Origin of the sequence: Mesorhizobium sp. B2-4-12 (genome assembly GCF_006441575.1) — a bacterium.
Classification (GTDB): domain Bacteria; phylum Pseudomonadota; class Alphaproteobacteria; order Rhizobiales; family Rhizobiaceae; genus Mesorhizobium.
In genome coordinates, this window is sequence record NZ_VFVC01000042.1 from 1 (window position 1) to 55,077 (window position 55,077).

Consider the following 55,077-nt stretch of genomic DNA (forward strand, 5'->3'; position numbering starts at 1 on the left):
GAATCCATCGGATTCGACGTCGGGAAATGCCTCCGATACGCCGGAGGCCGCGCCATGAGCCATTTCCTGCGCCGTCATGGCCGGCTTCAGCCAGGGCGGCGGCGTCGGCCTCGCTTTGTCGAACTGGATGGTCCATGGCGACCCCGGCTTCGACGTCTGGGGCATGGATGTCGCCCGTTTCGGCGAATGGGCCGGCCTGCGCTACACCAACGCCAAGGTGCGCGAAAACTATTCGCGCCGCTTCTCCATCCGCTTCCCCAATGAGGAACTGCCGGCGGCGCGCCCAGCGCAGACAACGCCGCTCTACGACACGATGCTCGCCAACAACGCGGTCATGGGCGACTCCTGGGGTCTGGAAACCCCGCTCTGGTTCGCACCCAAGGGCAAGGAACCCAAGGACATCGTCTCCTTCCATCGCTCGAACGATTTTGGCCCGATCGGCGAGGAAGTGCGGGCCACGCGTGAGCGCGTCGGCGTCACCGAAATCGCCAACTTCGCCAAATACGAAGTGTCGGGACCGGGCGCGGAAGAGTTCCTCAACCGGCTGATGACCAACCGCATGCCGAAGACCGGCCGCATCGTGCTGACGCCGATGATCAATGAGTTCGGCAAGCTGATCGGCGATTTCACCATCGCCAAGTCAGCCGAGGACCGCTTCATGATCTGGGGCTCGTCGGCGGCGCAGAAATACCACATGCGCTGGTTCGAGAAGCACCTGCCCAAGGATGGCTCTGTCCGTATTCACCGCTTCGACCAGACGCTCGTCGGCCTTTCGATCGCCGGACCGAAATCGCGTGACCTGCTGCAGAAGCTGGTCGATGTCGACATCTCGACCAAGGCCTTCCGCTTCATGGACTTCCGTGAGATGGCGGTCGGCGGTGCGCCTTGCATGGTCAACCGCATCACCTACACCGGCGACCTCGGCTACGAAATCTGGATGGCGCCCGCCTACCAGCGTCTTGTCTACAAGGCGATTAAGGACGCCGGTGAAGAGTTCGGCCTGGTCGATTTCGGCATGCGCGCTTTGCTATCGATGCGCCTGGAAAAGAACTTCCCCACCTGGTTCCGCGAATTGCGCCCGATCTACGGACCGTTCGAAGGCTCGATGGACCGCTTCATCAAGCTCGAAAAGAACGACTTCATCGGCCGCGAAGCTGCTGCCAAGGAACAGGCCGAAGGGCCAAAGCTGCGCCGCGTCTCCTTCATCGTCGACGCTGCCGACGCCGACGTGATGGGCGACGAGCCGATCTGGGCAAAGGTCAGCAAGGATTATGGCACGGTGGAAAAGCCGCATGGCTATGGCGCACCGCGCTTCGACACCTCAGGCAAGGAAGTACGCGGCTCCAAGGCTGCCGAAGGCGCGTCCGCCGTGCGCGGCATCGTCGACGGCGACTGGCGCGTGGTCGGCTGGGTGACGTCGGGCGGCTACGCACATTACGTCCAGAAGTCGATGGCGCAGGGCTACGTGCCGGCGGCCTTGGCCGAGGACGAAAGCGCCGGGTTGTTCGAGATCGAGATCCTTGGACACCGGCGTCCTGCCCGCATCAATGTCGAAGCGCCTTTCGACCCGAGCGGCGAGAAGATGCGGACCTGAGGGTCGGCCATGGACGGCGCGGCGCCAAAGGGAAGCTTCGGCCGCCATCGCAAGATCATGCCTTTCGAACCGGGCTCGATCGAGGCGCTGCGCGAAGCCTCCCGTGAGAAGGCGGCTTCGCTCAACCAGCATGTGCTGGGCTATGGTGCCCAGGCTGAAGCGGAATGGGCGGCGGCAGGCATTGCCGCCCCCGATCTGCCGGCGATGCGACAATACCGGCTCGAGCGCATCCGCGCCGAGCTGAAGCGTCGCGGTTATGCCGGTGCGCTGCTCTACGACCCCGTCAACATCCGATACTCGACCGATTCGACCAACATGCAGCTGTGGGTGGCGCACAACCCGACGCGGCATTGTTTCGTCGCCACCGATGGTCCCGTGGTGCTGTTCGACTATTTTTCCTGCGAACACCTGTCCGACCATTCCGGCGTCGTCGACGAGGTACGGCCGGCGGTGTCATGGATGTATCTCTACAGCGGCGACCTGACCGAGCAGAAGGTCCGCCGCTGGGCCGCTGGCATCGCTGATCTGGTCAGGGAGCACGGCGGCGGCAACAGCCGTATCGCGGTTGATCACATCGACCCGGAAGGCGTCGAGGAACTGGCGCGCCTTGGTGTTTCCATTGGCAATGGCGAAGCGGTGATGGAGAATGCCCGGCTGATCAAATCGCCGGATGAGGTTCTTGCCATGCGCCGGGCCATCGTCGCCTGCGAGGCGGCGATGGGTGAGATGGAACAGGCGTTGAAGCCCGGCATCTCCGAAAACGAATTGTGGGCGGAACTGCATCGCGGCAACATCGCGCGCGGCGGCGAATGGATCGAGACACGGCTGCTGGCGTCGGGCCCGCGCACCAATCCATGGTTCCAGGAATGCTCGTCGCGCATTATCGAAGACGGCGACCTCGTCGCCTTCGACACCGACCTCGTTGGCCCCTACGGCTTCTGCGCCGATCTCTCCCGCACATGGCTGTGCGGCGATACGAAGCCGACCAACGAACAGCGCGACCTGTTCCGCATCGCCGCCGCCCAGATCGAGCACAACACCGAACTGATGCAGCCGGGCATCTCGTTCCGCGACCTTGTCGAACGCTCGGCGGTGCCGCCGGGCGACTGTTTCCCGACCCGCTATGGCGTGCTCTACCACGGCGTTGGCCTCGCCGACGAATACCCGACCCTGCCCCATGCCGGCGACTGGACGCCGGATACGCCGGACGGTGTGCTCGAACCCGGCATGGTTTTGTGCGTGGAAAGCTATATCGGCCGGCTCGGCGGGCGCGAGGGCGTCAAGATCGAGGAGCAGATCCTGATCACTGAAAGCGGCAACCAGCAGCTTTCAACCTACCCGTTGGATCAGAGGCTGCTCGGCTAGTTCGGCAAGAGCGTCGCGCATGGCCCGGACTGTCGTTTCCGGCGTCGTCCTGGCGGTGATGAAGGGCAAGCCTCGGCGTCGTGCCGTCCAGCCGACGGTCACGACCTTGCGCGCAGCCGGCTCGAAACGCTGCGCCAGCGCCCAGCTTTCACAATCAATCGCGGCGAGATCCGCCCTGCCCTCGGCTACAGCGACGATCGAGCCGCGATGGCCACCGCTTTCGCTGCGCGATGAAAAAATATCGAGACTTTCGCCGGCCGCCTGCAGATCGCGCGTCAGCGCGATGATGCCCGACATGGAATCCAGGCTGTTGAAGGTGAAGCGCTTGCCCCGGATGACATCGAGCGGCAGCAAGGCCATACCGCCCGCGGGTGACCGCACCTCCGGCCCCTCGCCTGCCCGCATCACCAGTGCGCTCGAATAAAGCTCGCCCTGCCCGCCCTCATAGGCGTCGTAGCTCGGCTGGCCGACCACCTGCACATGGCTCGACAGCCCAAGCTCCATTGGCCCCCAGCAGGCCTGCGCGAACAGCAGCGCCGGGTGCAGCCATATTTCGTGGAAATCGAGTTCGTCCGCCGGCAATGTCGCCGGATCCGGTGCGATCAAAGCTCCTTGGGCATCGAGTATGCCGCCCGGAGCCGGCGGCAAGTCGCCATTTCGCCGCACGATGGTTTTCGGCGCATCGATCCCTTTTTGCCGGAAGGCATCACGCAACTGAGCCCATTGGGCATCGACCTCGCCGAGTGCTTCTGGCCAGTCGTACATAGGCAAAGCAGCAACAAATTCGCTCATGCCGGCACTCAATCACCATGCCTGGAGAAAGGATCGCAGAAACACGGCGCCCAATCAGAATTGGGCGACACGGATCCCGGGCTGTCCAGGAACTATTCCTTGGGCGGCTCGGCGGGCACCGGCGCGGTGCCGAGCCCATTGATGTTGCGCGCGCGAATACGCGGCTTGAAGGCCCGGCCGTGCTCAGGCGCGCGCCGCAGAACCGGATGCACGATCGGTTCCTTGGCCTTGAAGGCATAGGATTTGATCAGCGCGAAGTAGTTCGGATAGGCATAGCCGTTGTTCATCCGCAGCCAGTCGTCGCGGCGGTCGCGAAACAGTTTCGGCAGCCGATACCAAGCAACGGTGGGGCTCTTGTGATGCACGAAGTGCAGGTTGTTGTTGAGGAACAGGAATGACAGCGGCGAGCGCTCGACGATCACGGTGCGGCCTTCCGGGTGCTCGGACCATTGATGCTCGGCAAAGGTGCGGATCGCGATCAGCGACTGGCCGAGCCAGACCGGCGCCAAAATATAAAGCCACAGCGGAATGCCGAAGCCGAACTGCACGATCGGCACCACGACGGCGAGACCGATGGCATGCAACAGCCAGGCTTTGCGGATCGCCTTGTCGCCGGCCATTGCATGCTTGGCGTCGTCGATGAAGAAGCCGATGCAGGACAGCCACGGGCCGAGGAAAAAGCGACCAGCCATCGTATTGTTAATCTTGAGCAGGAATTTCATCGTCGGCGGCAGTTCGTCATGCTGCCACAGCGCCTGATAGTAGCTTTCCGGATCGTCGAGCGGATCGGTCAGCCGCTCATCGGCATGGTGGCGCAAATGAAGCGTCTTGAAGCGGCGGAACGGCCAGACCAGACCGATCGGCAGGAAGACGAAAGCTTCATTGATCAACGCGCTGCGCGTCGGATGGCCATGCAGCACTTCGTGCATGATCGACGACTGCAACGCCAAGGTGAAACCGAGCATGACGAGCGCCAGGATGGGATAGGAGGGCCAGAGCAGGAAGCCGGTGGCAAGCCATGTTCCGTAACAGAAGAAAGCGAGGACCACCGTAGGCCATTCGATGGCCGGTGTACTGCGTCGCTTGATGCTCTTGCCTGCCATGCTATCGACCACTGTCCCTCAGTCGCCGGAACCCCAACTGGTTCCTGACAGCATTGTGTCAGGAGAGATGATTCCACTCAACGCGACAAAGTGTACAAAATGTTGCGTCTGCGCATTTTTGGCCGCATATGTTGTACATTGTAAACAGTCTTAGGGATTCGTTTACGCCTAAAGTCCCCATAGGGCTCTTTCGGCGCAAATTTTTCCTCCCGAAGCAAGGAGCGATAGGATGGACAAACGCGACTTGTCGACGATTTTTCGGGAGCGCCTGAAGCTGCTCCTGACACGCTCGGACCTGAACCAGTCGGCATTCGCGACAGCCGTCGGCATCGATCGGTCGGCTCTGTCGCAGTTGATGTCGGGCGCCTCGACACGCCTGCCGAGGGCCGAAACGCTGCTCAACATAGCCGCCGAATTCAAGGTATCGCTGGACTGGCTGCTTGGCCTCAGCCAGGACGAAGGCGTCACCGGTGAAATCCGCGAAAGCCTGGAGATCGAGGAAGCGCCGGACGGTTTCGACCGCACGCTGCTCGCCAAATGGTTCGCTGAAGCCGCGGGCACCAAGATCCGCTATGTGCCGGCCGGCATTCCCGATCTCCTGCGAACCCACGCGCTCGTCGATTACGAGGCCAACATCACCAACAGGAGCCGTCTGGCACAGGCCAGCGAGACCCGATACCGCATCGAATACAACCGGCGCCCGGAAACCGACATGGAAGTCTGCATGCCGCGTCACACGCTGGAGATCTTCGCACGCGGCCTCGGCGTGTGGGACCGTTTCCCCGCGGCCGACCGTCAGCAGCAGCTTACCCATATGGCGACACTGCTCGACGACCTCTACCCGACCTTTCGCCTGTTTCTTTATGACGGCCGCATGCGCTATTCGATCCCGCTGACCATCTTCGGCCCCTATCGCGCCGCCATCTATGTCGGCGACATGTATGTGGTGCTGAACGCCACTCAGCCGGTCCAGGCACTGACCCGGCATTTCGACAATCTGATCCGTGCCGCCGACGTCAACCCGCATGAGGCCGCTGCCTTCGCGCGCAATCTGGCCGGCATGCCGTTCGCATCAGGCTCTGTCTGAGCGGCGTGAGGAATGGCAACCGCCTGAGCGATGGTCCGGTTGCTATTTCATTGACTAGACATAAAGACTTCTTTATATCCTTATTCGAATTCAGAGCATGAAAGCCAATCCGATGACGACCACCAACCCGATCGACGCACTTCTGGCTGAAAAGGGCGTGCTCTTGGCCGATGGCGCCACGGGCACCAATTTGTTCGCCATGGGACTGGAGGCCGGCGAGGCGCCGGAACTGCTGAACGAGACGGCGCCCGACACCATTACCAGCCTGCACCAGAATTTCGTCGATGCCGGCGCCGACATCATCCTTACCAATTCCTTTGGCGGCACCCGCCACCGGCTGAAGCTGCACCACGCGCAGGACCGCGTGCATGCGCTGAACAAGCGCGCCGCCGAAATCGCCCGCGCTGTCGCCGACCAGGCCGACCGCAAGGTGATTGTTGCGGGCTCCGTCGGCCCGACGGGTGAACTGCTGGTGCCGCTTGGCGCCATGACCTATGACGAGGCGGTCGATGCCTTCGCCGAGCAGATCGAAGGTCTCAAGGAAGGTGGCGCCGAAGTCGCCTGGATCGAGACCATGTCGGCGCCCGACGAGATTCGCGCCGCGGCGCAAGCCGCCATCCGCGTCGGTCTGCCCTACACCTATACCGGCTCCTTCGACACTGCCGGGCGCACCATGATGGGCCTGCTGCCGAAAGACATACACGGCGTCGTCGATGGCCTTTCCGAGGCCCCGCTCGGCGTCGGCGCCAATTGCGGCGTCGGCGCCTCCGATATCCTAGCGTCGCTGCTTGACATGACCGATGCGAAGCCGGAGGCGACCGTCATCGTCAAGGGCAATTGCGGCATTCCCGAATTCCGCGGCACCGAAATCCACTATTCCGGCACGCCCGAACTGATGGCCGACTATGTGCGCCTCGCCGTCGACGCCGGGGCAAAGATTGTCGGTGGCTGCTGCGGCACCTCGTTCCAGCATCTTGCCGCCATGCGCAAGGCGCTCGATGCCCATACCAAGGCGGATCGCCCAACGGTTGAGAAGATCATCGAGCGTATCGGCCCGATGCGCAACAAGGTGGCGACGGAGAACACCGCCGAGACCAGCGAAGCCCGCCGCGAGCGGCGTCGCAGCCGGACCTGATATCTCTCGGTTTATTCGCTGTAGTCGGCGTAGCTTGACTGCGCCGACTTGAAGTCGACGACACTATCGCCGCGCATCGTCATCAGCGCACCCGACGTGGCGGGGTCCGTGATCTGTTCCAGCATGGCGCGAAAACGATCATTGGTCAGTGCCGACATGGCGGTGTGGCGCGCCTGCGCGACATCATCGCTGATGCGTCTGGATTCGGCCGACGGGGTTGATGAAACCGCCAAAGCGTCCCGTGCCGGTGGTATCGAACTGACGAACGTTCTGATCTGCAATTCCGGCTCCCTCAAGCCCGTGGACATGACGGGTTTAGCAAGCAGGGGGTTGCGATCCGGTACCGGAAATGCCGCGCAATTTAACGAACTGGACCATTCCGCGAAAAAAGGCCGGCAAGGGAATATCCCCTCGCCGGCCTGCCTTACCCGCTCGCGGGCCGGTTTCCGCCGTCGGAACGACCCCATCATCTGAAAACCGGCCGTATTGCCACTACCGGTTACCGCCCAGCGCCGAGGCAAGGCGCACAAGCGAGAGGAACTCGGACCTGTACCCAAACGGGTCGGGCCCCCGGGCGGCAGTGGCGATCTCCATGATCTTGTCGTAACCGAACTTCGCGGTCGCATCCTCGTCGCGCAACTTCTGGCCGAAGGCCGCGACCGCGACCGAGAAGCGCTGGTCGGTGCCCGCCTGGTCGAACGACGACACCTCGTTGGCCGAGGTCACCGGCGTGGTGATCAGCTTCGAGACGTCCTCGTTCGGCAGCTTGTAACGGATCTTGACGAAGGCATATTCGTCCGCGTTGGCGACACCGCCATTGTTGACCGTGGCCTGACCGTAACGCAGCGGATCGATCTGCTCGCCACCGCTGCCCTTGGGCGTAATCTCATAGATCGCGGTGACCGAATGGCCCGAGCCGATATCGCCGGCATCGACGTGGTCGTTATTGAAATCCTCACGGTTGAGCGCCCGGGTCTCGTAGCCGATCAGGCGGTATTCCGAGACCTTGCTCGGATTGAACTCGACCTGGATCTTCACGTCCTTGGCGATAGGGAACAGCGTCGAGGAGGCATCCTCGACCAACACTTTTTCCGCCTCGGCCAGTGTGTCGATATAGGCGGCGGTGCCGTTGCCGTTCTGCGCGATGGTCTGCATCATCCGGTCGTTCAGATTGTCGTGGCCGAAGCCGAACACCGACAGGAAGACGCCGCTCTTGCGTTCCTGTTCGATCAGGCGCTTCAGGTCGTCGTCGTCGCTCTGGCCAACATTGAAGTCGCCATCGGTGGCCAGCATCACCCGGTTGACGCCGTCCTTGACGAAGGATTTTTGCGCCAGCCTGTAGGCCTCCTTGATGCCCGCCTCGCCAGCCGTGCTACCACCGGGCGTCAGCTTGTCGATAGCATTGAGGATCTTGTCCTTTTCGGATGCCTTGGTCGGCTCGAGGACGGTGCCCGCATCACCGGCATAGGTGACGATCGATACGGTGTCGTCCGGCTTGAGCTTGTTGACCAGCAGCCGGAAGGCCGACTGCAGAAGCGGCAATTTGTCGGGTTCATCCATCGAGCCCGAGACGTCGATCAGGAACACCAGATTGGCCTTCGGTTGTTCGGTTGGCTTGATGTCGAACCCCTTGATGGCGACATGCATCAGCTTGGTGTGCGCGTTCCACGGCGTCGGCATGACGCTGACGGTCGAATTGAACGGTGTAGACGCCGAGTCAGGACCCTTCCAGTCATAGGGGAAGTAGTTGATCATCTCCTCGACACGGACCGTGTCGGCCCGCGGCAAGGCCCCTTCCTTCAGCGAACGGCGCACGAAGGAATAGGAGGCGGTGTCGACGTCGATCGAGAAGGTCGAGACCGGATCCTCCGCCGCGGCGTGAATGGGGTTGGTCTTGAAGTCCTCGATGCGATTGCGGTTTTCCCCTTGCGGCGCAATCTGATCGGCCGGCGCCATGGCCGGCTGCTGCACCATCAGTTTGGACTCGCCAGCCTGCATGCGGGCAACCCGCGAGGCGCTGGGCGCGCCAGCGGTATTGTTCAACGGAAGCGGTGCCGGCGCGGGCTCTGCCAGAACGCCACGCTCCTGAGCGCTCTGCTGTGCCGATCCGGCAGCGGTGGATTCGGGCTTCGGCGGTGGGGGCGGCGCCACAAGCGCATCGGCGGCATCGCGGCTTTCGACATCCGCGCCGGCTTTCTTGTCCGTCGTCGGCGCCGTGGCCGCGAGCGGCTCGTTGATCGGCTGATCTCTCGGCGCCTGCTTGGCCAGCGGCTTCACTGACGCCGGCTTGTCGGCAAGCGTCTCGGTGATTTTCTGGTCGCCGCCAAACGGCGACGGCTCCCTCAGCAGATGGAAGGCGGCATATCCGGCGATCGGCAGGGCGACGAGCCCGGCAAGAGCCGGCGTGGCGATGAGTTTCTTTTGCATGATTTCGCTCCAGAGCTTTTGTGCTCGCTCTGTGAGACGAAGCCCTGCAGCCGATCCTTGGGTGACGGAAATATTTTCCTGATCATAGGCGCGCATGGCGGCCTCGAAGGCGCGTGCCTTCGCGCTCTCGCCCGGCGCCGGTACTGCTGTGTCGCGCAGCTTTCTGAGTTCGTTGTCGTCGACCATGGTCACACTTCCCCGGCCGAGCGCATCAGCGTTTTCAGCCGTTTCTTCGCTTCATGGATGTGCCAGGAAACCGTCGTCTCCGAGATCGCCATCGCCTCGGCGGCGGCCGCGTGGCTCAAGCCCTCGCCATAGACAAGCAGCACGGCATCGCGCTGCTTGTCCGGAAGCCGCCGCACCGCCACCCACAGGGCCTCGGACGGGTCTTCCGGTTCGGCCGAGGCCTCGCCGGAAATCAGCGCATGAACACCGTAGGCTTCGGTCTTCACCGTTTCGCGCGCGGTCTTGCGTATCATGTCACGCGCCGCGTTCATCGTCATGGCGTAGAGCCAGGTGGTGAAGGCCCCGCCGCCGCGATAGTCGCGGATCGCCCGGCCTAGCCGGGCACAGACTTCCTGGGCGATATCCTCGGCATCGGCCTTCCTGCCGCACCAGCGGTAGGCGGCGCGATAGACGAAGTCGTAGTGACGCTCCAGCAGTTTGCCGAAGGCCCCCCGGTCTCCGCCCTTCGCCCGCTCGATCAGTTCGGCGTCGGAGGCTTCGCTCTCATCCAGCATCATCGCCATCATTTGCCTGTTGGACGAAGGCTAATGGCTAATCCTTGGGATGATGGAAAGATTTTTGTGAGGTCGTTCTTCCTTCTTCCCGTTCACGGGGAGAAGGTGCCCGAAGGCCGGATGAAGAGCGGCGCGAACTCTCGAGTGCTCTCCTCGCCAGTAGAACTCTAACTCAGCGTCTCCGCAAACAGCGCCGTCAACCGCCTCCAATGCCGCTCGGCGCCAGCTTCGTCATAAACGCTATGGTCCGGCACGCACCAGCCATGCGCCATGCCGACATAGTTCTCGATCGTGTGGTCGACTTCGGCAGTCCGCAGTGCCTCCTCCAGCCGCGTCGACTGTTCGGGCGGAAAACTCCGGTCGACACCCGCCATGCCGACATAGACACGCGCCTTGAAGGCGGCCGCCTTGCGGTGCGGGCTGTCGGCGGCATCGCTGGCCAGATTGCCGCCGTGGAAGCTGGCGGCGGCCTTGATGCGGTCCGGATAGGCCGCGGCCGCGTTAAGCGCCCGCGCACCGCCCATGCAATAGCCGACGGTGCCGAGCGGGCCGGTGGCACCTTCGGCGGCAAGAGCGTCCAGAAACGCGGCGCTGTCGCTGATGGTCATCTCCTGCGTCGTGCCGGTGACCAGCGCCATCAGCGCTGCCTTGGTCTTCTCGTCAGCGAAGGCGGTCTTGGCGTCGAACGGACCATAGGGCGCGTTGCGATAAAAAAGGTCGGGAACCAGCACCGCATAGCCCTCGTCCGCCAGCCGCTCGGCCATATCGTCGAGCGCCGGTCGCGGACCGAAAGCGTCCTGATAGAGAATGATCCCGGCCTTGGTCGGTGAAGCGGCGGACGAGCGGAACAGCCCTGCTCTTGCGACACCATCGCCGGTCTTTATCTCGATATTGCGTTTCGCCATGGCCGGGTCCCTTCTGATCGTGGCACATACATATCGGCGCCGGTTGGAAGGGCAAGGCCAGGCTGACGGGCGGCGTTCACAAAAGCGTATCGACCGGCCACGACGCATATTCCCCGCAAAGGAGCCACGGGGGTGTATGTGGCAAGTTCTTTTCGTGCATTCGCCGGCATCTTTGCCGCCGGCGGCGTGCCGCTAGCGCATGAAGCTCGCCATATGAAAGGCCTGGACCTCCGGCGGATAGCGGTAGGACGTGCCATGAGGACAGGCATTTCGGTCAAGGCAACCGCCGCTCCGGCAGGGCTCCCCATCTGCTCCCCGCACATGCGCCAGGCAGGTTTGGTAGGCGAACCCCTCGATCGAATAGGCGCCGACCGGACAGGATTTCAGGCAGGGTTTGTCGACACAGGCGTCGCAAAGATGGATCGCCGCGGCCTGCTCCGGAAGCGCGATCTCGTCCTCGAACAGCAACGCGCCGCGATAGGCATGCCAAAGCCCGTATCGTGGATGCATGAGAATACCGAGCGGCGACCGTTTTAGCCCCTCTGCCCGCATCGCCCATTGCTGGAATGGCAGATAGGGACGGTCGGAGGGCGAGACGGCGCGGGCACCAAACTTCTCCGCGACCGCGCCGATCACGTCGCGTGACCACGCATCGAGAGGATTGGCGATGACCTGCGTCTGCCTTTCCCGCCAGCGCAGGAAATGCGGCCAGGGTGCCGCGCCCGCCTGCCCTACGAGCAGGACGGACCTTGCGCCAGCGCCCGAGGCGCTAGGAGGAACATCCTCATCATCGGGAAAGACAAAGCCGCCGCGCAGGATGAGCCCGTGGGCGCCAAGCGCGGCCGCGATCTCCTCGATCATGCCGCGCACAGACTCATCCCTTCTTGTCCGGATCGGAAAAAGCGCTCCGCCAGACTTCCTTGTGGATGATGTTGGCGACTTTAGCCCCGCCTGACTCGGGCTCCTTTCAAGTGAAGGCGTCGGGCATCGACCCCTTCTTCCTGGCGATGAAGTCCTTCAGCGCTTCGTCGATGCTCGGGTCGAGATGCGGCGCTTCATAGCTTTCCAGCCAACGGCGGGCGAGATCGTTGGCACGCTGCGGTGCGGTCTTCTCACCCTCGGCCAGCCACTGCTCATAGGAATTGTTGTCGGCGATGTTGGACCGGTAGAACGCCGTCTGGAAATTGGCTTGGGTGTGGTCGCAACCGAGATAATGGCTGCCCGGGCCGACCTGGCGGATGGCGTCCATGGCCTGGCCGTTTTCGGACAGATCGACGCCTTCGCAGAATTTCTGCTGCATGCCGAGCTGGTCGATGTCCATCATGAATTTTTCGTAGCAGGAGGCCAGCCCGCCCTCGAGCCAGCCGGCCGAATGCAGGACGAAGTTGGTACCGGCAAGGATGGTCGAGTTCAGCGTGTTGGCGCTTTCATAGGCCGCCTGTGCATCCGGGACTTTCGAGGCGCACAGCGAGCCGCCGGTGCGAAACGGCAGGCCGAGCCGGCGGGCGAGTTGCGCCGCGCCGTAAGACACCAATGACGGCTCCGGCGTGCCGAAGGTCGGCGCGCCCGATTGCATCGAGATCGACGAGGCGAAGGTGCCGAACAGCACCGGCGCGCCCGGCCGGATCAGCTGCGTGAACGAGGCGCCCGCCAGCACCTCGGCCAGAACCTGCGTCAGCGTGCCGGCGACCGTCACCGGGCTCATTGCGCCGGCCAGGATGAACGGCGTGACGATGCAGGCCTGGTTGTGGCGCGAATAGACCTTCAGCGCGCCCAGCATGGTCTCGTCGAACACCATCGGCGAGTTGGCGTTGATGAGGCTGGTCAGGACCGTGTTGTTCTCGACAAAGTCGTCGCCGAAGACGAGCTTGGCCATCGCCACGGTGTCCTCGGCGCGCTCCGGCGCCGTCACCGAGCCCATGAACGGCTTGTCGGAATATTTGATATGCGCGTAGACCATGTCGAGGTGGCGCTTGTTCACCGGCACGTCGACCGGTTCGCACACCGTGCCGCCCGAATGGTGGATCGACGGCGCCATATAGGCGAGCTTCACGAAGTTCTGGAAATCCTCGATCGTCGCGTAGCGCCTGACACCATCGAGGTCGCGCACGAAGGGCGGGCCATAGACCGGCGCGAACACCGTGGCATTGCCGCCGATCTGCACCGAGCGCTCGGCATTGCGGGCATGCTGGGTATAGATGGATGGCGCGGTCTTCAGCAGCGAGCGGCAGAGACCTTTCGGGAAATGGACGCGCTCGCCCTTGACGTCGGCGCCGGCCTCTTTCCACAGCTGCAGCGCTTCGGCATCGTCGCGGAAGATGATGCCGATCTCTTCGAGCACCGTATCGGTGTTCTTCTCGATCAGGGCCAGCCCTTCCTCGTTGAGCACCTCATAGACGTTGATCTTGCGTTTGATATAGGTGAGTTGCGTGCCGGGCCCGCCGCCGGAGCGCGCCGCACGCCTGGCCGCCGCTCCACCGCTGGCACCGCGCCCACGCCGTGCGTTTGACGCTTCCTGGTCGACTGCCGCGTGTTCGCTCATGATCGTTCTTCCCTGAATATGGCCTGGCCCAATTGTGGCCTGATCCGGCTGGTCCGTAACCGTTGCGGCCGCATGACGCGGCTTTCGCCGGATCGTAGCCATGCACCCTATTCGAAACGGCCCGTCCGCGCCAACGCCTGTCGCAAAATCGACAAGAAAACCAATAGATTTTCCAGTCGCTTTCCTTTTGCGGGAAGTCGCAAATCAGCTATGGATACACACCCGTTGCGGGTTAGGTATGGACGCTAATATTTTGTGCCTTGCGACACAGTCGCGATGCCGTAGGGAGCTGGGTTAAAAATGTCCGACGACGAGATCATCCTTTCTGAACTTTCCGACGACGAGCTGGTGCAGCAGATGCACGACGACCTCTATGACGGGTTGAAGGAAGAGATCGAGGAAGGCACGCGCATCCTGCTCGAGCGCGGCTGGGCGCCTTACAAGGTGCTGACCGAAGCGCTTGTCGAAGGCATGCGCATCGTCGGCGAGGATTTTCGCGACGGCATCCTGTTCGTTCCCGAGGTGCTTTTGTCCGCCAATGCGATGAAGGCCGGCATGTTCATCCTGCGCCCGCTGCTCGCCGCCACCGGCGCGCCCAAGCAGGGCAAGATGGTGATCGGCACCGTCAAGGGCGATATCCACGATATCGGCAAGAACCTCGTCGGCATGATGATGGAAGGCGCCGGCTTCGACGTCATCGATCTCGGCATCAACAACGCGGTCGAGAAGTATCTGGATGCAATCGAGCAGCATCAGCCCGACATCATCGGCATGTCGGCGCTGCTCACCACCACCATGCCCTATATGAAGGTCGTCATCGACACCATGAAGGAAAAGGGCATCCGCGACGACTATGTCGTGCTGGTTGGCGGCGCGCCGCTCAACGAGGAGTTCGGCAAGGCTGTCGGCGCCGACGCTTATTGCCGCGATGCGGCGGTGGCGGTCGAGACCGCCAAGGACTACATGAAGCGCAAGCACAACGTACGCGCTTCGGCTTGAGCCTGACGGCTCCGCAATGACCCCTAAAAAGCCGCGCCTTGCAGCGCGGCTTTTTTGTTCCCAAATGATTGGGAAGGCCGCGCGGATCAGGGTTTGGTGACGGTGTCCTTGACCGCCCTGGCCGTCGATTTGACGTCCTTGCCGACGCCGCGGACGGTGTTCGCGCAGGCCGTAAGGGCCAGGGCACAGGCAAGAACGGCAATAGGCGCTACGCGTAGCAGTTTCATGGACGGCGTCTCCCTCGATAGATAAATTAGCCCCGTGGCAACAAAGGCCGGCTCGACTGGTTCCATCATGGCCAAGACACAGAAAACCAAACCGAATCAAGCGGACAAGGTGCTTATCATCGCCTGCGGGATGATTGCCCGCGAGGTGTTGGCCGTCAAGGAACAGCTCGGGCTGCATCATCTCGAATTGACATGTCTGCCGGCGGAATTTCATTTCTATCCCGACCGCATCGCGCCGGCCATGGATAACGCGATCGAGAAGGCCAAGGCAGAGGGTTACGAGCACATCTTTGTCGGCTATGCCGATTGCGGCACCGGCGGCCTGCTTGATCGCGTCCTGGAGAAGCACGGCGTCGAGCGCATGGCCGGACCGCATTGCTTCGCCTTCTATCAAGGCATGGAGGCCTACGCGAAGGTCGCCGACGACGACATGATGTCCTTCTACATGACGGACTTCCTGTGCCGTCAGTTCGACGCCTTCTTCATGAAGCCGCTCGGCCTCGACAGGCACCCGGAGCTGATCAAGGACTATTTCGGCAACTACGAAAAGCTGATCTATCTCGCCCAGACGAACGACCCCGAACTCGACAGGGTCGCCGAGAAGGCCGCGGCCCTGCTTGGCCTCACCTATGAGCGGCGTGCGACCGGCTTCGGGGATCTGACGGCAGGACTAGCGAGTGCCGCGGCACACCCCTGACAATCAGGCTGCCCCCTCCTCCGCCCTTAGCGCCGCCAATACGTCGGCAAAGCTCGTCCTGCAGACGAAACCCAACCTGTCTCTTGCTCGCGACGCGTCATAGACCCGGTCGATAGAGGAAAACATCGTCCAGCGTTTTCGTGCGTAGAGCTCCGGAAAGTCCGGAAAATAGCGTGCGACGACCGATGGCGCATCCCGGATAAGCGCGTCGCAGTCGTTGGGCTGGAACGGCGTCGGCGCTGAGACGATGAAAGCATCGAAGCCGAGTTGTGGCGTCTTCTCCAACGCGGCGATATGTGCCGCCGCAGCGTCCTCCACCGTCAGCCGGCGAAACAGCAGCTCGTTCGCCTTGGTGTTGGCGTCCGACTGTTCGATCGCATGCGCCATGTCATCGGCCTCGGGAAAGAAGCGGGCCGTGCGCAGCACGACCGCCGGCAGGCCGTGCTGAAGATGGTAGAGGCGGCAGAGATGCTCGGCCGAGAGCTTGGTGACGCCATAGATGTTGCGCGGCTCGGGCGACATCGCCTCCGTCAGCCAGGCGGCCTTGCGCGCGCCGCCCTTGAAGCCGTCGCGTATCGCTTGCGAAATCATCAGCGACGTCGTCGAGGTGAAGACGAAGCGCTCGACGCCCTCTGCCACCGCCGCATCCAGCAGGTTGAGCGTGCCTTGCACATTGGCGGCGACGAAATCGCTGTTGGCGCTATTCTCGATGTTGGGCTTGTGCAGCGCGCCACTGTGGATGATCGCTTCGATCCGGTTGTCGCGGACAGTGCGTATAACAAGCTCACGATCCGCGATCGAGCCGACAATCTGGGTCTCCGTCGAGGGCACCGGATCGATCCCGATCACCTCATGACCAAGGCCGCGCAGCCGCGGCGCCAGCGCGCTGCCCAGCCAACCCGACGATCCCGTGAGCAAGATTCGCATTTCGTCGCGCCATGATTTTTGTCCCGCGACGCTATTAGGCACGGATGACAGGCTGCCGCGAATGGGTAAATTGTGCGCCAGCCCGAAAAGACGCTGTTCCAGTCAACCGCAACCACCATTGCCGAAGCTCTGGGAGATTTCTCGATTACTAATTAGCCATTTGCAAGACGGCAGAAAATTTCTTTACCATCCATATCGACTTGAACACTGGCATCAATCGCGGACGTGCTGACAATGGGTGTGCTCGACTGGATTACTTTGGGTAATGGCAAGGCGCGATTTGTTGGCCTGCAACTCGGCGCGGACGAAGAGCCTCATGAAGTACTGGCAGTAGAACTGGGAGAAGACGGCGTCTATTTCGGTGAATTTGCTGCTGTATACGAGCCTGATGGAAACCACTACGGCGTAGAAATTATTTCGTTTGGATACAACAGCAAACACAATATTGGGAACCATCACCCTGGGGCCAGGGCTGCATTCAGCGCTTCCGAGGTCGGGGCAATACGCGATCTGATTTTAGCATTGATCCTCTCGGCGGCTGACAAGCCATATCCATTGAAACGACGGGATTTATTTCGAGGGGGAATATCCTTCCACAACGGATGGATTGTCATGAAATAGCATCAGTTACGTCTAATTTTGGTTGCGGTTGCCACCGAGATATTATCGCGACTGATGATGCCCGGAGCCTGATCACCAAGGATTAACCCGGACGCCCTACCATCGCGTGCGCCAAGGCCGGAACCGGCCGCGTCTTGTCCAGCGGTGCATCGCGACCATGGAATCCCCGAAGTCGAACATCGTCGTCGTCACCGAAGGCGGGCCGCATATCTGGGCGGTCATCAACGCCATCGCCGACAGTTTGGGTCCCGTCAACGTCATCCTCGAAACGCCTGAATCCAAAAAGCAATTGCTGGTCAGGCGCGCCCGGCGCCAGGGTTGGGTCCCCGTCATCGGCCAGTTGGGCACGATGATGCTGACGCGCCTGGGAAAACGCTTCTTTGCCGGTCATGCCGACAGGATGATCGCCGAGCAGAAACTGCAGACCGAACCGAAACCGGGGCAGTCGATCATACACGTCCCCTCCGCCAACGCACCCGAATGCCTGGATGCCATGGCGAGGCTCCAGCCGGACGTCGTGTTTCTCGCCGGCTGCCGGATGCTGACGCGCGCCACGCTGTCGAAAATCGCTTGTCCCGTTATCAACTACCACGCCGGTATCACGCCCAAATACCGTGGCATGAACGGCGGCTACTGGGCGGTGGCATCAGGCGACGCGCAGAATTTTGGCACCACGGTGCTCCTGGTCGATGCCGGCGTCGACACCGGCGGTGCGTTGCGGCAGGCGCGCGGCAAACCCGAACGCGGCGACAACATCTCAAACTATGCCCTGCGGCAGGCCGCCTTTTCGCGCGACATCTGCGTGGCGGCGGTCCGCGATGTCCTGGCTGGAAGGCTCGCCACCATCGATCCGGGCTTGCCGTCACGGCAATGGTATCATCCGACCATCTGGTTCTATCTCTGGACGGGCCTCAGAACCGGAATCTGGTAGCTCTTCCTCGTCCGGACCAGCATGACGCGACGCAGCTTTCCGGCACGCCCAGCCCGCCGCCGACACACGCCGGAAACGAATAAACGCACCTTTCATTTTACGACATCCAAATGCGTCGCTTTTGAATGCGCGCGCGTCGTCCCATAACAAGCGGGCCAACGAGGCTTGCGGCAATGCTCCAAAGTTCGAGGAGCGAGAATTCATGGCCGATCTTATCGTCGTCTACTGGCGCGACATCCCTGCCCAGGTCATCGTCAAGAAGGGCCGGCAGAACGCCAAGCGCGAACTGCCGCTGCGCTTCACCGAGGCGATCGACATGTGCGCCATGCGCACCGGCGCCGGCGGCACCGACGACTATCTCGCCGAATGGCGCAAGGCCGATCCGGTCCCGGTCGGCGACGATCTCGAAGCCGAGGTCGAAAAGGCCTTTCACGAGCTTGATGCGAAATATGACCGCGAGCGGCTGGTCGCTCTGGTCAAGGCGGGTGGCAAAGAAAATGTCTGACACGACTCCTGTCAAAGATGGCCAAAGGGTTGTCCAGCCGGTTACCCAGGCCACATTGGTCAAGAAGGCAGCGCCGAAATCCGACTACAAGCCGGCCGACGTGTCGCCGCAGCGGCGCGTGCAGCGCTCCTTTGCGGTGAGATTGTGGTCTATTCGGCACTCGCGATTGCTCGAATGGTTCTATGCCCGCTTCGCCGATACCTTCCTGCTGCTGCATCCCTTGTGGAAAGGCATCGGCTATGGCCGCGTCGAAGCCCCGGTGAAGTTCGTCGAGAAGCGCGTCAAGGGCTTCATGTTCGACTGCCGCATGTGCGGCCAATGCATCCTGTCGTCGACCGGCATGTCGTGCCCGATGAACTGCCCCAAGCAATTGCGCAACGGCCCATGCGGCGGCGTCCGCGCCAATGGCAATTGCGAGGTCGAGCCCGATATGCCCTGCGTCTGGGTCAAGGCCTGGGAAGGTTCGCAGAACATGGTCAACAACGACAAGATCCTGACCGTGCAGAAGCCGGTCGATCAGTCGTTGCGCGAAACTTCGGCCTGGCTACGTGTCACCGCGCAGGCGGCGGCAGCCCGTGAAGCCGACGCCGCGCCAAAAACCGGAGCCGCCGCATGAGCGACCGTCAGCGCGACGAGAACCCGGACGGCATTCACCTGCCGCTCGATCCCCTGCCCGGCCACTCTTCACGCGGCCGCCTGGAGCGTGTGCTGCGGCGCGGCGAATTTGCGGTGACGACCGAACTCAATCCGCCGGACAGCGCCGATCCCGAGGACGTCTACAACAGGGCCAGGATCTTCGATGGCTGGGTCGACGCCATCAACGCCGTCGATGCCTCGGGCGCCAACTGCCACATGTCCTCGGTCGGCATCTGCGCGCTTCTGACCCGCATGGGCTATGCCCCGATCATGCAGATCGCCTGCCGCGACAAGAATCGCATCGCCATCCAGGGCGACGTGCTGGGCGGCGCCGCCATGGGTGTCGCCAACATGCTGTGCCTGACCGGCGACGGCGTGCAGGCTGGCGACCAGCCCGGGGCCAAGCCGGTGTTCGACCTCGATTCCATGTCGCTGCTCGAAACCGTCCGCATCATGCGCGACAACGGCAAGTTCCTGTCCGGCCGCAAGCTTACGACGCCGCCGCAGATCTTCCTCGGCGCGGCCGTCAACCCGTTCGCGCCGCCCTTCGACTTCCGCCCGATCCATCTCGGCAAGAAGATCGCCGCCGGCGCGCAGTTCGTGCAGACGCAGTATTGCTTCGACGTGCCGATGTTCAAGACGTTCATGCAGAAGGCGCGCGATCTCGGCCACACCGAGAAGGTGTTCATCCTGTGCGGCGTCGGCCCGCTCGCCTCGGCCAAGACGGCCAAATGGATCCGCTCCAATGTGCCGGGCATCCACATCCCGGATGCCGTCATCAAGCGGCTCGAGGGCGCCCAGGACCAGAAGAAGGAAGGCAAGCAGCTCTGCATCGACATCATCAACGAGGTGAAGGAAATATCAGGCGTCTCGGGTGTCCATGTGATGGCCTACCGCCAGGAGGAATATGTCGCCGAGATCGTCGATGAATCGGGCGTGCTCAAGGGCCGCCAGCCGTGGAAGCGTGAGATTCGTCGCGACGATCAGATGGTCGCCGACCGGCTCGACCGCATCTTGCATGAGGACATTACCGAAACCCAGGTGGACATGGTGAAGACCGCGCATTGATCCGCGCGGAGAGCGACCATTCGCTTGATCAAAATCAGATAACGATATAAAGAACTCTTTATATCACGACGGAGAGATTTCATGACCCGGACCATCGTTGCCTCGGCGACACGAGAAATCATCATCGGCTTCGACCAGCCCTTCTGCGTGATTGGCGAGCGCATCAATCCGACCGGCCGCAAAAAGCTCGCCGCCGAGATGGTGGCCGGCAATTTCGAGACCGTCATCAAGGACGCGCTGGAACAGGCAGCCTGCGGCGCCACCATGCTCGACGTCAATGCCGGCGTCACCGCCGTCGACCCGAACGCGACCGAGCCGGCACTGTTGGTGAAGACACTGGAGATCGTTCAGGGATTGGTTGACCTGCCGCTGTCGATCGACTCGTCGGTGACCGCCGCGATCGAGGCCGCGCTAAAGGTCGCCAAGGGCCGCCCGCTGGTCAACTCCGTCACCGGCGAGGAAGAGAAGCTCGAAGCCATCCTGCCGCTGGTCAAGAAGTACAATGTTCCGGTCGTCGCCATCTCCAATGACGAGACCGGCATTTCGATGGATCCGGACGTGCGCTTCGCCGTCGCCAAGAAGATCGTGCAGCGCTGCGCCGATTTCGGCATTCCGGCGCACGATGTCGTCGTCGATCCGCTGGTCATGCCGATCGGCGCGCTGGGCGATGCCGGCCGCCAGGTGTTTGCCTTGCTGCGCCGCCTGCGCGAAGAACTCAAGGTCAACACCACCTGCGGCCTGTCCAACATCTCCTTCGGCCTGCCGCACCGTCACGGCATCAACGCCGCCTTCATCCCGATGGTGATCGGCGCCGGCATGACCTCGGCGATCATGAACCCGGTGCGGCCGCAGGAAATGGAAGCCGTGCGCGGCGCCAATGTGCTCAACGGCACCGACGAGAACTGCACCAACTGGATCAGGACCTACAAGGACTACAAGCCGTCCGAAGGCGGCCAGGCCGTTGCCGCTCCGACCGCTGTCAACGCGCCGGGCGAAGGCGGCGGCAATGGCGGCCGCCGCCGTGGCGGCCGTGAAGCCCGCATGGCAAGGGGATAAGCGCGCAATCGTGAATTCACCTGCAAACATTACCGATCCGCTCGTGCTGTTCATGCCGTCCGGCAAGCGCGGGCGGTTTCCTGTCGGCACGCCGGTGCTCGATGCAGCGCGCCAGCTTGGCGTCTATGTCGAGAGCGTGTGCGGCGGACGCGCCACCTGTGGGCGGTGCCAGGTCGAGGTGCAGGAAGGCAATTTCGCCAAGCACAAGATCGTCTCCTCCAACGACCACATTTCGGCCAAGGGCCCCAAGGAAGAGCGCTATGAGCGCGTGCGCGGCCTGCCTGAACGGCGCCGCCTCTCCTGCTCGGCACAAATCCTCGGCGACCTCGTCATCGACGTGCCGCAGGATACCGTCATCAACGCGCAGACCATCCGCAAGGATGCCGACACCAGGGTGATCGCCCGCGATACGGCCATCCGCATGTGCTATGTCGAGATCGAAGAACCCGACATGCACAAGCCGCTCGGCGATCTCGACCGGCTCAAGATCGCGCTGATGAAGGACTGGGGTCTCAAGAACCTCGAATTCGACTTCTATTTGCTGCCGCAGGTGCAGGGCATATTGCGCAAGGGCAACTGGACCGCCACCGCCGCCATCCACAAGGATGCCGACAGCGACATAGCGCGTGTCATCGCCCTGTGGCCAGGCCTCAAGAACGAGGCCTATGGGCTCGCCTGCGACATCGGCTCGACCACCATCGCCATGCATCTGGTGTCGCTGCTATCGGGTCGCGTCGCCGCTTCGTCGGGCACGTCGAACCCGCAGATCCGCTTCGGCGAGGATCTGATGAGCCGCGTCTCCTATGTGATGATGAACCCGGACGGCCGCGAAGGCATGACGGTCGCGGTGCGCGAGGCGATCTCCAGCCTCGTCGACAAGGTCTGCGCGGAAGGCAACGTCCAGCGCAACGACATCCTGGATTCCGTCTTCGTCGGCAATCCGATCATGCATCATTTGTTCCTCGGCATCGATCCGACCGAACTCGGCGGCGCCCCCTTCGCGCTTGCCGTCTCGGGCGCCGTGCGCATCAAGGCATCCGACATCGGCCTCAAGCTCAACCAGGGCGCGCGGCTCTACATGCTGCCTTGTATCGCTGGCCATGTCGGTGCCGACGCGGCTGCCGTCACGCTGTCGGAAGGTCCGCATCGCCAGGACGAGATGATGCTGATCGTCGACGTCGGCACCAACGCCGAGATCGTGCTCGGCAACCGTGCGCGGGTCGTGGCGGCCTCTTCCCCGACCGGCCCGGCCTTCGAGGGCGCCGAAATCTCCGGCGGCCAGCGTGCGGCCCCCGGCGCCATCGAGCGCGTGCGCATCGATCCCGAAACGCTGGAGCCGAAATATCGCGTCATCGGCTCGGAACTGTGGTCCGACGAACCGGGCTTCCTCGACAGCGTGCAGGCGACCGGCGTCACCGGCATCTGCGGCTCCGGCATCATCGAGATCGTGGCGGAAATGTATCTCGCCGGTATCATTTCGGAAGATGGCGTCGTCGACGGCTCGCTCGCCGCGCGCTCGCCGCGTGTCGTCGCCAACGGCCGCACTTTCTCCTATGTGCTGAAGGAAGGCGAGCCGAAGATCACCATCACCCAGACCGACGTGCGCGCCATCCAGCTCGCCAAGGCGGCGCTCTATGCCGGCACCAAGCTGCTGATGGAAAAGCAGCACACCGAGCATGTCGACCGCATCCACTTCGCCGGCGCCTTCGGCTCGTTCATCGATCCGAAATACGCCATGGTGCTGGGCCTGATCCCCGATTGCGACCTGGACAAGGTCTCGGCCGTCGGCAACGCCGCCGGCGCCGGTGCGCGGATGGCGCTGCTCAATCGCGGCTATCGCCGTGAGATCGAGGAGACGGTGAGCCAGATCGAAAAGATCGAGACCGCGCTGGAACCAAAATTCCAGGAGCATTTCGTCTATGCCATGGCACTGCCGAACAAGGTCGATCCGTTCCCGAAACTGTCGGCGGCGGTGAAACTGCCGCCACGCAAGACGGTGAGCGAGGACGGTGTGGCAGGCGATGCCACCCCGCGCCGGCGCTCACGCGAAGGCCACGCGGCGCGGCGGGGCCGCGAGTAGTCATGCAAAGAAGAATGCCGCGTGTCATCTGACGCCGCATTTTTCTGACAATCCTGGCGCCGCCCCTCATCTGCCTGCCTCAATTACCTGGGCAAAATTCATTTGCATGCAAATGTTTCCGGATCGAGTCGATCCGGAAACCGAAACGCTGTTTTCGCGAAATCCATCCGATACATATTCAACGCATTTAGCGGACGTCGAAACGGCGGCCGGAGATCTCCACGACCACGGCCGCCTCAGTTCTCAAGGAGATAGAAATGTCGATGTTCGAAAACCTCAACCGCTTCGGTGTGACCATCAGGCAGGCCCATGCCAGGAACAAGGCGATCCGCGCGCTGAATGCCCTGCCGGCGCATGTCCAAAAGGACATCGGCTGGCCGGCCTCGCCGCCGAGCGACCCACAGGCGGCACTCGCTTCGCTGCTCCTGGGCACCACGCGCTGATGAATTTCGCCGACAAGTGCAAATTGCTCGTCAGGCGCCGGGGACCTCGCATACTCCCGGCGGTGACCAGCAACCGGCTGCGCGCCGCACTTTTGCCGTGCCGCTGACTGCGGCTCGGATCACACCGCCGTGTGGACACGGCGTAAATCTTGACATTTTTGGCCAACGCACGATCTTCGCAAGAGAGGGGGAATTCTCTTAGTCGGCTGCAGCCGAAGCTCGTGTATGCGCATGCCAAGTTTGAAAAGCCATTTCGTTTCCTTCGTGCTCAGGTACAGCCGCAAGAAGGCGTTTTCCAGCCCTGAAAACCTGCGGCGCTGGATTGCTGCCGCGCGCAAGACGGAGGATCATCGACCGCCAGCCTCGTTGCACCAGCGTTTCAACATAGAGGCGCACATGGTCGACGGATTCCCGGTCTACGAGATCGCCCCCAGGGCCGGCGAGCGCAAACGGATTCTCTACCTGCACGGCGGCGCCTATGTCTTTGAAATCACGCCCTACCATTGGCATTTGATTGCCGACATGGCCGACCGGCTGGGCTACGCCGTCACCGTGCCCATCTACCCCATCGCTCCCGAGCATGACTTCCACGCCATGTTCGGCATGGTCGGCGATGTCTATCGCCGCATGCTCGACGAAACGGAGCCGGACGACATTATCTTCATGGGCGATTCAGCCGGCGGCAACATGGCCGTGGTGCTGACCATGATGGCCGCCGAGGAACGATTGGCTCTGCCGTCGCGCCATGTGCTGATCTCGCCTGGTCTCGACATGTCGCTCGCCAATCCCGAAGTGTTCGAGGCCGAGGGCAAGGATCCCTGGCTCGGCATCGCCGGCGGCCTGGAGGCGATCCGGATGTACAGTGCCGGGATCGACCGCACTGACTGGCATATCAGCCCGCTCTACGGCGATCTCTCCGTGCTGCCGAAGACACTCCTTTTGACCGGTTCGCGCGACATGCTCAGTCCCGACAATTTGATCTTCGCCAAGAAGGCGCGAGCCGCGGGCGTCGAGGTCGATGTCATCTACGAGGAAGGCATGTTCCACGTCTGGCCATTGATCGACATGCCCGAATCGCGGCGGGCCCGCCAACGCATGGCCGCGTTTCTGAGCAGCGAAAAACCCGCGGATCAGGGCAAAAGCGAGGCGATCAGCTGGTCGGTCAAGGCTTCATCAAGCGATCCATTCAAGACCGGATTGGCGAGCATGTAGATCGCCTGCAATATTTCTTCATGATGTTCCGGCTGATACTCGATGTCTTCCCTGCATTCGATCAGGTCAGCCCATGCTTCCACATCGGCAGCGGTAAGAGCTCCCGCTCGGGCCCGTTGTAGGACGCTCACGATCTGATAAGCAGTCAGCATCACCACCGGGGTGTCGGACCAGCCCAGCACGCCGATTGTCTCAGCCAGATGATCAACCGGTTTTGCGAACCTGACGAGATCGCCGAGCACCGAAGCTCGGTTCATCGCGACACCTGTCAGAATTTTCCGGTTTCCCGGAACACTTCGAAGGTCGCGCGGATGTGGTCGGCGACGGCCTTGACCGGTGCGCTGGCGTCCGGTGCCACCACCATGGCCAGATTATAGGTGCCGATGTCGGGCATGCCGTCCTTCGGGCAGAGCTCGACCATATCGTTGCCAAGGAACGACTTCGGCAGCGGCGCTACGGCGAGATCGGACATGATGGCGGCACGCTGGCCGGCCGTATGGGCGCTCATATACGCTATGCGGTAGTTGCGGCCCTCGCGTCCCAGCGCATCGAGCGCACCGGCGCGCCAGGCGCAGCCTTCTTCCCACAGCGACACCGGCAGCGGTTCGCGCAGATGCGCGCAGCCACCCTTGGCGCCGGCCCACACGATCGGCTCGGTCAGGAGCACCTCGGCACCGAGCGCGCTGGTCTTGTAGGAGTTCGTCAGAAGCGTGATGTCGAGCGCGCGGTCGTCCATGCGCCGGCGCAGATTGCTGCTCTGGTCGATGGTGACGTCGACGGCGATCGAGGGATGCGATTGCGCGAAACGCTTCAGCACATGCGGCAGCACGCGCTCGCCATAATCATCCGGCGAGCCGAGCCGGACCACGCCGACAATGTCGGGAATGATGAACTTCGAGACCACCTCGCGGTTGATCGACAGCAACCGCCGGGCATAGCCGAGCAGCATTTCGCCATCCGTCGTCAGGGTCACCGAGCGGGCATCGCGGGCGAACACCGAGCGGCCAAGAATATCCTCCAGCTTCTTGATCTGCATCGACACCGCCGACGGCGTGCGAAAGACGGCATTGGCGGCAGTGGTGAAGCTGCCGGTCTCGGCAATCGCCACGAAAGTGCGCAAAACGTCAAGATCGAGCAGCGGCAGCGGATGATTGAGTGGGGCGTTCATGGCGATCGGCCTTCAATTTTTCTGATACAAAGCATCATTCCATTTCGTTTGATTGAACATCAGATCAGGAGCATAGTCAACTGCATCGATTGAGGATGCTGCCATAAGCAGCCATGAAACGACTCCGACACAGACCTGCAATCGATATGAAATGAAGCTGAAACAGACCTGACGTAACCAGCCGCTGCCTGGGCATCGCCGCCTGGCGCATAAGGAGAAATGAAATGTCTATCCTGTCCTCCCTCGGCCGCATCGCGACCGAATTCAGCGCGGCCCGCGCCCGCTACCAGACCGAACGCGCCATCCGCTCACTGCCGATCGAACTGCAGAAGGATATTGGCTGGCCTGAAGCTGCCGACGCCAAGACCGGCATGCGCAACGGCATCGGATCCTGGGCTGGAGCAAAGTAGATCGTGTGTACCCTGTGCTGAAGGCCTGCCGTGCATTCCGCCCGGCAGGCCTTCTCGTTTTATTGGACGTTTCTTGTCGTTTTATTTGTATTCAAACGAATTCAGGAGCCATGCCGCCGCTGCATGGCGCATATGAACAAGCCGCATAGCATCTCGTTTTCCGAACTAAGCCACTGTAAACAATCGCGAATTCTGGACACTCCCGCCCCGCCTTGTCGCATGTTGTCGCTTTTCATATCAAGCGCTTCGCTTTTGCGATTTAGTTTCAGCTCACACAAGCCTATATCACCGTCAGCAAACGAGCTGCCCCACTCCATCAAGCGAAGGCGACCCGTCTGAGCAACCGATTGGAGATGATCATGAAGCTTTTTTCCCGCCTCTTTGCACGCCGCGAAATGAACCTGACCACCGCTCTCGAGCGCCAGCGCCTCGCCAACACCATGCCTGGCCAGACCGGCGCCATGGCTGCGGCGCGCCTCGGCTTCGTCGCCTAAATTTTTTTGAGACAGCGCTCCCTGCTGCTGGCTTCACGACTGTAACGCCGCCTGGCTCAAGCCAAGGCGGCGTTTCTGTTGTGCCGCGTTGCGCCCGCGCTCGTCCCGGATCGCATCATGGGTTCCCGCCTGTGAATTGCCCATTTGCGACCCATGTCGCAAATTTAATCTTGTCCAAGCGGTGTAGCCAATTGACAAGCATGGGATTTCCTGATGTCGCTATGCTATTCGCGACATCCTGTTCGCGTCATGGCTGCGTGAGGTTCCCGTGAACGCCGTTAAGCATCCGATCAAGCGATCGTTTGTATTCTTCCTTATTCCCGATTTCACCATGATCGCTTTTGCGACCGCGCTCGATCCGTTGCGCTCCGCCAACCGCATGCTCGGCTACGAGGCCTATCGCTGGCGCCTCGCCAGCATCGACGGCAAGCCGGTGCGCGCTTCGAACGGTGTGGAATGCGCGGTCAACACCTCGCTGGAGGAGGAACGCAAGAAGATGGCGGGGCCGGATCGTCCCAACATGGCCATCGTCTGCAGCGGCATCAATGTCGAGCGCTACCAGAACAAATCAGCCTTCGCCTGGCTGCGCGAAGAGTATAATCGCGGCGTTGCCGTCGGCGGCCTGTGCACCGGCGCGCATATCCTGGCCTCCGCCGGCCTGCTGTCCAACAAGCGCTGCGCCATCCATTGGGAGAACCTGCCGGGATTTTCCGAGGCGTTTCCGAAGGCCAATGTCTTTGCCGACCTCTTCGAGATCGACCAGAACATCTATACCTGCGCCGGCGGCACCGCCGCGCTCGACATGATGCTGAAGCTGATCGGCGACGATTTCGACGAGAGCCTCGTCAACCGCGTCTGCGAGCAGGTGCTGACCGACCGCGTGCGCAGTCCGACCGACCGCCAGCGCCTGCCGCTGCGCGCGCGTCTTGGCGTACAGAACTCGAAAGTGCTGACCATCATCGAACTGATGGAGGCGAACCTCTCCGAGCCGCTGTCGCTGATCGAGATCGCCGATCATGTCGACCTGTCGCGCCGCCAGATCGAGCGCCTTTTCCGCACTGAGATGGGACGCTCGCCTGCCCGCTACTATCTGGAAATCCGGCTCGACCGCGCCAGGCATCTCTTGATCCAGTCCTCGATGCCGGTGGTCGAGGTGGCGGTCGCCTGCGGCTTCGTCTCGGCCTCGCATTTCTCCAAATGCTACCGCGAGCTCTATGCCCGTTCGCCGCAGCAGGAGCGCGTCGACCGCAAGCAACTGCTGGCGGCCTGATCCGAAATAAATGTCATGACATTGTCTGGCGACACGTGATAAACCTCTACCAAGAGGTATTACATGACAGCAAGAGCGACCCGATCCGAAAAGCTGGACTTGCGGCTTACGCCCGAGGCAAAACATAAACTCGCAACAGCCGCGGCTGCAGAACGCCGCTCTCTGAGCGATTTTGTCCTTGAAAGCGCGCTTGGCCGTGCCGAGGAAACACTGGCCGACCGACGTAGCTTCCATCTCGACGCGGAAAAATGGGCCGCGTTCATGGCTGCGCTGGATGCGCCGACGCGCGACCTGCCACGCCTCAAGCGCCTCTTAAGCGAACCCAGCATCTTTTCGGGTCGCGATCCGGCGTGAGCGAGTTCCATATCGAGAAACTGACCCGCAAACATGGTGTGGACACGTTTGATTGCGGTGAAGAACCGCTCAATCGCTTTCTCGTTCGTTATGCTCTTCAAAACCAGCAAGCCAACGCCTCCCAGACCTATATCGGCCTCTCAGACGACGTCGTGATCGGCTTTTATACGCTGGTCGTTGCCGAGGTCGGTTACGACGGGGCGCCCGAGCGACTAACGAAAGGTCTTGCACGCCATCCCGTGCCTGTGATGCTGCTGGCGCGTCTCGCCGTCGGTTTGGATTGGCAAGGCAAAGGCATTGGCGGCGGATTGTTGCGCGATGCAATACTGCGCAGTTTGCAGGCGGCCGATATCGCAGGTATCCGCGCAGTGGTCGTGCACGCAAAAGACGACAATGCGCGCGCTCTCTACGGGCGCTACGGATTTATCCAATCGCCGACTGACTCATTGCACCTTTATATGCTCATCAAAGATCTGCGGAATCTTTGAGTGTAGCGAGACGGCGTCAGCTTGATTGGACCTGCGCTGTCCGCATCGCCTCGACGCGTATGTCCTCGGTCAGCCGCGCCTTCAACGCCGAGAATTCCGGGCTGGTCTTCAGCGTGTAATGGCGCGGATGCGGCAGGTCGATGGCGACGTCCGATTTGATGCGGCCGGGCCGCGCCGTCATCACGATCACGCGCGAGGCCATGAAGATCGCCTCCTCGATGTCGTGGGTGACGAACAGCACCGTCTTCTTGCGCCGTTCCCAGATGCCGAGCAGAAGCTCCTGCATCAGCCCGCGGGTCTGGTTGTCGAGGGCGCCGAACGGCTCATCCAGCAACAGGATCTCGGGATCGTTGGCCAGCGCGCGGGCAATCGCCGTGCGCTGCTGCATGCCACCCGAAAGCTGCTTTGGCCAATGGTCTTCGAACCCCTTCAGCCCGACGAGATCGACATAGGACGCGACGACCCCGTCCCGCTCCTTTTCAGCCATGCCGCGTTCGCGCAGGCCGAAGGCGATGTTTTCAGCGACCGTCAGCCATGGGAACAGCGTGTAGGACTGGAAGACCATGCCGCGGTCCGGTCCCGGGCGCGTCACCGCCTTGCCGTCGAGCAGCACGCGGCCTTCGCTCGGCGCCTCCAGGCCGGCGACGATTCTGAGCAGCGTCGACTTTCCGCAGCCCGACGGACCCAGAATGGTGATGAAGTCATTGGCAGCGACCGCCAGGTCGATCGGCATCAGCGCCTTGACCGGCTGCCCGCCGCGCACGCCGGCAAAGGTACGCGAGACGCCCTCGATGAGAAGTTTGCTCACGCCAGGCTCCACGGAAAGAGCCAGCGGTTGAACGCCTTGAAGGCGAAATCGGACAACAGGCCGATCAGACCGATGACGATGATGCCGAAAATGATTTGTCCGGTCGCCAGCCGCGACTGGCTGTTGATGATCATGTAGCCGATGCCAGAGGACGAGCCGATCAGTTCGGCGACGATGACATAGGTCCACGCCCAGCCGAGCACAAGCCGCAGCGTCTCGGCGATTTCAGGCGCATTGGCCGGCATGATCACCCGCTTGATGATGCTGTTGTTGGTCGAGCCCAGCGTATAGGCGGCCTCGACCAGATCGCGCCGCGTCGACCCGACCTTGACGGCGATGATCAGGATGATCTGGAACACCGAGCCGACGAAGATGACCAGCAGCTTCTCCAGTTCGCCAATGCCGGCCCAGAGGATGAGCAATGGAATGAAGGCCGAGGCCGGCAGGTAGCGGGCAAAAGAGACGAAGGGCTCCAGGAATGCTTCCACCGGCTTCCAGGCGCCCATGGCGATGCCGAGCGGCACGGCGACGACCGAGGCCAGCACGAAGCCGCCGAAAACCCGCCAGATGGTGATCAATATGTCGAGCCAGAAACGGTCCTCGACCAGCAGGCGCCATCCGTCCCTGAGCATCGACAGCGGGTCGGCGAGGAAGATGCGGTTGACGTGGCCGCCAAGTGTGATCCAGGCCCAGAAGACCACGAACAGCACGAAGAAGGAAATGCCGAGCACGGTTCGAATGCCCGGCGAGACCGGATGCAAGGGGCGCATCTTCATCCTTTGTCGGAGGGAAAGCGACGGCGCCCGGCGCCACCGCGTGATGCCCAGGGTTGATCCGTCAGTTCGCCACCGCGCTGGTGTCTGCAAGCGTAGTGACGTCGGGCGCTTCCTTGATCAGTCCCATCTGCAGCAAAAGCGCGCCTGCGGTCTTGGAAAATTCCGGGAATTCCTTGGTGAAGAACTGCTTGTTCTCGGCCTTGTCGGCCCATTTCAGGTACTTCGCCGAATCCTCGAATTCCTTGGCCGACTGCTTCACGTCGGCGCCCATGATCTCGTAGGATCTCTGCGGATCCTTCTTGATCAGGTCGAGCGCATCGAAATAGCTGTCGGCGAGCGCCTTGGCGGCATCGGGATTGGCCTTGAGGAATTCGGGCGTGCAGCCGACCGTATCGAGAACCATCGGATAGTCGAGCGTGGTCGCCAGGATATGGCCTTGGTCGGCCTTGTCGCGCACGGCCGAGATGAACGGCTCATAGGTGACCGCCGCGTCGTTCTGGCCGGCAAGGAAGGCTTGGGCCGCCGCGTCCGGCTCCAGATTGACGACCGTCACGTCCTTGGTCGACATGCCATTCTTGTTCAGCACCCAGGCGAGCAGGAAATAGGGCGACGTGCCCGGTGCCGACGAGGCCACGGTCTTGCCCTTGAGATCGGCGACGGTCTTGATGTCGTTGCGTACGACGATGCCGTCGGCGCCATAGGATTTGTCGAGCTGGAAGATCTGCTTGGTGGTCACCCCGCTGGCGTTCCACACCAGCCAGGTCTCGACCGTGGTGGCGGCGCATTGCAGGTCGCCGCTGGCGATGGCGAGCGGACGGCTGGCCTGCGGCACCTTCTTCAAGGTCACGTCGAGACCGTGCTTTTCGAAGAGGCCTGCCTGCTTGGCAAGCGTCAGCGGCGCGAACCCGGTCCAGCCGCTGATCCCTATGGTCAGCGACGTGGCAGCCATGGCCGGCGCGGACAAGCCGGCGGCAAATGTCAGAGTTGCGGCAAGAACGGCGATCCTGGTCATGTCAGTTCCCCTTTTGTTTTATCTGAAGGGAATTGTCTCACAGACGTCAATCGGCTTGTCAATCAACAGGATGGTGAGGCGCACGGAGACCCAGGCAGTGTCCTGCAACCAGATCGGCGGCCGGCCACCAGCCGGCCGCCCGAAACCCGGTATCAGTAGCCATCACAGGAGCACTCTGCGGACGAGATTCGGTCGTTCCAATCGCCCCCGAGCTCGCGGACCCGGCGCCTGATCTCGATCGATTCGCCGCTCATATTCGTATCCTCATAGGCAACCAGCGTGCAGCCCCGGCGAACGAACACCGACGACACACGGTCGTTCCAGAACTGGCCGCCGCGAAAATTCACGGAATCGTCGGGCCCCATCTCGATCGACCGCCCGCGAAAATTCGAGTGCTCGAACATGACGCAGGCGGGCTGGTCGTCATATTGGGCGCTGGCGCCGTCGGCAAAAAGGACCGACGCGACGGCAGTCAGGATGACAAGGCGTTTCATCTCATGTTTCCTCGGTTTGGCCGCGACGCCCCTAGCCTGAATAGCATGATCTGGGCACTCTGCCACCGCTTCGGCCGGCGAGGCAAGCCTGGAGTATGATGCCGAAACCTGTGAAGCGGTTTTTGGACGACATCATGCTCTATCTCTTTGATCCAAAGGCGGATTCAGATTTCAGATGGAATCGATCTGAAATCATTCTGGCTCTAGCGGTTGTCTAGCCTCCAGTTGCGGTTGCGCCACATTTTCTCGCCGATCTGACAGTCGACGGCCGGCTTGTCCTGCGCCAGCACCACTGGCGGGTGATCGGCTGCTTCCGCCGCCCATTGCGGTGACGCCGAACCGGCAAGCTCGAGCACCAGCTTGCGGCGGATAGCTTCGGGAAATTGCGTCCAGTCGTTGACCGGGATCATGAAGGCTCCGGGGCCGCCGATGACGCAGTCGCTGTAGTAGCGGTCGAGATCGTTGACGTCATAGGCGCTGGTGAAGCCGCCTCGGGTCATCAGCGGCAGGCCGTTGATAACGATGCCCTGCCTGACCACCGCGTCCCGGGTGAGATTGACTGGCGCGCCCTGGTTGTTGGGTCCGTCACCGGAAACGTCGATGACGCGCCTGGTCCCCTCGTAGCCGCTTTCGGCGAGAAGGTCGCTGCCGAATTCCAACGCGCCGGAGATCGAGGTGCGCCGCGCGCTGTCGGGCGGCTGGGCCGACAATTGCGCCACCACGCGCTCCGCGTCAGCGCGGTTGGCGATCACCGTCCACGGCACGATGACGCGCTGCCATGTTGTGCCGGCCCACTCGACATAGGTGACCGCGATCTTGCCGTAGGTGCCATTGGCAATGGCCCGCAGCACATTGTCATGCGTCAGCGCCGCCGCGTAGCCATGGCGCTGGATCTCGAGTTCGTCCGCCGACATCGACAGCGAAACGTCGACCGCCAGCACCAGTTCGACATCGACCGGCTCGTCCGCGCGGGATATGGGCGCCAGCCAGAGAATCAACGCCAGCGCAGCGCAGCTCGAAAGGAAATGTCTTGCGCTCGGGAAAGCAGACATTCCTTGAGGGTAAGCGAAAACGGCCTGGTTAAAAAGACAAAAGCCCGGCTCTATGCCAGGCTTTTTGCGATCAGTCCGTTGCTCCGTCCGCGATCAGCTGCGCGGCTTGAGGTTCTCCGGGTCGTAGAGCGGCTTGTAGCCGACGCTGGCCACTTCGACCGGATAGGTCTCGCCGAAATACTCCACCTCGAGCTTGCGGCCCTCTTGGGCATAGGCCCAGGGCAGGTAGGCGAGCGCGATGTTCTTGCCAATGGTAGGGCCATAGGCGACCGACGTCGTGAAGGAGCGGCGGCCGAGTTCGTCGACGAGCGTCTCGCCGGTTGCCGGATCCATCACAGGCATGATGCCGACGGGGTAGCGGGCAACACCCTTGCCGTCCTTGTTGTCGGTCATGACAAGCGTGCACAGCATCGCCGGCTGGTGCTCGCGGGCGCGATATTCCAGATGCTTGGCCTTGCCGCAGAAATCGTTCTCCTTGACCTTCGGACGCGCGAGATCGGCTTCCAGCAGATTGTATTCGGTCAGCAGGTCGGCGTTCTGCAGGCGCAGGCTCTTTTCCATGCGGCGCGTGTTGGCGTAAGTCTCGACGCCGAATGGCATGACGCCGGTCGAGCGCAGCGCGTCCCAGACTGCCAGCCCATCCTCGTAGCGCATATGCAATTCCCAGCCCTGCTCGCCGACATAGGAGATGCGGAAAGCCGTGACGTCCTTGCCGCCGATCCGGATCGGCTTGATCGCGGCGAACGGGAAATTCTCCAGCGACAGCCCTTCGGGATTTTCGACCACCTTCTGCAAGGTCGTGCGGGCATTCGGCCCCCAGATGCCGATGGTGACGTATTTTTCCGTCACATCGGTGATAGTGACGTCAAAACCTTTGTCCTGCGCCGTGCGACGCATGTACTGGAAGTCGCGTGGGCCGGCGTCGGCGCCGTCGATGACGCGGCAGCGGTCGGCCATGCGGATGACGGTGAAGTCGGCGCGCACCATGCCTTCCTCGTCGAGGAAATGGGTGTAGATACCCTTGCCGATATTGTTGTCGCCGCCGATCTTGGCCGCGCAGAGCCACTCCAGCAACGCGACGTGGTCAGGTCCTTCGACGTCATACATCGAGAAGTGCGACAGGTTGACGATGCCGCAATCCTCGCTCATCGCCAGGTGCTCGGCATTGGAAACGCGCCAGAAGTGCCGGTTGTCCCATTCGTTCTCGCGCACCGGCACGCGGTTGCCGTATTTTTCGAGCAGATGCTCGTTGGCGGCATAGCCATGTGCGCGCTCCCAGCCGCCCAGTTCCATGAAGTAACCGCCGAGCTCCTTCTCGCGCTCCCAGAATGGGGAGCGCCTTATGTTGCGGCCCTTTGAGAACGGCTCGCGAGGATGCACCGCCGGATTGTAGACCTTCATCGCCGTTTCGGTGCAGCGATCCCAGATGAACTGCTCCTTGGTCTGGTGCGGGTAGAAGCGCGCATAATCGATGGCGTGGTGGTCGATCACGGTACGGCCGTCCGTCATCCAGTCGGCGATCAGCTTGCCCATGCCGGGGCCGTCCTTGACCCAGATGGCGACGGCATACCACAGGCCCCTCACCTTCTGGCTCTCGCCCATGGACGGACCGCCATCGGCCGTCACCTGCAGCAGGCCGTTGAAGGAATGGCTTTCATTGTAGCCGAGTTCGCCCAGGATCGGCGTCAGTTCCATGGCGCGTTCGAGCGGCGCCAGGATCTGCTCCATGTCGAGGTCGCGCTGCGAGGGCGACAAACGCGCCTGGTCCTTTTCCAGCAGGTCGCGCGGGTGGCAGAGACGCGGATTGGTCTCTTCGTAATAGCCCCATTCGATCTGCCCGCCCTCGGCGGTCTTGGGATCGCCCGTGTCGCGCATATAGGCCGAGTTGCCCTGGTCGCGCAGCAGCGGCCAGCCGATCTCCTTGCCGGTGCCGGCGAACTCATTATAGGGTCCGAAGAAAGTCAGCGGATGGTCGATCGGCATGACCGGCAGGTCCTCGCCGACCATCTCCGCGATCAGCCGCCCCCAAATGCCGGCGCAGACGATGACATAGTCAGCCTCGATCGTGCCACGGTCTGTCACCACGGCGCTGATGCGGCCGTCCTTGACCACCAGCGACTTGGCCGGCGTGTTGGCGAAGGATTTCAGCTTGCCCGACGCTTCCGCCTGGTCGACGAGCTTGCCGGCGACAGTCTGCGAGCGCGGAATGACGAGGCCGGCATCGGGATCCCACAGGCCGCCCTGCACCATCTCCTGTTCGATGAGCGGGAATTTCTCCTTGATCTCGGCGGGCTCGATCAGTCGCGCGCGTGTTCCAAACGCTTTTGCAGAGGCGATCTTGCGCTTGATCTCGTCCATGCGGCTGTCGTCGCCGACGCGGGCAACCTCGAGACCGCCGATGCGGGCGTAGTGACCCATCTTCTCGTAGAAATCGATGGAATAGAGTGTCGTCCAGCAGGACAGGAAGTCGTGGCTGGTCGTGTAGCAGAAGTCGGAGGCGTGCGCCGTCGAGCCGATATCGGTCGGGATGCCCGACTTGTCGATGCCGACAATGTCGTCCCAGCCGCGCTCGATCAAATGATGGGCGATCGATGCACCAACAATACCGCCGAGGCCAATGATGACGACCTTCGCCTTTTTCGGAAACTCTGCCATTGCCCGCGACTCCAGTGTGATAAAGCGCGCGGACTATAGGGCCGAGCGATGGGGCTGATGAAGCCTGTTTGCGACATTCGGAAAAAGCCAAGCGACCAAGTCCTATCTCAGGAGCGGGCAGCGCGTCGACTTCGACCTTGATCATGCCGGGGCGATAGCGCACCCGGTCGAAAAATAGTGAAACGCCCGGTTGTAGGCGGCCGACGAGGTCGTATTTCCGGCGTCATTGTTAACCCGCTACCGAAACAATAAAAGGCCGAGCAATGCCCGGCCTTTCCAACCATGCCGCTGAGATCACTTGATGCGGGCGACCCCGCCTGAGATTTCGACGGTTTCCGAACCGGTCAGGGCTTCAAGATCGCCATTGGGCAAAGTGACGAAGCAGCCATTCTGGCAGAACTCGACGGTTTCACCTCCAGCCAGCGCAAGTTCGGTCTTGCTGCCGCCCTCCGTCACGACCAGCGTACGGGTCTCGGCGTCCTTGTTGACCGCGCTGGCGGCATGGGCCGAGCCGCTCACGGCGAGCAAGGCGACGGCAGCGACGAGAGACTTCCACATGGTGCAATATCGGTGTTCCCACCGCCCCTGTTGCATTATGCAAGGCATTTTCGCCCTTTGCATGGAAGCTTATATGAGATGGAAGCTGAACCGCAACTGAATGCCGCATTCATGCCGCAATTGGCTTTGGCTTCCCCAGTGCAGGCTGCAGGCGATTTCAAGATCGATCTGCACACGGCACTCCCCGCGCCGATCGCGAACAACTGACCGGCTCCGATATCTAGTCGGGATCGGGCTTGCGCGCCTTGCGTCCTGATTTGGCGGTCCGTTTCGCCTCGGCCGCGGCCTCTGTCTTCGCCTGTTCCTGCTCTATGAAATCGGCTTCGATCTTGTCGTCGTCAGTCGGCCAAGCCTTCGCGTGCTTGGTCTCGACGACGGCTCGCGGCGTCGAAGGGATTTCGATATGCTGGTCGTCGAATTTCTCGAGCACGGCGAAGCGGACGTCGTTCTGCACAATGTTGCCATTCATCACATCGGCCAGGAAAACCCTGATTTCGAATTCGAGCGCGGCCGCGCCGAAATTGGAAAACAGCACGAAAGGTTCGGGGTTCTTCAGCACCAGCGGATGGCTGCGCGCGATCTCGAGCAGGACGGCATGGACCTGCTTGACGTCGCTGCCATAGGCGACACCGATCTTGATGTCGATGCGGCCGAGCTTGTTGCGGTGCGTCCAGTTGCCGACGGCGTTGTTGATCAGGTTTGAATTGGGCAGGATCACCGACTGCCGCTGGAAGGTTTCGATCTCTGTGGCGCGCACGCTTATCTTCTTGACCGTGCCGCTGATCTCACCGGCGACGATCCAATCGCCGACCTTGAACGGCCGCTCGGCCAGCAGGATCAGGCCGGAAACGAAGTTGGACACCACATTCTGCAAGCCAAAGCCGATACCGAGCGATAGAGCGCCGGCGACCAGCGCCAGGCTGGAGAGGTCGATACCGGCAGCCGAGATGCCGACGAGTGCCGCCAGCGCCACGCCGGCATAGCCGACCGCCAGCCGGATCGAGTTGCGCACCCCGGTATCGACCTTGCCGCGTGCCATCACCGAACCGTCGAGCCAGCCCTGGAACCAGCGCGTCAGGAAATAGCCGATGATGAAGACGACGACACCGGAGAGGATGCCGGTGACCGAAATCGTCACCGAACCGATGGTGATCCCCGTCGCCAGCCTGTAGGCCCAGGCCTGGATATCGCCCAGCTGGAACCCCCACATCAGCAGGATCAGCGGCAGGAACACCAGCACGATCATCAGATTGATGGCGACGCTGACCACGAGGCCAAGCTGGTCGAGTGCGGTGTCTTCATAGCTGGAGTTGACCGACAGCCAGCGCCCGACAGTGGTGTTGGCGAAAGCGCCCTCCTCGCCGATCGCCTGCGCCGACAGGAAGCCGATATAAGCGGTAATGAGCGCGGTGCCGGTGACCACGACCTGTAGCGAGACGAACAGCGCAAGGCCGATATAGCCGAGCAAGGCGGCGATGATGGTGAAGAGGCCGAGTGACAGCGCCAGGTAGCGCAGCCATGCCGGCCACGGCCGCCAGCTTCCGTCGCGCGCCTTGAACGGCCGCAGCATCGCCATCAGGATCAGGATGACGCCGACGATAATGGTTGCGAGGAAACTGCGGGCAATAGTCAGCGACAGTGGCGAGCCCATCTTGTCGTTCACGATCGACAGGAAGGTGTTGAAGCTGATGACCACTGCCATGGCCGTGGCCAGGCGCACCAGCCAGCGTGCCGGCCCCGTTTCGACCGGAATGAGGCGCCAGTTCGGCAGGCGCGGCGACAGAGCCGCATTGGTCAGCCGGTTGACGCAGAACACCACGCCGATGACGCTCGCCAGCGCATTCAGGAAGAGTCCGATATCGCCGCGCAACACGTTGTAATAATTGAAGAAGAAGATCGTCGACCCAAGAAAGGCGCCGACCGCCAGCGTGGGCAGCAGGGTCGACCAGAAGGCAACCGAGAGGCGGCTGAGATAGGACGGATCCTCGTTAGTGGGGTCAGCTTCGAACACGCGCCCGAACAGGCGCCTGCCGCCGACCAGCAGCACCAGGGCCAGGCCGAGCGCGACGAAGGTCGCCGCAAGAATGGCCTGGAACTTGAACTTGAAGGCGAAGCTCAGCCAGGAAGACACTGCCTTGTAGAAGTTGCGGAACTCGTCGCGGGCGTCCGAAAAGACCTGCGGGCTCAGCGCGTCCGACAGCACATAGCGCTTCGTCAAAAGATTGCGGAAAAGCGCGCTGCGCATATTGCCGATCTGGTCGATCAGCCCGCTGATGCGGATCGACAGGGCCTGGGCTTGCGAAATGACAGCGTTGATCTCGGCCTTTTCGGACGTCAGCGCCTGGCGTTCGGCGCTCACGATATCGGGCTCGGGCGGCTGGCCCGCGGCGGGCGCCGCGCCGAGCTGCTGAACTCTGGCGTTGATCTCGGCAAGGCGCGTGCGGAAGGCAAGCGCGGTATTCAGCGACTCGCGGGACAGTTCCTCAAGCTGCAGGCGGATGTCAACGAGACTTGAATCCTCCTCACCGTCCTGCTGAATCTTCTTCTCGAGACCATCGGTTTTTGCCGTCAGGTCCTTGATCATCTTCTGCTGATCGGCGATCAGTCCCGGGGGTGCCGGGCTGGCCGCGGGCGCCGCCGGAACCGGGCTGCCACCCGGCGCTACGGGAGCCTGGCTGGCCCCTGGCGTCGCGGGAGCCTGACCTGCCACCTGGGCGATGGCGCCGAGCGGCGCTGATGCGACAAGCGCGCAGACCAGAATCAGGCGGAACAATCGGAAAAGCATGATTTCTTGGCGACTCACGGGCGGCAAAGGCATTTGAAGAGCCCGTCCTTGATAAAGACGGCCATATCATGGAGCAAGCTGTCGCATCCGCCGCCTGTTTCCGCCGATCGCCGATTCTTGAGTCGGCCAGTCGAAAGGCAATGGCGCAATATTGGCTTTGCGCATGCGGCCTGCTCTATAGTCTGCCGCATCGCCCGAACCGGATGACAATGATGGCAGAGTACTCGGCCTTTTCGCTGCTCGCGAACGCGCTCAAGGGAAACAAGGACTGGAAGCCGGCCTGGCGCAAGCCGGACCCGAAAGCTTCCTATGATGTCATCATCATCGGTGGAGGCGGGCATGGCCTGTCGACCGCCTATTATCTTGCCAAGGAACACGGCATCACCAATGTCGCGGTGCTGGAAAAGGGCTGGCTCGGCTCCGGCAATGTCGGCCGCAACACGACGGCCGTGCGCTCGAACTATCTGCTACCGGCCAACACACGCTTCTACGAACACTCGATGAAGCTGTGGGAGGACCTGTCGCACGAACTCAATTACAACGTCATGTTCTCGCAACGCGGCTGCTTGAACCTGGCCCACACGCCGGCCCAGTTCGACGACTATGCGAGGCGCGGCAATGCCATGCGCCATCTAGGCGTCGATGCCGAACTGATGACGCCGGCCGAGATCAAACGCCTGATCCCGGCGCTCGATATCTCCAATGAGGCGCGGTTTCCGGTGGTCGGCGGCCTGATGCAACGGCGCGCCGGCACCGCCCGTCACGACGCCGTGGCCTGGGGCTATGCGCGCGGCGCCGACCGGCGCGGCGTCGACATCATCGAGAATTGCGAAGTCACCGGCTTCCTGCGCGACGGCGACCGCATAACCGGCGTCACCACATCGCGTGGCGATATCAGGGCCAAGAAGGTGGCGGTCGCGGTGGCCGGCAGCACCGGGCGCGTCATGCAACTGGCCGGCGTCGAGACGATGCCGATCGAGAGCCATGTGCTGCAGGCCTTCGTCACCGAATCGCTGAAGCCCTTCATCGACACCGTCGTGACCTTCGGCATGGGCCATTTCTACATGTCGCAGTCCGACAAGGGCGGCCTTGTCTATGGCGGCGACATCGACGGCTACAACAGCTACGCCCAGCGCGGCAACCTGCCCATCGTCGATGAGGTGATGAGCGAGATGCTGGCCCTGTTTCCGGGTCTCGCCCGCGTGCGCATGCTGCGCTCCTGGGGCGGCGTCTGCGACATGTCGATGGACGGTTCGCCGATCATCACCACAGGCCCCCTGCCCGGCATGTATCTCAATTGCGGCTGGTGCTATGGCGGCTTCAAGGCGACGCCGGCCTCAGGCTGGTGCTTTGCCTGGACCATCGCCAAGGACGAGCCGCACGACTTCAATGCCGCCTTCACGCTCGACCGCTTCCATCGCGGCCTGGTGATCGACGACAAGGGTCAGGGCGCCAACCCTCGACTTCATTAAGCAAGGCTTCATCAGGAATATACCGTGCTGATCACCTGTCCCTATTGCGGCCCGCGCGACGTCATCGAGTTCACCTATCAGGGTGACGGCAACCGCGAGCGTCCCGACCCCGCCTCGCAGAATTTCGAGGCGTGGAATGCCTATGTCTATGACCGGCTGAACCCGGCTGGCGACCACAACGAGATCTGGCAGCATTCCGGCGGTTGCCGGGCGCATCTGCGGGTCGTGCGCAACACGCTGACCCATGAGATTTCGAGCGTCGCCTTCGCGCGCGGCGACCATGGTTCGGCCTCGCGTCACAAGGCGGAAGACAAATCATGAGCCCGCGCCGCACGGACACTGGCGGCCGCATCGACCGGCTGAAGACCATCCGCTTCACCTTCGACGGCGTCGCCTATACCGGCCATGCCGGCGACACGCTGGCGTCCGCGCTGCTGGCCAAGGGCGTCACCCTGTTCGGGCGCTCGTTCAAATACCACCGCCCGCGCGGCCTGCTCACCGCCGGCGTCGAGGAACCCAATGCGCTGGTGACGGTGCTGAAAGGCGAGGTTCGCGAGCCCAACATTCCGGCGACCATGGTCGAGATCCATGATGGGCTGGTCGCCGTCAGCCAGAACCGCTTCCCGTCGCTCGCCTGGGACATCCATGCCGTCAACCAGCTCGGCGGCAAGATCCTGTCGGCCGGCTTCTACTACAAGACCTTCATGGGACCGGTGTTCGGCCCGCTGAAGGGCACGCGTTTCTGGATGTTCTGCGAGCACTTCATTCGCCGCGCCGCCGGCCTCGGCAGCGCCGGATCGGCGAAGGACCCGGCCCGCTACGAGCGTATGAACGCTTTTTGCGACGTGCTGGTGGTCGGCTCCGGCCCCGCCGGCCTGATGGCCGCCAAAGCCGCCGCCGATAATGGCGCCCGCGTCATCCTGGCCGATCTCGAGCCGCGTTTCGGCGGTTCGGCCAACTGGTCCGATGAAACCATCGACGGCGCGCCGGCAACCGATTGGGTGCGGCGCACCGTTGCCCAGCTTGAAGACCGGGACAATGTCCGGCTTCTGCCGCGCACCACGGTCTGGGGCTACTACGACAACAACACGCTTGCCGCGCTCGAGCGGGTCAGCGACCACAAGGAACAGCCGGCCAAGGGCGAGCCGCGCCATCGCTATTGGGCGATCCGCGCCAAATCCGTGGTGCTGGCCACCGGCGCCTTCGAGCGCCCATTGGTTTTCCCGGGCAATGACAGGCCGGGCGTGATGCTGGCGCATGCGGCGCAACGCTATGCCAACGAATTCGGCGTACTGCCGGGCGAGCGGATCGCGCTGTTCACCAACAATGACAGCGCCTATCGCGCTGCCGTCGCCCTGAAGAAAGCGGGGGCCGCGATCGTTGCCGTCGTCGACGTCAGGCCCGAACTTTCGGCTGAGATGCGCAGCCTCGCCACGGAAGCCGAGGCCGAAATCTTTACCGGCCACGCCGTCGTCGCCACCGAGGGCGGCAAGGCGCTGTCAGGCATCAAGGTTCAGCGCTTCGACATGGTTACCGGCGCGCTCACCGGCGATGCGCGCAGCATCCATGCCGACTGCCTGCTGATGTCGGGCGGCTGGTCGCCGACCATCCATCTGGCCAGCCAGGCCGGTGCGAAAGCGGAATGGGATGCCGCGCGGCAAGCCTTCCTGCCGCCGAAGCCAACGCAGCAATCGCCGACACAGCAGTGGCCAACACAGCAGTGGACCGGAGCCGGCGCCTTCACCGGCAGTTTTTCCACCGTCGAGGCGATCGCCGAAGGCCGCGCCGCCGGCCTCGCGGCAGCCGGTGGAACCGGCACTCCGGCGGCCTTGCCCTCTGTCGAAGCCGTACCCGGCGACCCCGATCCGGCGCCGGTGTTCGAGATCAGGGCCAGGGGCAAGAGCTTTGTCGACTTCCAGCACGACGTGACGGCGGAGGATGTCCGGCTGGCGCATCGCGAAGGCTTTGTCTCGGTCGAGCATCTTAAGCGCTACACCACGCTTGGCATGGCGACCGACCAAGGCAAGAGCTCCAACGTTCCCGGCCTCGCTATCATGGCCGAGGCGCTGGGCAAGCCGATCCCGGAAGTCGGCACGACCCGTTTCCGGCCGCCCTTCGCGCCGGTCTCGATCGGTTCGCTGGCGGCGGAGCGCTTTGGCGACCTGAAGCCCGAACGGCTGACGCCGATGCACGACTGGCATGTCGAAAATGGCGCAACCCTCTATTCCGCCGGCCTCTGGTACCGGCCGATGATCTACGGGCTTTCAGGCGAAACGGTCGAGCAGGCCTATGTGCGCGAGGCCAGGGCGACGCGCGAAAGCGCCGGCATCGTCGACGTCTCGACGCTGGGCAAGATCGCGGTCCAGGGCCCCGACGCCGCCGCGTTCCTCGACCGCGTCTACACCAACATGTTCTCGACGCTCGCCGTCGGCAAGGCCCGCTACGGGCTGATGCTGCGCGAGGATGGTTTTGCCTTCGACGACGGCACCACCTGGCGGCTCGGCGAACAGGATTTCCTGATGACAACCACGACGGCCAATGCCGGTAAGGTGATGCAGCATCTGGAGTATTTCCTCGATGTGATCTGGCCGGAACTGAAGGTCCACGTCACCTCGGTGACCGACGAATGGGCCGGCGCTGCGATCGGCGGGCCGAAGGCCCGGCAGATTCTGGCCGCCTGCGTCACTGGCACATCGGTCGATAACGCCGCCTTGCCTTTCATGGGCATCGTCCACGGCGAGATAGCAGGCGTGCCGGTTATGATTTGCCGGCTATCTTTCTCCGGTGAAATGGCCTTCGAGGTCTATTGCGGCGCCGGCCACGGCACGCAGGTCTGGGAGGCGCTGATCGAGGCCGGCAAGCCGTTCGGGCTGGTCACCTACGGGCTCGAGGCGCTGGGCACGATGCGCATCGAGAAGGGCCATGTCACCGGCGCCGAGATCGACGGCCGCACCACGGCGCGCGACCTGCATCTCGACTGGATGCTGTCGAAGAAGAAACCGTTCATCGGATCGGCGATGATGGACCGTGAAGGCCTCGTCGCGTCCGACCGTCTGGAATTGGTCGGCCTGATCGCGCTCGACAACCGGGCGCTCAATGGCGGTTCGCACATTGTCGAGGAGATCGACGAAGCCAATCCGCACGGCTCGATCGGCCACATCACCGCCTGTTGCTACTCGCCGGCGCTCGGCAAGCATATCGCACTGGCGCTGGTCAAGGGCGGCAAGGCCAGGCACGGCACGCGTGCCCACGTCTCCGATCCCCTGCGCAACCGCTTCGGGCCGGTGGAGATCGTCTCCAACCATTTCTACGATCCGGAAGGGACCCGCATGCATGGTTGAGCGCCAATCCCCCCTCGAGCCGGAGTTTCACGTCGGCTCGCATGGCAATTTCGAACATGGCGTCGAGATCCTCCTGACCGAAACGAGCCCGGGCTCGATCGTGCAGCTCGCCGCATGGCCGGGCGAGGAGAAGAGACTGATGGCAGCCATCGACGCCGTCACCGGGCTTGCGCTGCCTGATGGCGCCGGCGGCGGTCTGAGTAACGGCGTGAAATCGGTATTCGGCTTCGCGCCAGGAAAGTTCACGGTTGTCGATGAGGCCGAAGGGCTGGCCGCGGCCTTTGCCAAGGTGGTGATGCCGGACATCGGCACGGTGACGGACCTGTCGCATGGCCGCACGGCGATTCGCCTTGCCGGTCCGAAGGCCGAATGGGTGCTGGCGAAGTTCTTCGCCATCGATTTCGCACTGCCGGCCTTCCCCATAGGCGCGGGCCGCTCGACTGCCCACCACGATGTCTTCGCCCAGATCCAGCGCACCGGCGCCGATCAGTTCGACATCTATGTCTTCCGCTCCTTCGCGCGTTCGTTCTGGAAGGCGCTTTGCCATGCCAGCGAGGAAGTCGGTTACGAAGTGCAATAGATGATGTGGCCGGACCGCCGCTTAGTCGCGGCTTCTGGCCTCAAGGCCAGCCGGTTCTGCCGCTAGAGAATCCCGCCGCGGGCGCCCATGATGTCAAAACGTGGCCGTCCAACCGGTCAAAGGGACATGAAAATCCCGTCTCAGAGTCGGCGCATTCGTTTGGTTCGAACCTCCCCATGACTGCTGAAATATCCGCCGGCGCCACGGATCGCGCCGATGTGTCGGCCAGAGCCTTACTCCTGCTGCCGCTGACGGTCGCCTGCGGCGTCTTCATGACCAGCCTCGATCAGAATGTCGTGGTGACGGCACTGCCCGGCATCGGCGAAAGCCTCGCTCGTCCACCCAGCCAGCTCGGTCTGCTGATCACCGTCTATGTCGCCAGCCTGATCATCTCAATGCCGCTCGGCGGCTGGGCCGCCGACCGCTTCGGCCTGCGCAATGTCTACTGCTTCGCCTTGCTGGTGTTCGCCGCCTCGTCGGCCCTGTGCGGGCTCTCGAACGACATCTGGATGCTGGTCGGCGCCCGCGCGTTGCAGGGCTTCGGTGGCGCGCTGATGGGTACGCTCGGCCAGGTCGTCATCCTGTCGACCTTTCCGCGCAGCCGGACGTTGAAGATCAACATGTATATCTCGCTGGCCGGCCAGTCCGGACCGTTGGTCGGTCCGCTCGTCGGCGGCGCGCTGACCACTTACATTTCCTGGCGCTGGATCTTCTTCATCAACGTGCCCTTCGCGCTAACGGCGGCCGTGCTTGCCGCCTCGCTGTTTCCCACCATGACCAAGCCGGTGCGCACGCCCTTCGATTTTCCGGGTTTTCTGCTGGTCGGCAGCGGCATGGTCCTGCTGGTCTTCGGCATGGACTCGCTGGCGGCGAAGGACGTAGCCGGAAGCATGATCGCGGTTGAGCTTGTGCTGGCCGTCGTCATTCTGACGGCCGCCTCGTTCTACTGCCTGCGCGTGCGCAATCCTCTGCTCGATCTCAAGCTCCTGCGCATCCGCACCTTCCGCATTTCATTCCTTACTGGCGGCGGTCTGGATACGATCGGCCTCAGCTCCGTCGTCTTCCTGCTGCCACTGATGTTCCAGCTCGGCTTCGGCATGAGCGCGGTGCAGGCGGGATCGCTGACCTTCGTCGCGGCGGTCGGATCGGTGGTCATGCGGTTCTTCATGCCGCGCCTTCTCAATCGCTTCGGCTTCCGCCGCGTGCTGGTCTTCAACACGCCCGTGGTCGCCGCGATGATCGCGGGCTTTGCCTTGCTGCAGGCGACGACGCCGGTGTGGATCACGCTGACCTACATCTTTGTCTTCGGCGTGTTACGCTCCGTGCAGTGGGCATCGACCGGCAACCTCGCCTATTCCGACATCGCGCCCGAACAGCTCGCCCGCTTCAGCGCGCTCTATTACATCCTGTGGCAGCTGGCGGTCGCCATCAGCGTCGGTCTCGCTGCTGCCATGCTGTCATTCCTCGCCGGCGGCGGCGCGGCGGTCGCCAGCGATTTCCGGATTCTCTTTATGATCGAGGGCGTCATCACGCTCTGCGCGCTGCTCGCCTATCTCAAGCTGACGCCACAGGACGGTGCCCATGTCAGCGGCCATGGCATGCAGATGACCGAGTAGGCCACAAGCCTTACTCGCTGAACGTCACCCATTCTTCCAACGGCACGCGATCGGTGCGGAAGGCGTTTTCCGGCTTGGACGTGTCTTCATAGCCGAGCGCCATGCCGCAAACGACGATCTCTTCGTCGGGAATGTTGAGCACCGGCCGGATTTGCCGGTGATAGGGCGCGAAGGCCGCCTGCGGGCAAGTGTGCAGGCCCCTGCCCCGCGCCGCGACCATGATGTTCTGCAGGAACATGCCGTAGTCGATCCACGAACCCTGGTTGAGGCGGCGATCGATGGTGAAGATCATGCCGACCGGCGCATCGAAGAAGACGAAGTTGCGGTCATGCTGGGCGCGCATCCTGTCGACCTCGCGTCGGCCGATGCCGAGTGCGCCATAGAGACCGAAGCCATTGGCACGGCGGCGGGTCAGGTATGGCTCGAAAAACTGCGTGGGATAGTAGCGATACTCGTCCCAATCGGCCTTTTCGGCCCGGATGCCGGAATTCAGGATGGCATCCGATATCTGCTGCTTGGTCTCGCCCTTGATGACGTAGACGCGCCACGGCTGCATGTTGGTGCCCGACGGTGCGCGCGCCGCGACCGTAAGAATGGCGCGGATCGCCTCGTCATCGATCATGTCTGGCAGGAATGCGCGCACCGAACGGCGCGTTAGGATCGCCTCGTCGACAATCTCGGCATCGCCCGCGATCCGAGCCTTCTTTTCCAGCATGGGCCGTCCCTCAGCCTTTGTGTCGATCGGACGTCCCCACTCGCCGCTCGAAGAAGCGGAGCCTTTGCATGAACCGTCAAAATCCTGCAAGCAAATCTTGAGCATCGGTGAAAATCTACTTGATTTTTTCATGAGCTTGCTTTCTCATGAAATTCGGATGGAAATTTTCATGACGAGAGCGTTTTGCCCTCCACTACCGCACGAACATTGCAGGGACCTGACGAACGCGTGCTGGCAAGCGATATCAGGGCGCTGCGCAGGGCGCGCGGGCTGACGCTGGCAGGGATCGCCCTGAAACTTGACCGTTCGGTCGGTTGGGTCAGTCAGGTCGAGCGTGGTCTGTCAACGCCATCGCTCAGCGACCTCAGGGCCTTCGCGGAGCTGTTCGGCGTTCCGATCAGCCTGTTCTTCAGTCACGACGTACCCCAGGAAAGCGAGCGCGGCGTCATTGTGCGTGCCGGCAAGCGACGCACGCTTGGCACCAGCGAATCCGGCCTGGTCGAAGAGCTTCTGTCACCCGATCTCGGGGGCAGCTTCGAGATGGTGCGCTCGGTCTTCGCGCCGGGCGCGGAGCTGAAGACCGAGGCTCGCCGACCGACCGAGGAGGCCGGATACGTCGCCTCCGGGCAGTTCGATATCGAGATCGCGGGCGTCTGGCACCGGCTCGGCGAAGGCGATTCCTTCCGCTTCGAAGGCAAGCCCTATCGCTGGCGCAATCCCGGGACCGAGCCGGCGGTTGTCATCTGGGTGGTTTCGCCACCCGTCTACTGAAATGCATGTCGCCCAAGACCGTGCGCGGTTTTGGGTCGACGACATGCATCAAAACAAAAGCAGAAGCGCAGCGCGCTTGAAGTTTGGGAGAAGAACATGGCGGGTTTGCCGAGCACGGCGCGCGTGGTGATCATCGGAGGTGGCGTTGTCGGCACCTCGGCGCTCTATCATCTGGCCAAGGCAGGCTGGACCGACTGCGTGCTTCTGGAAAAGAACGAGCTGACGTCAGGCTCGACCTGGCATGCCGCCGGCAATGTTCCGACCTTCTCCTCGTCCTGGTCGCTGATGAACATGCAGCGCTATTCGACCGAGCTTTACCGGGGCCTTGCCGAGGCGGTCGACTATCCCATGAACTATCACGTCACCGGTTCGCTGCGCCTCGCCCACTCGAAGGAGCGCATGCAGGAATTCCAGCGCGCCAAGGGCATGGGCCGCTATCAGGGCATGGACATCGACGTGGTCGGCGTCGACGAGATCAAGCGCCGCTATCCCTTCATCGAGACGCACGACCTTGAAGGCGCGCTCTACGACCCGAGCGACGGCGACATCGATCCGGCGCAGCTCACCCAGGCGCTGGCCAAGGGCGCGCGCGATATGGGCGCCAGGATCATCCGCTTCTGCCCGGTGACCGGCGTGCGCCGTGAGAAGGACGAATGGGTGGTCACCACACCGCAAGGCGATATCCGTTGCGAGATCGTCGTCAACGCCGCCGGCTACCGCGCCGCGGAAGTCGGCAGAATGTTCGGCCGCGAAGTGCCGATGATGGTGATGAGCCACCAATATATCCTGTTCGAGGAGATCCCCGAACTCGCCGCCTGGTCGAAGGAACAGGGCAAGAAGCTGCCGCTGCTGCGCGACGTCGACACCTCATACTACCTGCGCCAAGAAAAGAGCGGCATGAATCTCGGCCCCTATGAGCGCAATTGCCGCGCGCATTGGGCCACCCACAACGATCCGATGCCGGAGGACTTTTCCTTCCAGCTCTTCCCCGACGATCTCGACCGGCTGGAACACTACCTGGCCGATGCCGTCGCCCGCGTGCCGATCCTCGGCACCGCCGGCCTGTCCAAGGTCATTAATGGTCCGATCCCCTATGCGCCGGACGGCAATCCGCTGATCGGCCCGATGCCTGGCGTCCCCAATGCCTTCGAGGCCTGCGTCTTCACCTTCGGCATTGCCCAAGGCGGCGGCGCCGGCAAGGTGCTGGCCGAATGGGTCACGCAAGGCCAGACGGAGTGGGACATGTGGTCGTGCGATCCGCGCCGCTTCACCTCTTTTGCTGCTGCACCGGACTACTGCGTCGCCAAGGGCATGGAAATCTACGGCAACGAATACGCCATCCAGTTCCCGCGCCATGCCTGGCCGGAAGGGCGCGACCGCAAGCTGTCGCCGATCCATGATCGCATCAAGGCGCTCGGCGGCCGCTTCGACGCCTATAATGGCTGGGAACGCGCCACCTGGTACGCGCAGGACGGCGACGATATCTCCGAGGAAGCGACCCTGACCTTCCGCCGCGACGGGCCCTGGCAGCACCGCGTGCGCGAAGAGTGCCTGGCCGTGCGTGACGCCGCCGGCATCCTCGACCTGCCCGGCTTTTCGCGCTTCAATCTTGAAGGCCCGGGCGCCGCCGAATGGCTGAGCCTGCAGGTCACCGGACTTGTGCCGAAGCCCGGCCGCATCGGGCTGGTCTATTTCGCCGATGGCAAGGGGCGCATCGTCACCGAAATGTCCGTCGTGCGCCATGGCGAGGATCAGATGACGCTGATCACCGCGGCGGTCGCGCAGTGGCACGATTTCGAATGGCTGAAGTTGCGCATGCCAGCGGATGCGGCCTTCGCCCTGACCGACCGCACCGAGGAGTATTCGACCCAGATCCTCGCCGGCCCCAATTCGCGAAAAATCCTCGCCGAGGTCTGCGACGCCGATCTCACTTTGCCATGGCTGACGCATCAGGAAACGACAATAGCCGGCCACTGGGCGAGGCTCGTGCGCGTCTCCTTTGCCGGCGAGCTCGGTTGGGAAATCCACACCAGGATCGACGACACAGCTGCCGTCTTTGACGCCATCTGGGCCGCAGGCCAGAAACACGGTCTTAAGCCGTTCGGCATGTACGCGCTGGATTCGCTACGGCTCGAAAAAGGTTACCGCACCTGGAAAGGCGATCTGTCAACCGACTATTCGATCCTGCAGAGTGGGCTGGAGCGTTTCGTCAAATGGGAAAAGCCCGCCTTCCGTGGCAAGACGGCGCTGCAGAACGAGAAACAGCAAGGCGTGAAAAAGCGTTTCGTCACGCTTGTGGTGGAAAACCCCGGCGATTGCGACGCGCCTTACATGTCGACGCTCTGGCATCACGGCCAGATCGTTGGTGAAACGACGTCAGGCGGCTGGGGCCATCGCATCGACAAGTCCATCGCGCTCGGCATGCTGCGCGCAGACCTGACCGAGCCGGGCACCTCTGTCGAGATCGAAATTTTCGGCGACCGGTTCAAGGCTGTCGTGCAGAAGGACGAGCCGTTGTGGGATCCGAAGAACGAGAGGTTGCGCGCATGAAGCGTGTCATCCTCACCGATGGCGGCATGGGCCAGGAACTGGTGCGGCGCAGCAAGTCGGAGCCGACGCCGCTGTGGTCGGCCAGGGTTCTTATCGACGAACCCGATCTGGTGCGCGGCCTGCATGCCGAGTTCATCCGCGCCGGTGCCCGCGTCATTACCATAAACACCTATTCGGCGACGCCTGAACGTCTGGCGCGCGAAGGCGCGGAGGACCTGTTCAAACCGTTGCAGAAGCGCGGCATCGACCTGGCCAGGCAAGCGCGCGACGAGGCTGGCGACACGGCGATCGCCGGTTGCCTGTCGCCGCTTTTTGGCAGCTACGCGCCGGCACTGACCATTTCCTACCAGGACACGCTCGACATCTACCGCCGTATCGTCGCCGAGCAGGCGAATGGCGTCGACCTGTTCCTTTGCGAAACCATGGCGTCCGCCGAGGAAGCGCGCGCGGCCGTCACTGCGGCGTCGGAAAGCGGCAAGCAGGTATGGGTATCGTGGACGCTTGCCGACCACGGTGAGCCCCGGTTGCGCAGCGGCGAGACGATTGCCGCCGCGGCAAACGCCCTCGGTGGTTTGCCGGTGGCCGCTCGGCTGCTGAACTGTTGCCGCCCGGAGGCAATCGCGGCGGCCCTGCCTGAGCTGATCGAACTTGGCGGCCCGGTTGGCGCCTATGCCAATGGCTTCACCTCGATCGAGGCATTGCAACATGGCGGCACCGTCGACGTGCTGCACGCGCGTCACGACCTCGATCCGGAGGCCTATGCCGATCAGGCGATGGGCTGGGTCGAAGCCGGCGCCCAGATCGTCGGCGGCTGCTGCGAGGTCGGGCCGGGCCACATTGCCGCGCTGCGCGACCGGCTGGAAGAGACAGGGTGTAAGATTTCGGGAGTAACAAATGCCTAGACCATCATCGCGCATTTCCGGCATCGTGCCTTCGGGCAAGGATGGCTGGGAGGTTCATTTCGCCGCCTGGGCCCGCAAGGAAGCCGGCGAAGACATCATCATGCTGTCGGTCGGCGACCATGATTTCGACACGCCTTCGCAGACGATCGAGGCCTGCGTGGCGGCGGTTCGCGGCAGCAACCATCACTACACGCCGCTGCCCGGTCTGCCCCGCCTGCGCAAGGCGATGGCCGCGGCCTCCACCGCATGCACCGGCATTGAAACAACGCCGGATCAGGTCATCGCCACGCCCGGTGGCCAGGCGGCACTTTACGCGGCCGTGCAGGCAGTGCTCGACCAGGGCGACCACGCTATCGTGGTGGCGCCCTACTACGCCACCTATCCCAACACGTTCAGCGCCGCCGGTGCCAGTTTCACCGTCGTCGAAACACCGGCCGAGGACGGTTTCCAGCCGCGTGCCGACATGATCCGCGCGGCATTGCGGCCGAACACCCGCGCCATCCTGATCAACACCCCGAACAACCCGACAGGTGCGGTCTATTCGCGCGAACGGCTGGAACAACTGGCCGAAATCTGCAGGGAGCATGACCTCTGGCTGCTGTCGGATGAGGTCTACTGGACGCTGGGCGGCGGCGAGCATGTCTCGCCGCGTTCGCTGCCCGGCATGGCCGAACGCACGCTGGTCATCAATTCCATGTCCAAGAGCCACGGCATGACCGGCTGGCGCATGGGCTGGCTGACGGGTCCGGAAGCGATGATCGCGCTGCTCATCAACCTCAATCTGGTGACCACGTACGGCCTGCCAGCCTTCATCTCGATCGCCTGCGCCGAGGCACTGGAAAACCATTATGGCGTCAGTGACATCGCCGAACGCTATGCGGCCCGCCGCACCGTCTTGCTCGACGCCTTGCGCGGCACGAACGATGTGACCGTGCGCGGTTCCGAGGGCGGCATGTATGTCATGCTCGATATCTCCGATGTCGAACCCGACGATGAGAAATTCGCCTTCGCCCTGCTCGACAAGGAGAAAGTCGGCGTGATGCCGGGCTCCAGCTTCGGCGAGGCCGCCGCCGGCCACATCCGCATCAGCCTGTGCCAGCCGGAGCCGGTGCTCAAAGAGGCGGCACTGCGGCTGCGCCGTTTTGCTTTCACCTATCGCCGCGAGGCCGCATGAATACCCCTTACCCCAAATCCATCCCCGCCAAAGCCCGCGCCGTCATCATCGGCGGCGGCGTGTCCGGCTGCTCGGTCGCCTATCACCTGGCCAAGCTCGGCTGGACCGATATCGTGTTGCTCGAGCGCAAGCAGCTGACATCGGGCACGACGTGGCACGCCGCCGGCCTGATCGGCCAGTTGCGCGGCTCGCAGAATATGACGCGGCTGGCGAAATATTCCGCCGACCTCTACGTCAAGCTGGAAGCCGAGACCGAGGTCGGCACCGGCATGCGCCAGGTCGGGTCGATCACCGTGGCGCTGACCGAGGAGCGCAAGCACGAGATCTACCGGCAGGCCTCGCTCGCCCGCGCCTTCGATGTCGATGTACGCGAGATCTCGCCCAGCGAAGTGAAGGAGATGTATCCGCATCTCAATGTCTCCGACGTGGTCGGCGCCGTGCATCTGCCGCTCGATGGCCAGTGCGATCCCGCCAACATCGCCATGGCTTTGGCCAAGGGCGCGCGTCAGCGCGGCGCCACCATCGTCGAGAACGTGAAGGTCACCAAGGTCCACACGAAGGCGGGCCGCATTGCCGGCGTGTCCTGGGCACGTGGCGAAGACCAGGGCACGATCGAGGCCGACATCGTCATCAACTGCGCCGGCATGTGGGCGCGCGAGCTTGGCGCGCAAAACGGCGTGAACATCCCGCTGCATGCCTGCGAGCACTTTTATCTCGTCACCGAGCCGATCCCCGGGTTGAGCCGCTTGCCGGTCCTGCGCGTGCCGGACGAGTGCGCCTACTATAAGGAAGATGCCGGCAAGATGATGCTCGGCGCCTTCGAACCGGTGGCCAAGCCGTGGGGCATGAACGGCATCCGCGAGGATTTCTGCTTCGACCAGTTGCCCGAGGACATGGATCATTTCGAACCCATCCTCGAAATGGGCGTCAACCGCATGCCGATGCTGGCCACCGCCGGCATCCACACCTTCTTCAACGGCCCCGAAAGTTTCACGCCCGACGACCGCTACTATCTCGGCGAAGCGCCGGAACTGCGGGGCTACTGGATGGCGACCGGCTACAATTCGATCGGCATCGTCTCCTCCGGTGGCGCCGGCATGGCTCTGGCGCAGTGGATCAACGATGGCGAAGCGCCCTTCGACCTGTGGGAAGTCGATATCCGCCGCACCCAGCCATTCCAGAAGAACCGCCGCTATCTCAAGGAGCGCGTCTCGGAAACACTCGGCCTGCTCTACGCCGATCATTTCCCCTACCGTCAGATGGCGACGTCGCGTGGTGTGCGCCGCTCGCCCTTGCATGAGCATCTGAAGGCACGTGGCGCCGTGTTCGGCGAGGTCGCCGGCTGGGAGCGCGCCAACTGGTTCGCCCGGGAGGGACAGGAGCGCGAATACCGCTATTCCTGGAAGCGGCAGAACTGGTTCGACAACCAGCGCGAGGAACATCTGGCCGTCCGCAACAAGGTCGGCCTGTTCGACATGACCTCGTTCGGCAAGATCCGCGTCGAGGGCCGCGACGCCTGCTCCTTCCTGCAGAAACTGTGCGCCAACGACATGGACGTCGCGCCGGGCAAGATCGTCTACACGCAGATGCTCAACCAGCGTGGCGGGATCGAGAGCGACCTTACCGTGTCGCGCCTGTCGGATACAGCCTACTTCCTCGTCGTCCCCGGCGCCACGCTGCAGCGCGATCTGGCCTGGCTGCGCCGGCATATCGGCGAGGCGTTCGTCGTCATTACCGATGTAACCGCTGCCGAAAGCGTGCTCTGCGTCATGGGCCCGGATGCGCGAAACCTGATCCAGAAGGTCAGCCCCAACGACTTCTCCAACGAAGCCCACCCGTTCGGCACCTTCCAGGAGATCGAGATCGGCATGGGTCTGGCCCGCGCCCACCGCGTCACCTATGTCGGCGAGCTCGGCTGGGAACTCTATGTCTCGACCGACCAGGCGGCTCATGTCTTCGAGGCGATCGAGCAGGCTGGTGCCGATGTCGGGCTGAAACTCTGCGGCCTTCACACGCTGGATTCCTGCCGCATCGAAAAGGCCTTCCGCCATTTCGGCCACGACATCACCGACGAGGACAATGTGCTGGAAGCAGGCCTCGGCTTCGCGGTGAAGACGGGTAAGGGCGACTTCATCGGCCGCGATGCGGTGCTGAAGAAAAAGGAAGCCGGATTGGCCCGCCGGCTGGTGCAGTTCCGCCTGAAAGACCCGCAACCGCTGCTCTTCCACAACGAGGCGATCCTGCGCGACGGCAAGATCGTCGGCCCGGTCACATCGGGCAATTACGGCCACCATCTCGGCGGTGCGATCGGGCTGGGTTATGTGCCGTGCCATGGCGAGAGCGAGGCGGATGTACTGGCCTCGAGCTACGAGATCGAGATCGCCGGCGAACGTTTTGCGGCGGAAGCGTCGCTGAAGCCGATGTATGATCCGAAGGCGGAGCGGGTGAAGATGTAGCTCCTTCTACCCTCCCCCTTGTGGGGAGGGTCGCGCAGCAAATGCCGCTCGGGCGGCTTTTGCGAAGCGGGGTGGGGGTCTCGT

General features: G+C 62.8%; 52 protein-coding genes and 1 pseudogene. 32 read left to right on the forward strand and 21 right to left on the reverse strand.

Features of this window, described 5'->3' with window-relative positions; translation table 11 throughout:
• Positions 1-64: 64 nt before the first annotated feature.
• Positions 65-1,594 (forward strand): annotated as a pseudogene (locus FJ934_RS21710) (glycine cleavage T C-terminal barrel domain-containing protein); the annotation flags it as partial.
• A gap of 9 nt (positions 1,595-1,603) precedes the next feature.
• Positions 1,604-2,959, forward strand: a complete 1,356-nt coding sequence (locus FJ934_RS21715) for a Xaa-Pro peptidase family protein (RefSeq protein ID WP_140612279.1) — start codon at positions 1,604-1,606, stop codon at positions 2,957-2,959.
• Here the strand turns inward: FJ934_RS21715 and FJ934_RS21720 are convergent.
• On the reverse strand, positions 2,924-3,751 hold the full coding sequence (locus FJ934_RS21720; RefSeq protein WP_140612281.1) for a PhnD/SsuA/transferrin family substrate-binding protein: 828 nt from the start codon (positions 3,749-3,751) through the stop codon (positions 2,924-2,926). The two genes, FJ934_RS21715 and FJ934_RS21720, sit on opposite strands and share 36 nt — an antisense overlap.
• A gap of 92 nt (positions 3,752-3,843) precedes the next feature.
• Positions 3,844-4,854 carry a fatty acid desaturase gene (locus FJ934_RS21725; protein WP_181165713.1) on the reverse strand — a complete coding sequence of 337 codons (1,011 nt, stop codon included), beginning with the start codon at positions 4,852-4,854 and terminating at the stop codon, positions 3,844-3,846.
• 229 nt (positions 4,855-5,083) lie between these two features.
• Between FJ934_RS21725 and FJ934_RS21730 the strand changes: the two genes are divergently transcribed.
• Together FJ934_RS21730 and bmt are read left to right on the forward strand one after the other, a co-directional pair.
• Entirely contained in the window at positions 5,084-5,941 is an 858-nt protein-coding gene (locus FJ934_RS21730; RefSeq protein ID WP_140612283.1) for a helix-turn-helix transcriptional regulator, read from the forward strand.
• 112 nt (positions 5,942-6,053) lie between these two features.
• On the forward strand, positions 6,054-7,076 hold the full coding sequence (gene bmt / locus FJ934_RS21735; RefSeq protein WP_181165718.1) for a betaine--homocysteine S-methyltransferase: 1,023 nt from the start codon (positions 6,054-6,056) through the stop codon (positions 7,074-7,076).
• 11 nt (positions 7,077-7,087) lie between these two features.
• Here bmt and FJ934_RS28500 read toward each other — a convergent pair whose 3' ends face one another.
• Positions 7,088-7,234, reverse strand: coding sequence for a hypothetical protein (locus FJ934_RS28500; RefSeq protein WP_140612287.1), 147 nt, complete (start codon positions 7,232-7,234; stop codon positions 7,088-7,090).
• On the opposite strand from FJ934_RS28500, the gene FJ934_RS28505 reads away from it, so the two are divergent.
• Positions 7,233-7,550 carry a hypothetical protein gene (locus FJ934_RS28505; protein ID WP_140612289.1) on the forward strand — a complete coding sequence of 106 codons (318 nt, stop codon included), beginning with the start codon at positions 7,233-7,235 and terminating at the stop codon, positions 7,548-7,550. The genes FJ934_RS28500 and FJ934_RS28505 overlap by 2 nt on opposite strands.
• 18 nt (positions 7,551-7,568) lie before the next feature.
• On the opposite strand, the gene FJ934_RS21750 is transcribed toward FJ934_RS28505, so the two are convergent.
• The 5 genes from FJ934_RS21750 to FJ934_RS21770 form a co-directional block, all read right to left on the reverse strand.
• The gene (locus FJ934_RS21750; RefSeq protein ID WP_140612291.1) at positions 7,569-9,689 is read right to left on the reverse strand and encodes a VWA domain-containing protein; all 2,121 of its coding nucleotides are present in this window, start codon (positions 9,687-9,689) and stop codon (positions 7,569-7,571) included.
• Positions 9,690-9,691: 2 nt separating this feature from the next.
• Positions 9,692-10,252 (reverse strand): RNA polymerase sigma factor, encoded by a 561-nt coding sequence (locus tag FJ934_RS21755; RefSeq protein ID WP_140612366.1) that lies wholly within the window; start codon positions 10,250-10,252, stop codon positions 9,692-9,694.
• 158 nt (positions 10,253-10,410) lie between these two features.
• A complete protein-coding gene (locus FJ934_RS21760; protein WP_140612293.1) occupies positions 10,411-11,148 on the reverse strand; it encodes a dienelactone hydrolase family protein in 738 nt (245 codons plus the stop codon).
• A gap of 192 nt (positions 11,149-11,340) precedes the next feature.
• On the reverse strand, positions 11,341-12,018 hold the full coding sequence (locus tag FJ934_RS21765) for a hypothetical protein (RefSeq protein WP_181165715.1): 678 nt from the start codon (positions 12,016-12,018) through the stop codon (positions 11,341-11,343).
• Between the two features lie 97 nt (positions 12,019-12,115).
• Positions 12,116-13,690, reverse strand: a complete 1,575-nt coding sequence (locus FJ934_RS21770; RefSeq protein ID WP_140612295.1) for a trimethylamine methyltransferase family protein — start codon at positions 13,688-13,690, stop codon at positions 12,116-12,118.
• A gap of 300 nt (positions 13,691-13,990) precedes the next feature.
• On the opposite strand from FJ934_RS21770, the gene FJ934_RS21775 reads away from it, so the two are divergent.
• The gene (locus tag FJ934_RS21775; RefSeq protein ID WP_140495658.1) at positions 13,991-14,689 is read left to right on the forward strand and encodes a B12-binding domain-containing protein; all 699 of its coding nucleotides are present in this window, start codon (positions 13,991-13,993) and stop codon (positions 14,687-14,689) included.
• 86 nt (positions 14,690-14,775) lie between these two features.
• On the opposite strand, the gene FJ934_RS21780 is transcribed toward FJ934_RS21775, so the two are convergent.
• Entirely contained in the window at positions 14,776-14,916 is a 141-nt protein-coding gene (locus FJ934_RS21780; protein WP_140612297.1) for an entericidin A/B family lipoprotein, read from the reverse strand.
• A 67-nt stretch (positions 14,917-14,983) separates the two neighbouring features.
• Here FJ934_RS21780 and FJ934_RS21785 point away from each other — a divergent pair, with 67 nt between their 5' ends.
• On the forward strand, positions 14,984-15,613 hold the full coding sequence (locus tag FJ934_RS21785) for a DUF1638 domain-containing protein (protein ID WP_140612299.1): 630 nt from the start codon (positions 14,984-14,986) through the stop codon (positions 15,611-15,613).
• 3 nt (positions 15,614-15,616) lie between these two features.
• Here FJ934_RS21785 and FJ934_RS21790 read toward each other — a convergent pair whose 3' ends face one another.
• Positions 15,617-16,540: an NAD(P)-dependent oxidoreductase gene (locus FJ934_RS21790; RefSeq protein ID WP_140612301.1), complete on the reverse strand. Its 924-nt coding sequence runs from the start codon at positions 16,538-16,540 to the stop codon at positions 15,617-15,619.
• A gap of 234 nt (positions 16,541-16,774) precedes the next feature.
• Here FJ934_RS21790 and FJ934_RS21795 point away from each other — a divergent pair, with 234 nt between their 5' ends.
• The 9 genes from FJ934_RS21795 to FJ934_RS21835 all read left to right on the forward strand — a co-directional run bounded on the left by FJ934_RS21795 (position 16,775) and on the right by FJ934_RS21835 (position 25,092).
• Positions 16,775-17,161, forward strand: coding sequence for a hypothetical protein (locus tag FJ934_RS21795; RefSeq protein WP_140612303.1), 387 nt, complete (start codon positions 16,775-16,777; stop codon positions 17,159-17,161).
• Positions 17,162-17,318: 157 nt separating this feature from the next.
• Positions 17,319-18,092 carry a formyl transferase gene (locus FJ934_RS21800; protein ID WP_140612305.1) on the forward strand — a complete coding sequence of 258 codons (774 nt, stop codon included), beginning with the start codon at positions 17,319-17,321 and terminating at the stop codon, positions 18,090-18,092.
• Between the two features lie 202 nt (positions 18,093-18,294).
• A complete protein-coding gene (locus FJ934_RS21805) occupies positions 18,295-18,597 on the forward strand; it encodes a virulence factor (RefSeq protein ID WP_137933169.1) in 303 nt (100 codons plus the stop codon).
• A complete protein-coding gene (locus FJ934_RS21810; protein WP_140612307.1) occupies positions 18,590-19,213 on the forward strand; it encodes a methylenetetrahydrofolate reductase C-terminal domain-containing protein in 624 nt (207 codons plus the stop codon). Before FJ934_RS21805 ends, FJ934_RS21810 begins: the two co-directional genes overlap by 8 nt.
• The gene (locus tag FJ934_RS21815; protein WP_140612309.1) at positions 19,210-20,301 is read left to right on the forward strand and encodes a methylenetetrahydrofolate reductase; all 1,092 of its coding nucleotides are present in this window, start codon (positions 19,210-19,212) and stop codon (positions 20,299-20,301) included. Before FJ934_RS21810 ends, FJ934_RS21815 begins: the two co-directional genes overlap by 4 nt.
• Before the next feature lie 81 nt (positions 20,302-20,382).
• A complete protein-coding gene (locus FJ934_RS21820; RefSeq protein ID WP_140612311.1) occupies positions 20,383-21,357 on the forward strand; it encodes a methyltetrahydrofolate cobalamin methyltransferase in 975 nt (324 codons plus the stop codon).
• Positions 21,308-23,437, forward strand: a complete 2,130-nt coding sequence (locus FJ934_RS21825) for an ASKHA domain-containing protein (RefSeq protein ID WP_140612313.1) — start codon at positions 21,308-21,310, stop codon at positions 23,435-23,437. The genes FJ934_RS21820 and FJ934_RS21825 overlap by 50 nt, the downstream gene beginning before the upstream one ends.
• A gap of 257 nt (positions 23,438-23,694) precedes the next feature.
• Entirely contained in the window at positions 23,695-23,880 is a 186-nt protein-coding gene (locus FJ934_RS21830; RefSeq protein WP_140612315.1) for a hypothetical protein, read from the forward strand.
• A gap of 231 nt (positions 23,881-24,111) precedes the next feature.
• Positions 24,112-25,092: an alpha/beta hydrolase gene (locus tag FJ934_RS21835; RefSeq protein ID WP_140612317.1), complete on the forward strand. Its 981-nt coding sequence runs from the start codon at positions 24,112-24,114 to the stop codon at positions 25,090-25,092.
• On the opposite strand, the gene FJ934_RS21840 is transcribed toward FJ934_RS21835, so the two are convergent.
• Together FJ934_RS21840 and FJ934_RS21845 are read right to left on the reverse strand one after the other, a co-directional pair.
• Entirely contained in the window at positions 25,011-25,349 is a 339-nt protein-coding gene (locus tag FJ934_RS21840; protein WP_140612319.1) for a hypothetical protein, read from the reverse strand. The genes FJ934_RS21835 and FJ934_RS21840 overlap by 82 nt on opposite strands.
• An 11-nt stretch (positions 25,350-25,360) precedes the next feature.
• Positions 25,361-26,260, reverse strand: a complete 900-nt coding sequence (locus tag FJ934_RS21845; protein WP_006335555.1) for a LysR substrate-binding domain-containing protein — start codon at positions 26,258-26,260, stop codon at positions 25,361-25,363.
• 224 nt (positions 26,261-26,484) lie between these two features.
• Between FJ934_RS21845 and FJ934_RS21850 the strand changes: the two genes are divergently transcribed.
• The 5 genes from FJ934_RS21850 to FJ934_RS21870 all read left to right on the forward strand — a co-directional run bounded on the left by FJ934_RS21850 (position 26,485) and on the right by FJ934_RS21870 (position 29,276).
• Entirely contained in the window at positions 26,485-26,670 is a 186-nt protein-coding gene (locus FJ934_RS21850) for a hypothetical protein (protein WP_140612321.1), read from the forward strand.
• Positions 26,671-27,029: 359 nt separating this feature from the next.
• Complete coding sequence (locus FJ934_RS28710; protein WP_081295128.1) at positions 27,030-27,164, forward strand: hypothetical protein; 135 nt, start codon at positions 27,030-27,032, stop codon at positions 27,162-27,164.
• A gap of 268 nt (positions 27,165-27,432) precedes the next feature.
• A complete protein-coding gene (locus FJ934_RS21860) occupies positions 27,433-28,434 on the forward strand; it encodes a GlxA family transcriptional regulator (protein ID WP_140612323.1) in 1,002 nt (333 codons plus the stop codon).
• A 63-nt stretch (positions 28,435-28,497) separates the two neighbouring features.
• The gene (locus FJ934_RS21865) at positions 28,498-28,788 is read left to right on the forward strand and encodes a DUF1778 domain-containing protein (protein WP_140612325.1); all 291 of its coding nucleotides are present in this window, start codon (positions 28,498-28,500) and stop codon (positions 28,786-28,788) included.
• A complete protein-coding gene (locus tag FJ934_RS21870; protein ID WP_246671592.1) occupies positions 28,785-29,276 on the forward strand; it encodes a GNAT family N-acetyltransferase in 492 nt (163 codons plus the stop codon). The genes FJ934_RS21865 and FJ934_RS21870 overlap by 4 nt, the downstream gene beginning before the upstream one ends.
• A 16-nt stretch (positions 29,277-29,292) precedes the next feature.
• Here the strand turns inward: FJ934_RS21870 and FJ934_RS21875 are convergent, their stop codons facing one another.
• From FJ934_RS21875 to FJ934_RS21905, 7 genes are all read right to left on the reverse strand, one after another.
• Positions 29,293-30,084 carry an ABC transporter ATP-binding protein gene (locus FJ934_RS21875; protein WP_140612329.1) on the reverse strand — a complete coding sequence of 264 codons (792 nt, stop codon included), beginning with the start codon at positions 30,082-30,084 and terminating at the stop codon, positions 29,293-29,295.
• Positions 30,081-30,854: an ABC transporter permease gene (locus FJ934_RS21880; protein ID WP_140612331.1), complete on the reverse strand. Its 774-nt coding sequence runs from the start codon at positions 30,852-30,854 to the stop codon at positions 30,081-30,083. The genes FJ934_RS21875 and FJ934_RS21880 overlap by 4 nt, the downstream gene beginning before the upstream one ends.
• A gap of 67 nt (positions 30,855-30,921) precedes the next feature.
• Positions 30,922-31,872, reverse strand: coding sequence for an ABC transporter substrate-binding protein (locus FJ934_RS21885; protein WP_140612334.1), 951 nt, complete (start codon positions 31,870-31,872; stop codon positions 30,922-30,924).
• 152 nt (positions 31,873-32,024) lie between these two features.
• Positions 32,025-32,366: a peptidase inhibitor family I36 protein gene (locus FJ934_RS21890; RefSeq protein ID WP_140612336.1), complete on the reverse strand. Its 342-nt coding sequence runs from the start codon at positions 32,364-32,366 to the stop codon at positions 32,025-32,027.
• Between the two features lie 203 nt (positions 32,367-32,569).
• Positions 32,570-33,418, reverse strand: a complete 849-nt coding sequence (locus FJ934_RS21895) for a DUF1194 domain-containing protein (RefSeq protein WP_181165716.1) — start codon at positions 33,416-33,418, stop codon at positions 32,570-32,572.
• Between the two features lie 93 nt (positions 33,419-33,511).
• Positions 33,512-36,073, reverse strand: a complete 2,562-nt coding sequence (locus FJ934_RS21900; RefSeq protein ID WP_140612340.1) for an FAD-dependent oxidoreductase — start codon at positions 36,071-36,073, stop codon at positions 33,512-33,514.
• 294 nt (positions 36,074-36,367) lie between these two features.
• Positions 36,368-36,631, reverse strand: coding sequence for a hypothetical protein (locus FJ934_RS21905; protein WP_027145877.1), 264 nt, complete (start codon positions 36,629-36,631; stop codon positions 36,368-36,370).
• Between the two features lie 78 nt (positions 36,632-36,709).
• Here FJ934_RS21905 and FJ934_RS28715 point away from each other — a divergent pair, with 78 nt between their 5' ends.
• Positions 36,710-36,838 (forward strand): hypothetical protein, encoded by a 129-nt coding sequence (locus tag FJ934_RS28715; protein WP_281407625.1) that lies wholly within the window; start codon positions 36,710-36,712, stop codon positions 36,836-36,838.
• Between the two features lie 13 nt (positions 36,839-36,851).
• Here FJ934_RS28715 and FJ934_RS21910 read toward each other — a convergent pair whose 3' ends face one another.
• Complete coding sequence (locus FJ934_RS21910; RefSeq protein WP_140612344.1) at positions 36,852-39,416, reverse strand: mechanosensitive ion channel family protein; 2,565 nt, start codon at positions 39,414-39,416, stop codon at positions 36,852-36,854.
• Between the two features lie 212 nt (positions 39,417-39,628).
• On the opposite strand from FJ934_RS21910, the gene FJ934_RS21915 reads away from it, so the two are divergent.
• From FJ934_RS21915 to FJ934_RS21935, 5 genes are all read left to right on the forward strand, one after another.
• Positions 39,629-40,888 carry a sarcosine oxidase subunit beta gene (locus FJ934_RS21915; RefSeq protein WP_140612370.1) on the forward strand — a complete coding sequence of 420 codons (1,260 nt, stop codon included), beginning with the start codon at positions 39,629-39,631 and terminating at the stop codon, positions 40,886-40,888.
• Between the two features lie 24 nt (positions 40,889-40,912).
• Positions 40,913-41,209, forward strand: coding sequence for a sarcosine oxidase subunit delta (locus FJ934_RS21920; protein WP_140612346.1), 297 nt, complete (start codon positions 40,913-40,915; stop codon positions 41,207-41,209).
• Positions 41,206-44,229 (forward strand): sarcosine oxidase subunit alpha, encoded by a 3,024-nt coding sequence (locus FJ934_RS21925; protein WP_140612348.1) that lies wholly within the window; start codon positions 41,206-41,208, stop codon positions 44,227-44,229. The genes FJ934_RS21920 and FJ934_RS21925 overlap by 4 nt, the downstream gene beginning before the upstream one ends.
• Entirely contained in the window at positions 44,222-44,809 is a 588-nt protein-coding gene (locus tag FJ934_RS21930; RefSeq protein ID WP_140612350.1) for a sarcosine oxidase subunit gamma, read from the forward strand. Before FJ934_RS21925 ends, FJ934_RS21930 begins: the two co-directional genes overlap by 8 nt.
• A gap of 176 nt (positions 44,810-44,985) precedes the next feature.
• Complete coding sequence (locus FJ934_RS21935) at positions 44,986-46,425, forward strand: MFS transporter (RefSeq protein WP_140612352.1); 1,440 nt, start codon at positions 44,986-44,988, stop codon at positions 46,423-46,425.
• A 10-nt stretch (positions 46,426-46,435) separates the two neighbouring features.
• Here the strand turns inward: FJ934_RS21935 and FJ934_RS21940 are convergent, their stop codons facing one another.
• Positions 46,436-47,140 carry a nitroreductase gene (locus FJ934_RS21940; RefSeq protein ID WP_181165717.1) on the reverse strand — a complete coding sequence of 235 codons (705 nt, stop codon included), beginning with the start codon at positions 47,138-47,140 and terminating at the stop codon, positions 46,436-46,438.
• A gap of 228 nt (positions 47,141-47,368) precedes the next feature.
• Between FJ934_RS21940 and FJ934_RS21945 the strand changes: the two genes are divergently transcribed.
• From FJ934_RS21945 to FJ934_RS21965, 5 genes are all read left to right on the forward strand, one after another.
• Complete coding sequence (locus tag FJ934_RS21945; protein ID WP_181165719.1) at positions 47,369-47,911, forward strand: XRE family transcriptional regulator; 543 nt, start codon at positions 47,369-47,371, stop codon at positions 47,909-47,911.
• Between the two features lie 96 nt (positions 47,912-48,007).
• Positions 48,008-50,461, forward strand: a complete 2,454-nt coding sequence (locus FJ934_RS21950; RefSeq protein WP_140612356.1) for an FAD-dependent oxidoreductase — start codon at positions 48,008-48,010, stop codon at positions 50,459-50,461.
• A complete protein-coding gene (locus FJ934_RS21955) occupies positions 50,458-51,363 on the forward strand; it encodes a homocysteine S-methyltransferase family protein (protein ID WP_140612358.1) in 906 nt (301 codons plus the stop codon). The genes FJ934_RS21950 and FJ934_RS21955 overlap by 4 nt, the downstream gene beginning before the upstream one ends.
• Entirely contained in the window at positions 51,356-52,537 is a 1,182-nt protein-coding gene (locus FJ934_RS21960; RefSeq protein ID WP_140612360.1) for a pyridoxal phosphate-dependent aminotransferase, read from the forward strand. The genes FJ934_RS21955 and FJ934_RS21960 overlap by 8 nt, the downstream gene beginning before the upstream one ends.
• On the forward strand, positions 52,534-54,993 hold the full coding sequence (locus FJ934_RS21965; RefSeq protein WP_140612362.1) for an FAD-dependent oxidoreductase: 2,460 nt from the start codon (positions 52,534-52,536) through the stop codon (positions 54,991-54,993). The genes FJ934_RS21960 and FJ934_RS21965 overlap by 4 nt, the downstream gene beginning before the upstream one ends.
• Positions 54,994-55,077 lie beyond the last annotated feature (84 nt).

What these genes read in the sequence shown, in the direction of transcription:
- FJ934_RS21850 (WP_140612321.1), top strand. Translation starts at nt 26,485, where the DNA reads ATGTCTATCCTGTCCTCCCTCGGCCGCATCGCGACCGAATTCAGCGCG.
- FJ934_RS21910 (WP_140612344.1), bottom strand. Translation starts at nt 39,416, where the DNA reads ATGCTTTTCCGATTGTTCCGCCTGATTCTGGTCTGCGCGCTTGTCGCA.
- FJ934_RS21840 (WP_140612319.1), bottom strand. Translation starts at nt 25,349, where the DNA reads ATGAACCGAGCTTCGGTGCTCGGCGATCTCGTCAGGTTCGCAAAACCG.
- FJ934_RS21810 (WP_140612307.1), top strand. Translation starts at nt 18,590, where the DNA reads ATGTCTGACACGACTCCTGTCAAAGATGGCCAAAGGGTTGTCCAGCCG.
- FJ934_RS21930 (WP_140612350.1), top strand. Translation starts at nt 44,222, where the DNA reads ATGGTTGAGCGCCAATCCCCCCTCGAGCCGGAGTTTCACGTCGGCTCG.
- FJ934_RS21805 (WP_137933169.1), top strand. Translation starts at nt 18,295, where the DNA reads ATGGCCGATCTTATCGTCGTCTACTGGCGCGACATCCCTGCCCAGGTC.
- FJ934_RS21950 (WP_140612356.1), top strand. Translation starts at nt 48,008, where the DNA reads ATGGCGGGTTTGCCGAGCACGGCGCGCGTGGTGATCATCGGAGGTGGC.
- FJ934_RS21795 (WP_140612303.1), top strand. Translation starts at nt 16,775, where the DNA reads ATGGGTGTGCTCGACTGGATTACTTTGGGTAATGGCAAGGCGCGATTT.
- FJ934_RS21780 (WP_140612297.1), bottom strand. Translation starts at nt 14,916, where the DNA reads ATGAAACTGCTACGCGTAGCGCCTATTGCCGTTCTTGCCTGTGCCCTG.
- FJ934_RS21915 (WP_140612370.1), top strand. Translation starts at nt 39,629, where the DNA reads ATGGCAGAGTACTCGGCCTTTTCGCTGCTCGCGAACGCGCTCAAGGGA.
- FJ934_RS21750 (WP_140612291.1), bottom strand. Translation starts at nt 9,689, where the DNA reads ATGGTCGACGACAACGAACTCAGAAAGCTGCGCGACACAGCAGTACCG.
- FJ934_RS21800 (WP_140612305.1), top strand. Translation starts at nt 17,319, where the DNA reads ATGGAATCCCCGAAGTCGAACATCGTCGTCGTCACCGAAGGCGGGCCG.
- FJ934_RS21955 (WP_140612358.1), top strand. Translation starts at nt 50,458, where the DNA reads ATGAAGCGTGTCATCCTCACCGATGGCGGCATGGGCCAGGAACTGGTG.
- FJ934_RS21760 (WP_140612293.1), bottom strand. Translation starts at nt 11,148, where the DNA reads ATGGCGAAACGCAATATCGAGATAAAGACCGGCGATGGTGTCGCAAGA.
- FJ934_RS21770 (WP_140612295.1), bottom strand. Translation starts at nt 13,690, where the DNA reads ATGAGCGAACACGCGGCAGTCGACCAGGAAGCGTCAAACGCACGGCGT.
- FJ934_RS21895 (WP_181165716.1), bottom strand. Translation starts at nt 33,418, where the DNA reads ATGTCTGCTTTCCCGAGCGCAAGACATTTCCTTTCGAGCTGCGCTGCG.
- FJ934_RS21815 (WP_140612309.1), top strand. Translation starts at nt 19,210, where the DNA reads ATGAGCGACCGTCAGCGCGACGAGAACCCGGACGGCATTCACCTGCCG.
- FJ934_RS21900 (WP_140612340.1), bottom strand. Translation starts at nt 36,073, where the DNA reads ATGGCAGAGTTTCCGAAAAAGGCGAAGGTCGTCATCATTGGCCTCGGC.
- FJ934_RS21790 (WP_140612301.1), bottom strand. Translation starts at nt 16,540, where the DNA reads ATGCGAATCTTGCTCACGGGATCGTCGGGTTGGCTGGGCAGCGCGCTG.
- FJ934_RS28715 (WP_281407625.1), top strand. Translation starts at nt 36,710, where the DNA reads ATGGAAGCTGAACCGCAACTGAATGCCGCATTCATGCCGCAATTGGCT.
- bmt (WP_181165718.1), top strand. Translation starts at nt 6,054, where the DNA reads ATGACGACCACCAACCCGATCGACGCACTTCTGGCTGAAAAGGGCGTG.
- FJ934_RS21755 (WP_140612366.1), bottom strand. Translation starts at nt 10,252, where the DNA reads ATGGCGATGATGCTGGATGAGAGCGAAGCCTCCGACGCCGAACTGATC.
- FJ934_RS21885 (WP_140612334.1), bottom strand. Translation starts at nt 31,872, where the DNA reads ATGACCAGGATCGCCGTTCTTGCCGCAACTCTGACATTTGCCGCCGGC.
- FJ934_RS21925 (WP_140612348.1), top strand. Translation starts at nt 41,206, where the DNA reads ATGAGCCCGCGCCGCACGGACACTGGCGGCCGCATCGACCGGCTGAAG.
- FJ934_RS28505 (WP_140612289.1), top strand. Translation starts at nt 7,233, where the DNA reads ATGGCGGTGTGGCGCGCCTGCGCGACATCATCGCTGATGCGTCTGGAT.
- FJ934_RS21830 (WP_140612315.1), top strand. Translation starts at nt 23,695, where the DNA reads ATGTCGATGTTCGAAAACCTCAACCGCTTCGGTGTGACCATCAGGCAG.
- FJ934_RS28500 (WP_140612287.1), bottom strand. Translation starts at nt 7,234, where the DNA reads ATGTCGGCACTGACCAATGATCGTTTTCGCGCCATGCTGGAACAGATC.
- FJ934_RS28710 (WP_081295128.1), top strand. Translation starts at nt 27,030, where the DNA reads ATGAAGCTTTTTTCCCGCCTCTTTGCACGCCGCGAAATGAACCTGACC.
- FJ934_RS21835 (WP_140612317.1), top strand. Translation starts at nt 24,112, where the DNA reads ATGCCAAGTTTGAAAAGCCATTTCGTTTCCTTCGTGCTCAGGTACAGC.
- FJ934_RS21785 (WP_140612299.1), top strand. Translation starts at nt 14,984, where the DNA reads ATGGCCAAGACACAGAAAACCAAACCGAATCAAGCGGACAAGGTGCTT.
- FJ934_RS21935 (WP_140612352.1), top strand. Translation starts at nt 44,986, where the DNA reads ATGACTGCTGAAATATCCGCCGGCGCCACGGATCGCGCCGATGTGTCG.
- FJ934_RS21965 (WP_140612362.1), top strand. Translation starts at nt 52,534, where the DNA reads ATGAATACCCCTTACCCCAAATCCATCCCCGCCAAAGCCCGCGCCGTC.
- FJ934_RS21725 (WP_181165713.1), bottom strand. Translation starts at nt 4,854, where the DNA reads ATGGCAGGCAAGAGCATCAAGCGACGCAGTACACCGGCCATCGAATGG.
- FJ934_RS21865 (WP_140612325.1), top strand. Translation starts at nt 28,498, where the DNA reads ATGACAGCAAGAGCGACCCGATCCGAAAAGCTGGACTTGCGGCTTACG.
- FJ934_RS21720 (WP_140612281.1), bottom strand. Translation starts at nt 3,751, where the DNA reads ATGAGCGAATTTGTTGCTGCTTTGCCTATGTACGACTGGCCAGAAGCA.
- FJ934_RS21820 (WP_140612311.1), top strand. Translation starts at nt 20,383, where the DNA reads ATGACCCGGACCATCGTTGCCTCGGCGACACGAGAAATCATCATCGGC.
- FJ934_RS21715 (WP_140612279.1), top strand. Translation starts at nt 1,604, where the DNA reads ATGGACGGCGCGGCGCCAAAGGGAAGCTTCGGCCGCCATCGCAAGATC.
- FJ934_RS21775 (WP_140495658.1), top strand. Translation starts at nt 13,991, where the DNA reads ATGTCCGACGACGAGATCATCCTTTCTGAACTTTCCGACGACGAGCTG.
- FJ934_RS21845 (WP_006335555.1), bottom strand. Translation starts at nt 26,260, where the DNA reads ATGAACGCCCCACTCAATCATCCGCTGCCGCTGCTCGATCTTGACGTT.
- FJ934_RS21825 (WP_140612313.1), top strand. Translation starts at nt 21,308, where the DNA reads ATGGCGGCCGCCGCCGTGGCGGCCGTGAAGCCCGCATGGCAAGGGGAT.
- FJ934_RS21960 (WP_140612360.1), top strand. Translation starts at nt 51,356, where the DNA reads ATGCCTAGACCATCATCGCGCATTTCCGGCATCGTGCCTTCGGGCAAG.
- FJ934_RS21880 (WP_140612331.1), bottom strand. Translation starts at nt 30,854, where the DNA reads ATGCGCCCCTTGCATCCGGTCTCGCCGGGCATTCGAACCGTGCTCGGC.
- FJ934_RS21890 (WP_140612336.1), bottom strand. Translation starts at nt 32,366, where the DNA reads ATGAAACGCCTTGTCATCCTGACTGCCGTCGCGTCGGTCCTTTTTGCC.
- FJ934_RS21905 (WP_027145877.1), bottom strand. Translation starts at nt 36,631, where the DNA reads ATGTGGAAGTCTCTCGTCGCTGCCGTCGCCTTGCTCGCCGTGAGCGGC.
- FJ934_RS21730 (WP_140612283.1), top strand. Translation starts at nt 5,084, where the DNA reads ATGGACAAACGCGACTTGTCGACGATTTTTCGGGAGCGCCTGAAGCTG.
- FJ934_RS21940 (WP_181165717.1), bottom strand. Translation starts at nt 47,140, where the DNA reads ATGCTGGAAAAGAAGGCTCGGATCGCGGGCGATGCCGAGATTGTCGAC.